This window comes from Pseudomonas sp. AC136, assembly GCF_979258585.1.
Genome location: NZ_OZ409865.1, coordinates 4629799 through 4687469, shown reverse-complemented (window position 1 = coordinate 4687469; position 57671 = coordinate 4629799). Strand labels below are relative to the sequence as shown.

49 protein-coding genes and 1 tRNA gene (2 of these 50 only partly in view) are annotated in these 57671 nt (G+C 60.2%); 37 read left to right on the top strand and 13 right to left on the bottom strand.

The features are described 5' to 3' along the window. From ACZZZU_RS20965 to ACZZZU_RS20940, 6 genes are all read right to left on the bottom strand, one after another. On the bottom strand, positions 1–1036 hold the 5' portion of the coding sequence (locus ACZZZU_RS20965; protein WP_122451816.1) for a homogentisate 1,2-dioxygenase. It extends 101 nt beyond the left edge of the window; 1036 of the gene's 1137 nt are visible here — the first part of the coding sequence; it begins with the start codon at positions 1034–1036; its stop codon lies beyond the left edge, outside the window. Between the two features lie 16 nt (positions 1037–1052). Next, positions 1053–2150, bottom strand: a complete 1098-nt coding sequence (gene hppD / locus ACZZZU_RS20960; RefSeq protein ID WP_463551715.1) for a 4-hydroxyphenylpyruvate dioxygenase — start codon at positions 2148–2150, stop codon at positions 1053–1055. A gap of 486 nt (positions 2151–2636) precedes the next feature. Further along, positions 2637–5045: an EAL domain-containing protein gene (locus ACZZZU_RS20955; protein WP_463551714.1), complete on the bottom strand. Its 2409-nt coding sequence runs from the start codon at positions 5043–5045 to the stop codon at positions 2637–2639. A 177-nt stretch (positions 5046–5222) separates the two neighbouring features. After that, complete coding sequence (locus ACZZZU_RS20950) at positions 5223–6545, bottom strand: NAD(P)/FAD-dependent oxidoreductase (RefSeq protein WP_463551713.1); 1323 nt, start codon at positions 6543–6545, stop codon at positions 5223–5225. Between the two features lie 168 nt (positions 6546–6713). Then, positions 6714–7805 carry a polyamine ABC transporter substrate-binding protein gene (locus ACZZZU_RS20945; RefSeq protein WP_122492580.1) on the bottom strand — a complete coding sequence of 364 codons (1092 nt, stop codon included), beginning with the start codon at positions 7803–7805 and terminating at the stop codon, positions 6714–6716. A gap of 40 nt (positions 7806–7845) precedes the next feature. Further along, positions 7846–9204 carry a glutamine synthetase family protein gene (locus ACZZZU_RS20940; protein ID WP_463551712.1) on the bottom strand — a complete coding sequence of 453 codons (1359 nt, stop codon included), beginning with the start codon at positions 9202–9204 and terminating at the stop codon, positions 7846–7848. Between the two features lie 212 nt (positions 9205–9416). On the opposite strand from ACZZZU_RS20940, the gene ACZZZU_RS20935 reads away from it, so the two are divergent. The 24 genes from ACZZZU_RS20935 to ACZZZU_RS20820 all read left to right on the top strand — a co-directional run bounded on the left by ACZZZU_RS20935 (position 9417) and on the right by ACZZZU_RS20820 (position 37525). Continuing rightward, on the top strand, positions 9417–10301 hold the full coding sequence (locus tag ACZZZU_RS20935) for a helix-turn-helix domain-containing protein (protein WP_463551711.1): 885 nt from the start codon (positions 9417–9419) through the stop codon (positions 10299–10301). 1161 nt (positions 10302–11462) lie between these two features. Further along, a complete protein-coding gene (rfaH, locus tag ACZZZU_RS20930) occupies positions 11463–11966 on the top strand; it encodes a transcription/translation regulatory transformer protein RfaH (protein WP_122492583.1) in 504 nt (167 codons plus the stop codon). Positions 11967–12173: 207 nt separating this feature from the next. Beyond that, a complete protein-coding gene (locus ACZZZU_RS20925) occupies positions 12174–12374 on the top strand; it encodes a hypothetical protein (RefSeq protein ID WP_463551710.1) in 201 nt (66 codons plus the stop codon). Between the two features lie 113 nt (positions 12375–12487). Then, entirely contained in the window at positions 12488–13648 is a 1161-nt protein-coding gene (locus ACZZZU_RS20920) for an outer membrane beta-barrel protein (RefSeq protein ID WP_463382024.1), read from the top strand. A 23-nt stretch (positions 13649–13671) separates the two neighbouring features. Beyond that, positions 13672–14205, top strand: coding sequence for a polysaccharide biosynthesis/export family protein (locus ACZZZU_RS20915; protein ID WP_122492586.1), 534 nt, complete (start codon positions 13672–13674; stop codon positions 14203–14205). Continuing rightward, positions 14205–16442 carry a polysaccharide biosynthesis tyrosine autokinase gene (locus ACZZZU_RS20910; RefSeq protein ID WP_122492587.1) on the top strand — a complete coding sequence of 746 codons (2238 nt, stop codon included), beginning with the start codon at positions 14205–14207 and terminating at the stop codon, positions 16440–16442. The genes ACZZZU_RS20915 and ACZZZU_RS20910 overlap by 1 nt, the downstream gene beginning before the upstream one ends. Before the next feature lie 185 nt (positions 16443–16627). After that, positions 16628–17374, top strand: coding sequence for a CpsB/CapC family capsule biosynthesis tyrosine phosphatase (locus ACZZZU_RS20905; protein WP_122492588.1), 747 nt, complete (start codon positions 16628–16630; stop codon positions 17372–17374). Then, positions 17371–18150, top strand: coding sequence for a hypothetical protein (locus tag ACZZZU_RS20900; RefSeq protein ID WP_463551709.1), 780 nt, complete (start codon positions 17371–17373; stop codon positions 18148–18150). The genes ACZZZU_RS20905 and ACZZZU_RS20900 overlap by 4 nt, the downstream gene beginning before the upstream one ends. Further along, on the top strand, positions 18151–19545 hold the full coding sequence (locus ACZZZU_RS20895) for an undecaprenyl-phosphate glucose phosphotransferase (RefSeq protein ID WP_122492590.1): 1395 nt from the start codon (positions 18151–18153) through the stop codon (positions 19543–19545). A 96-nt stretch (positions 19546–19641) separates the two neighbouring features. Next, positions 19642–21105: a hypothetical protein gene (locus ACZZZU_RS20890; protein WP_463551708.1), complete on the top strand. Its 1464-nt coding sequence runs from the start codon at positions 19642–19644 to the stop codon at positions 21103–21105. Then, positions 21099–22364 (top strand): oligosaccharide flippase family protein, encoded by a 1266-nt coding sequence (locus tag ACZZZU_RS20885; protein ID WP_463551707.1) that lies wholly within the window; start codon positions 21099–21101, stop codon positions 22362–22364. Before ACZZZU_RS20890 ends, ACZZZU_RS20885 begins: the two co-directional genes overlap by 7 nt. Positions 22365–22375: 11 nt before the next feature. Continuing rightward, positions 22376–23299 (top strand): glycosyltransferase family 2 protein, encoded by a 924-nt coding sequence (locus ACZZZU_RS20880; RefSeq protein ID WP_122492593.1) that lies wholly within the window; start codon positions 22376–22378, stop codon positions 23297–23299. Positions 23300–23500: 201 nt separating this feature from the next. Continuing rightward, positions 23501–24649, top strand: a complete 1149-nt coding sequence (locus tag ACZZZU_RS20875) for a glycosyltransferase family 4 protein (RefSeq protein ID WP_163016499.1) — start codon at positions 23501–23503, stop codon at positions 24647–24649. A 61-nt stretch (positions 24650–24710) separates the two neighbouring features. Further along, positions 24711–25730: a polysaccharide pyruvyl transferase family protein gene (locus tag ACZZZU_RS20870; protein ID WP_463551706.1), complete on the top strand. Its 1020-nt coding sequence runs from the start codon at positions 24711–24713 to the stop codon at positions 25728–25730. A gap of 59 nt (positions 25731–25789) precedes the next feature. Next, positions 25790–26851, top strand: coding sequence for a glycosyltransferase family 4 protein (locus ACZZZU_RS20865; protein WP_463551705.1), 1062 nt, complete (start codon positions 25790–25792; stop codon positions 26849–26851). After that, positions 26848–28002: a glycosyltransferase gene (locus tag ACZZZU_RS20860; RefSeq protein WP_463551704.1), complete on the top strand. Its 1155-nt coding sequence runs from the start codon at positions 26848–26850 to the stop codon at positions 28000–28002. The genes ACZZZU_RS20865 and ACZZZU_RS20860 overlap by 4 nt, the downstream gene beginning before the upstream one ends. Before the next feature lie 20 nt (positions 28003–28022). After that, positions 28023–29432, top strand: coding sequence for a mannose-1-phosphate guanylyltransferase/mannose-6-phosphate isomerase (locus ACZZZU_RS20855; protein WP_122492597.1), 1410 nt, complete (start codon positions 28023–28025; stop codon positions 29430–29432). A gap of 96 nt (positions 29433–29528) precedes the next feature. Continuing rightward, complete coding sequence (locus ACZZZU_RS20850) at positions 29529–30548, top strand: NAD-dependent epimerase/dehydratase family protein (RefSeq protein ID WP_463551703.1); 1020 nt, start codon at positions 29529–29531, stop codon at positions 30546–30548. Between the two features lie 18 nt (positions 30549–30566). Then, the gene (gene galE, locus ACZZZU_RS20845) at positions 30567–31589 is read left to right on the top strand and encodes a UDP-glucose 4-epimerase GalE (protein ID WP_122492599.1); all 1023 of its coding nucleotides are present in this window, start codon (positions 30567–30569) and stop codon (positions 31587–31589) included. A gap of 110 nt (positions 31590–31699) precedes the next feature. Then, positions 31700–32533 carry a UTP--glucose-1-phosphate uridylyltransferase GalU gene (galU, locus tag ACZZZU_RS20840; RefSeq protein WP_463382013.1) on the top strand — a complete coding sequence of 278 codons (834 nt, stop codon included), beginning with the start codon at positions 31700–31702 and terminating at the stop codon, positions 32531–32533. Positions 32534–32634: 101 nt separating this feature from the next. Continuing rightward, positions 32635–34677 (top strand): acyltransferase family protein, encoded by a 2043-nt coding sequence (locus tag ACZZZU_RS20835; protein WP_463382012.1) that lies wholly within the window; start codon positions 32635–32637, stop codon positions 34675–34677. Further along, the gene (locus ACZZZU_RS20830; RefSeq protein WP_463551702.1) at positions 34674–35921 is read left to right on the top strand and encodes an acyltransferase family protein; all 1248 of its coding nucleotides are present in this window, start codon (positions 34674–34676) and stop codon (positions 35919–35921) included. The genes ACZZZU_RS20835 and ACZZZU_RS20830 overlap by 4 nt, the downstream gene beginning before the upstream one ends. Positions 35922–35930: 9 nt before the next feature. Next, positions 35931–36293 carry a VanZ family protein gene (locus tag ACZZZU_RS20825; RefSeq protein WP_463551701.1) on the top strand — a complete coding sequence of 121 codons (363 nt, stop codon included), beginning with the start codon at positions 35931–35933 and terminating at the stop codon, positions 36291–36293. An 80-nt stretch (positions 36294–36373) separates the two neighbouring features. Continuing rightward, positions 36374–37525 (top strand): acyltransferase family protein, encoded by a 1152-nt coding sequence (locus tag ACZZZU_RS20820; protein ID WP_463551700.1) that lies wholly within the window; start codon positions 36374–36376, stop codon positions 37523–37525. A gap of 6 nt (positions 37526–37531) precedes the next feature. On the opposite strand, the gene ACZZZU_RS20815 is transcribed toward ACZZZU_RS20820, so the two are convergent. Further along, the gene (locus ACZZZU_RS20815) at positions 37532–38884 is read right to left on the bottom strand and encodes an O-antigen ligase family protein (RefSeq protein ID WP_463551699.1); all 1353 of its coding nucleotides are present in this window, start codon (positions 38882–38884) and stop codon (positions 37532–37534) included. A gap of 217 nt (positions 38885–39101) precedes the next feature. Between ACZZZU_RS20815 and ACZZZU_RS20810 the strand changes: the two genes are divergently transcribed. Then, complete coding sequence (locus ACZZZU_RS20810; protein ID WP_463551698.1) at positions 39102–39746, top strand: HAD-IA family hydrolase; 645 nt, start codon at positions 39102–39104, stop codon at positions 39744–39746. A 47-nt stretch (positions 39747–39793) separates the two neighbouring features. Here ACZZZU_RS20810 and ACZZZU_RS20805 read toward each other — a convergent pair whose 3' ends face one another. The 3 genes from ACZZZU_RS20805 to ACZZZU_RS20795 are packed head-to-tail and all read right to left on the bottom strand — an operon-like array spanning position 39794 to position 42376. Beyond that, positions 39794–40975: an acetyl-CoA C-acetyltransferase gene (locus ACZZZU_RS20805; protein ID WP_463551697.1), complete on the bottom strand. Its 1182-nt coding sequence runs from the start codon at positions 40973–40975 to the stop codon at positions 39794–39796. A gap of 11 nt (positions 40976–40986) precedes the next feature. Continuing rightward, the gene (locus ACZZZU_RS20800; protein ID WP_463541460.1) at positions 40987–41643 is read right to left on the bottom strand and encodes a CoA transferase subunit B; all 657 of its coding nucleotides are present in this window, start codon (positions 41641–41643) and stop codon (positions 40987–40989) included. A 34-nt stretch (positions 41644–41677) separates the two neighbouring features. Beyond that, positions 41678–42376 (bottom strand): CoA transferase subunit A, encoded by a 699-nt coding sequence (locus ACZZZU_RS20795; RefSeq protein WP_463382006.1) that lies wholly within the window; start codon positions 42374–42376, stop codon positions 41678–41680. A 148-nt stretch (positions 42377–42524) separates the two neighbouring features. Here ACZZZU_RS20795 and ACZZZU_RS20790 point away from each other — a divergent pair, with 148 nt between their 5' ends. The 9 genes from ACZZZU_RS20790 to ACZZZU_RS20750 all read left to right on the top strand — a co-directional run bounded on the left by ACZZZU_RS20790 (position 42525) and on the right by ACZZZU_RS20750 (position 52905). Beyond that, a complete protein-coding gene (locus ACZZZU_RS20790) occupies positions 42525–43421 on the top strand; it encodes a LysR family transcriptional regulator (protein WP_463551696.1) in 897 nt (298 codons plus the stop codon). A 348-nt stretch (positions 43422–43769) separates the two neighbouring features. Further along, positions 43770–45284 (top strand): CoA-acylating methylmalonate-semialdehyde dehydrogenase, encoded by a 1515-nt coding sequence (locus ACZZZU_RS20785; RefSeq protein ID WP_463551695.1) that lies wholly within the window; start codon positions 43770–43772, stop codon positions 45282–45284. 45 nt (positions 45285–45329) lie between these two features. Further along, complete coding sequence (gene mmsB / locus ACZZZU_RS20780) at positions 45330–46220, top strand: 3-hydroxyisobutyrate dehydrogenase (RefSeq protein ID WP_463551694.1); 891 nt, start codon at positions 45330–45332, stop codon at positions 46218–46220. A 30-nt stretch (positions 46221–46250) separates the two neighbouring features. Next, positions 46251–47402: an acyl-CoA dehydrogenase family protein gene (locus ACZZZU_RS20775; protein ID WP_463551693.1), complete on the top strand. Its 1152-nt coding sequence runs from the start codon at positions 46251–46253 to the stop codon at positions 47400–47402. A 421-nt stretch (positions 47403–47823) separates the two neighbouring features. Then, positions 47824–49272 (top strand): MFS transporter, encoded by a 1449-nt coding sequence (locus tag ACZZZU_RS20770; protein WP_463551692.1) that lies wholly within the window; start codon positions 47824–47826, stop codon positions 49270–49272. Between the two features lie 157 nt (positions 49273–49429). Further along, positions 49430–51019, top strand: a complete 1590-nt coding sequence (locus ACZZZU_RS20765) for a malate:quinone oxidoreductase (protein WP_463382001.1) — start codon at positions 49430–49432, stop codon at positions 51017–51019. 135 nt (positions 51020–51154) lie between these two features. Next, the gene (locus ACZZZU_RS20760; RefSeq protein ID WP_162998688.1) at positions 51155–51568 is read left to right on the top strand and encodes a hypothetical protein; all 414 of its coding nucleotides are present in this window, start codon (positions 51155–51157) and stop codon (positions 51566–51568) included. A gap of 326 nt (positions 51569–51894) precedes the next feature. Further along, positions 51895–52566: a nitroreductase gene (locus ACZZZU_RS20755; protein WP_463551691.1), complete on the top strand. Its 672-nt coding sequence runs from the start codon at positions 51895–51897 to the stop codon at positions 52564–52566. Between the two features lie 93 nt (positions 52567–52659). Next, positions 52660–52905: a DUF1654 domain-containing protein gene (locus tag ACZZZU_RS20750; RefSeq protein WP_463551690.1), complete on the top strand. Its 246-nt coding sequence runs from the start codon at positions 52660–52662 to the stop codon at positions 52903–52905. A gap of 9 nt (positions 52906–52914) precedes the next feature. Here the strand turns inward: ACZZZU_RS20750 and ACZZZU_RS20745 are convergent, their stop codons facing one another. The 3 genes from ACZZZU_RS20745 to ACZZZU_RS20735 all read right to left on the bottom strand — a co-directional run bounded on the left by ACZZZU_RS20745 (position 52915) and on the right by ACZZZU_RS20735 (position 54984). Next, entirely contained in the window at positions 52915–53742 is an 828-nt protein-coding gene (locus ACZZZU_RS20745) for a DNA/RNA non-specific endonuclease (protein WP_463551689.1), read from the bottom strand. Positions 53743–54021: 279 nt separating this feature from the next. Continuing rightward, positions 54022–54097 (bottom strand) — tRNA-Thr (locus ACZZZU_RS20740). Between the two features lie 47 nt (positions 54098–54144). Beyond that, positions 54145–54984: a S1-like domain-containing RNA-binding protein gene (locus ACZZZU_RS20735; RefSeq protein WP_122492616.1), complete on the bottom strand. Its 840-nt coding sequence runs from the start codon at positions 54982–54984 to the stop codon at positions 54145–54147. A 140-nt stretch (positions 54985–55124) separates the two neighbouring features. Here ACZZZU_RS20735 and ACZZZU_RS20730 point away from each other — a divergent pair, with 140 nt between their 5' ends. The 3 genes from ACZZZU_RS20730 to ACZZZU_RS20720 all read left to right on the top strand — a co-directional run. Continuing rightward, a complete protein-coding gene (locus ACZZZU_RS20730) occupies positions 55125–55346 on the top strand; it encodes a VF530 family protein (RefSeq protein ID WP_122492617.1) in 222 nt (73 codons plus the stop codon). A 179-nt stretch (positions 55347–55525) separates the two neighbouring features. Further along, positions 55526–55714 (top strand): hypothetical protein, encoded by a 189-nt coding sequence (locus tag ACZZZU_RS20725; protein ID WP_205898675.1) that lies wholly within the window; start codon positions 55526–55528, stop codon positions 55712–55714. Positions 55715–56004: 290 nt separating this feature from the next. Beyond that, positions 56005–57671, top strand: the 5' portion of a protein-coding gene (locus ACZZZU_RS20720) for an LTA synthase family protein (RefSeq protein WP_463551688.1). 583 nt of this gene lie beyond the right edge of the window; 1667 of the gene's 2250 nt are visible here — the first part of the coding sequence; it begins with the start codon at positions 56005–56007; the stop codon falls past the right edge of the window.

Genomic DNA, 57671 nt, shown 5'->3' with positions numbered 1-57671 from the left:
CCGCCACTTCCTCGACAAAGGTCGCCGGGCTTTCCTGGCTCTTTTTCAGGGCTTTGGGGTGTGGGCCGTGGGGGAAGCCGCAGGGGTGCAGCGTGACCATGCCGGCCTCGATGTTGTCGCGGCTGAAGAAGTTGCCGCGGTGGTAAAACAGCACTTCGTCGTAGTCGTCGTTGTTGTGATAGAACGGCACTTTCAACGCGCCGGGGTCGCTTTCGACCGGGCGCGGGGTAAAGGTGCAGACCACAAAACCATTGGCCACAAACGTAGTGTGTGCCGATGGCGGCAGGTGGTAGCGGTGGCTCATGACCGGGCGGATGTCGCGCCAGTTGAGGCGCACCACGGTGTTGTCACCGTGCCAGCCGACCACGTCGAGCGGGTTGTACGGGTAGGTCACGGTGCTGATCTGGTTGCGCCGCTTGATGCGAATTTGCCAGGTGTTTTCGTCTTGCTGGGCTTTGAACGCGTCGTCCAGATGCGGGTGATCGAGCACGGCGGGGTCGAAAATCGCGTGCGGGCCTAGCAGGCCTTTGTCGGGTAGCTGGTAGGCGCCATCGGTGTTTTCGATCAGCAGCATAAACGTCGGCTCGCTGGCTTCGATGCGCCAGGCGGTGCCGCGTGGCACCACCAGGTAATCGCCGTCGCGGTATTGCAAATGACCGAAGTCACAGTAGAAATGGCCGCTGCCTTCGTGCACGAACAGCAGCTCATCGCCGTCGCTGTTGCGCACCAAATGACGCATCGCACCGTTGCATTTCCACACGCGAATGCGCACGTCGCTGTTGTGCAGCGCCAGCGGCGCGGCGAGCGGGCAATCGCTTTCGCTCGGCACCCGGTTCAGGTCGAACGCGTGGGGGCGCAGCGGGCCTTGCCAATCCACCCAGCCGGTTGGCGGATGCTTGTGGTGCAGGTGCGCGGCGGGGCCGAAAAAGCCTTCGCGGCCCATCTCGCGTTCATAGGTGCCTTCGGGAAAGTCGCAGTGCGCTTGCCGTGAACACTCGCCTTCGCGCAGGGGAAACTGAATCCAGTTGCGGCTCATGGTGCAGCTCCTGTGCTTAGTCCGCTGCGATCACGCCACGGCGAACCTGGTCTTCCTCAATCGACTCGAACAGCGCCTTGAAATTGCCCTCGCCAAAGCCTTGGTTGCCTTTGCGCTGGATGATTTCAAAGAAGATCGGGCCGATCACCGTATTGGTGAAAATCTGCAACAGAATGCCGTCATCCCCCGGCGCGCCGTCGATCAGCAGGTTGAGTTCCTGCAGCACGGCAGTCGGTTCGCTGTGCCCGGCGACGCGGGTGTCGACCTTGGCGTAATAGGTGTCCGGCGTGCTCATAAAGTCCACGCCGTTGGCGCGCAACTGGCGCACGGTGGCGTAGATGTCGTCGCTGGCCAGGGCGATATGCTGAATGCCTTCGCCGTGGTACTCGCGAATGAATTCTTCGATTTGCGATTTATCGTCAGCCGACTCGTTGATTGGGATGCGGATCTTGCCGCACGGCGCGGTCATGGCGCGTGACAGCAGGCCGGTGAGTTTGCCTTCGATGTCGAAGTAGCGAATTTCACGGAAGTTGGCGATGCGCTCATAGAAGCCGGACCACACATCCATTTGCCCACGGTTGACGTTGTGGGTCAGGTGATCGATTTCCCGCAGGCCCACGGCGTTGTCGTTCGGGGTGCGGCCTTCGATGTATTCGAAGTCGACGTCGTAAATGCTTTTGTCGCCGTAACGGTCAACCAAATACAACAGCGAGCCGCCGATGCCTTCAACACAAGGAATATTCAGCTCGCCAAAGTTGGCATGACTGCCCACCAGCTTGGCGCCTTGCGACTGCACATACGCGGCGGCTTGCGCGGCGTTCTGAACGCGGAAGGCCATGGCGCAGGCGCTGGGGCCATGCTTGAGGCCGAACTCGCGCACGTGACCGGTGGGGCTGCCGTTGAGTACGAAGTTGATGTCGTTCTGCTGGAACAGAAACACTTCCTTGGAACGGTGCTTGGCGGTTTCGGTAAAGCCCATGGCGTTGAAGAGCTCACGCAGCTGCTGGATGCCTTCGGGCGTTGGCGCGGTGTATTCCACGAACTCGAAGCCGTCGGTGCCGATGGGGTTGTGGGCCTGGATTGGATCGGGTTTGAGAGCGTGCACGGCGTTCATTGCGCCTCCTGAATTGTTGTTATGGCGGTGGCCGGGGGTGGCCGGTGGGGTTCATAACAGCGCTTGCGGGAGGCGGGAACAAGATGGGGTGGGTGGAGGTTTTGAGGGGGTTGTGGGGTGAGGTGGCAAGGATTTGATACGGGGGTGGGTTGGGTGGGTTTTGGTGAGGCGGTGCTTTGCTCCGATTCAGGGAGTTTCGTCGGGGCGATGAAGTTTGCTCCCTTCACTACTCTGGATTCCCGCCTTCGCGGGAATGACGGTGTAAGCCGAACAAAACTCGGCAATCAAACCTCCGCCATCCCCGCGCAGGCGGCGGTCCGACGATTCGGGATCCAGGCTTGCATGGCGAACCTATATATCCGCCCCGCCTGAGCCCTCAACCGCGGAATACTTGACCGCTTTTAACCCAGCCAAAGCGTAAACAAAACCTGCCAGCCCGGCCTACTTTCGTTACGTCCACCACCCAAGTGCCCGCCTTCGCCCCGCTCAACCCGTCCCGACGCCGGTACTCCATCTCACCTGCGCATCAAACGGCATCGGCTTGGCAATCGCATACCCCTGCGCGTAATCCACACCCACCTCCGCCAGCGCCTGCATGATTTCCGCCGTCTCGACGAATTCGGCGATGGTCAGTTTGCCCATGACGTGCCCGATCTGGTTGATCGACTCGACCATCGCCCGGTCGATGGGGTCTTCGAGCATGTCTTTGACAAAGCTGCCGTCGATTTTCAGGTAGTCCACCGGCAAGTGTTTCAGGTAGCCAAACGAGGACATGCCCGCGCCGAAATCGTCCAGAGAAAAACGGCAGCCGAGGCTTTTCAGTTCGCGGATGAAATGGATGGCGCTGGCCAGGTTGGCGATGGCGCTGGTTTCGGTAATTTCAAAACAGATTTGCTGCGGCGCGATGTTGAAGTGGCTGAGCTGCTCGCGCACAAAGCCGAGAAAAGCCTGATCTCCAAAGGTCGGCCCCGACAGGTTGATGGCGCAGGTGGCGATCGGGTCGCTGTCCGGGTTGGCCTGTCGTTGCGCCAACACGCCAAACGCCTGGCTGACCACCCAGCGGTCAATCAGCGGCATCAGGCCGTAGCGTTCGGCGGCCGGAATAAAGCGAATCGGTGGCACTAAATGGCCGTCTTCGTCGCGCAGGCGCACGAGTAGTTCCAGGTGCGCGCCGCTGCCCTGCTCCGCCGCCACCGGCGCGATCAGTTGGTAGTACAGACAGAAGCGCTGCTCTTCCAACGCCGCATGAATGCGCTGCACCCAGGCCATTTCGCCGAAGCGGTTGGACATTTCCGAGTCGTCGCTTTCGTACACCTGCACGCGGTTACGGCCTTTTTCCTTGGCCATGTAGCAGGCCATGTCGGCCGAGCGCAGCGCCTCGGCAAGGGTGATGCGCGACTGCGCCAGCATCACCAGGCCGATGCTCACGCCAATGTTGAAGTTGCGCCCGTCCCAGACAAATTGCAGGTCGTGCACGGTCATGCGCAGCAGTTCGGCAATACGTGCCGCCGGCGCGGCCGGGCAGTTTTGCAGAAGAATGCCGAACTCATCGCCCCCCAGCCGCGCCAGGGTGTCGCCTTCGCGCAGGTGCTCTTGCAGCAACACGCACACTTGGCGCAGCAACTGGTCGCCCGCCGCATGGCCGCAGGTGTCGTTGACCACTTTGAATTGGTCGAGGTCGAGAAACATCAGCGCGTGCTGCCCCGCCTGGGTTTCCAGGCGCAGCAAGGCGCTTTCCAGGCGTTGCTCGAATTCGCGGCGGTTGGCCAGGCCGGTTAAGGCGTCGTGGGATGCCTGCCAAGACAGGGTGTCGATGTACTGGCGTTCGCGGGTCATGTCGTGCAGCACCAGCACGGCGCCGGCAATGCGTCCGGCAATACGAATAGGCGCGCTGACCAACGCCACCGCCACCTTGCTGCCGTCCAGGCGCACCACTTGCTGAGCGTGGGCGCTGCCACCGATTTCGCCGGTCAGAATGCGTTCCACCAGCGGCGTGTCGGCTTGCTGGCAGTCGCTGTCTTGCAGCTGAAACAGCGTGCCCAGCGAGCGCCCGCGGGCGTGTTCGTTGCGGCACAGAATCAGGTCTTCGGCGGCCGGGTTCATGTATTCCAGGCAGCCGCGTTCGTCCGTGCGGATCACCGCATCGCCAATCGAGGCCAGGGTGGTTTGCGCCCGCTCCTTCTCGGTTTGCAGGGCCAGCTCGAAGGTTTCGCGCTGTTGCACCAGCTTCAACGTGCGCAGGGTCGCCAGCGCGATCAACACGGCAGCGGCCAGCACATTGGCGCCCAGCAGCAAGCGCTGAATAAAGCGCGACCCCTGGCCCAGGGTGTCGGAAAACGCCTTGGCCACCGGCGTGACTTGCTGGTTGATGGCGTAGATCTGCTCGTTCCAGAACTCCACCTGTTCAGGCGTTGCGCTGCCGGTGCTGATGCTTTGGTGCATGCGCTCGCCGACGTCTTGCAGGGCCAGAATGAAACGGTCGCCGACCTGCCAGTGGCCGATGGCGGTGCTCAGGTAACTGAAGTGGCGAAAGTCGCGGTACAGCCAGATCAGGCCGGGAATGTCTTGCGGGTGCGTGCCGCCGCGCAGAAACCCTTCGTGGGCGGCGGAGTAGTCCGGGGTTGGCAGGTCCATGGCCAGGCGCGCGGCATGGTCGCCCAAGGGAATGGCAATGGCCGCCTGGAAGGCGCGGTAGTCGGCTTCGTCGCGGGTGTCGGCGTACAAGTGCAGGTAGGAAAATGCGTCTTTCTGCCCCTTGGACCACAGGCTTTCGCCGGTCACATAAGCGCGTACCGACGACAACAAGTCCAGGCTGATCCCCGCCAGCGCGGCTTGCAGTACAACAATGGCAATAAAAGGCCACACCAACACGAACAGGCGACGTTTGTCCCGCATTCGAAGTGCCCCGCTCAATCCTTATGACGCGAAAGGCCTCGGAATCAATGCCCGGATCTATCCGTGCGTTTCCCTATTGCCGCTCGCCGGCCGGCCAGCTTTTGCAGCATAGAAGTAAACCGCAGAAGTTGCGCAAGGCCCGCGCACCGGGGCCTTGCGCTACGAAAGCCAGCGCCCTCAGATGCCGGCTATTTCCCGCAGCCGATACCACGACATGCCCAGCGCCAACAGCGGCGTGCGCAACAATTTGCCGCCCGGGAATTTCATATGCGGCACCTGCGCGAACAGGTCGAAACCCGTGCTGTCCTGGCGACAGATGGCTTCAGCCAGCAGCCGACCGGCCAGGTGAGTGGTGTTCACGCCATGCCCGGAATAGGCCTGGGCGAAGTACACGTTGGTTTCGCCGTGCAAACGGCCGATCTGCGGCAAGCGGTTGGCACCAATGCCGATGGTGCCGCCCCAGGCGAAGTCGATGCGGGTGTCGGCCAGTTGCGGGAACACGCGCAGCATTTTCGGGCGCATATACGCGGCGATGTCGTGGGGGTCGCGCCCCGAGTAATGGCAGGCGCCGCCAAACAACAGGCGACGGTCGGCAGACAAGCGGAAGTAGTCGAGCCCCACGCGCTGGTCGCACAGGGCGCGGTTGCCCGGAATCAACTGCTCGGCCTGGGCCTCGCTGAGCTGCTCGGTACCAATGATGTAACTGCCGGCGGGCAATACTTTGCCGCTCAGTTCCGGCACCAGCCCGGCCAGGTGAGCGTTGCCGGCCAACACCAGCGAGCCCGCGCGCACCAGCCCGGAGGCGGTGTGCACTTTCACTTTGGCGCCGTATTCGATGCGCTGCGCGGCGCTGTTTTCGAAAATGCGCACGCCCAGCTTGTGCGCTACGGCGGCCTCACCCAGGGCCAGGTTTAGCGGGTGCAAATGGCCCGAGCCGCTGTCGATCATGCCGCCGACAAACACCTTCGAGTCGACCACACGTTCCATCTGGTCGGGCTCGATCAGCGTCAGTTCGTGGCCGTAACCCATGCGCTCGAGCGCCTGCTTGTCCTCGATAAACCCTTGGTAGTGCTGCGGCGTGTTGGCAAGGTCGCAGTAGCCCCAGCGCAAGTCGCATTCGATGCTGTATTTGGCGACGCGCTGGCGAACGATTTCCACCGCTTCCAGCCCCAGACGCTCCAGGGTGGCCACGCCGTCGGTGCCGATCTGGCTGGCGAATTTCGACAAGTCGTGGCCGACGCCACGAATCAATTGCCCGCCGTTGCGACCGCTGGCGGCCCAGGCGATTTGCTTGGCTTCCAGTAGCACCACGGACAGGCCGCGTTCGGCCAATTCGATGGCCGTGTTCAACCCGCTGAAACCACCGCCGACGATGCACACATCGCAATCCAGCGCGCCAGTGAGCACCGGAAAGTCGATCTGTTTGTTGCGCGTGGCATGGTAGTAGGAGGCGGTGTGGGCCGTGGGCGCGGCGCCAGGATTAGGGGAGTTCAGCGTCATACAAAGACCTAAAGCTTGGAGGTTTGCACCTCTGGAAAACGATGGGACGGACCGGCGAAACCGACTCCTGTAGGAGCGGCTTCAGCCGCGATGCTTGTGATGTTCAAGAGCATCGCGGCTAAAGCCGCTCCCACAGGGGCAGGCGTGCGGTTCGAGCGCCGAGCGCTATTAGCGGGCGGACTTGTATTTGTTCCACGCACGGGTGGTCCAGCGCATGACGGCGGTGGTCCATTCGGACGATACGTAAAGCTTTTTCAAGACCTCGTCCGACGGGTAGATGGACGGGTTGTTGCGAATTTCCGGGTCCATAACCGCGTCGGCCGCCTGGTTGGCGTTGGCGTAGCCGACAAAGTCGCTGACTTTGCTGATCACGTCCGGCTTGAGCAGGTAGTTAATGTAGGCGTGGGCCTCGGCGATGTTTTTCGCGTCGGCGGGAATGGCCAACATGTCGAACCACAGGTTAGCGCCCTCTTTGGGCACCACGTAGGCGATGTCGATGCCGTTGCCGGCTTCCTTGGCACGGCTCATGGCCTGGAAGGCGTCGCCCGAATAGGCGAAGGCCACGCAGATATTGCCGTTGGCCAGGTCCGCCACGTATTTCGAGGAATGGAAATAGGTGATGTACGGGCGAATGGCGTCGAGCTTTTTCTGCGCTTCCTTATAGTCTTCAAGGTTTTTGCTGCGTGGGTCTTTGCCCATGTAGTTGAGCACCGAGGGGTAAACCTCGTCTGGCGAGTCCATCAACGACACGCCACAGGCTTGCAGCTTTTTGATGTTCTCCGGCTCGAACAGCACGGCCCAGGAATCGATAGTGTCGACGCCCAGCGCCTCTTTTACTTTCTTGACGTTAAAGGCGATGCCGTTGGTGCCCCACAGGTAGGGCACCGCGTATTTGTTGCCGGGATCGTTTTCTTGCAGGCGTTCGAGCAAGGCGGGGCTGAGGTTTTTCCAGTTCGGCAGCAGACTTTTGTCCAACGGCTGGAACACGCCAGCGCGGATCTGACGGCTGAGGAAGTGGTTGCTCGGCACGACGATGTCGTAACCGGTGCGCCCGGCCAGCAGCTTGCCCTCCAGGGTTTCGTTGGAGTCGAACACGTCGTACACCGGATTGATGCCGGTCTCGGCCTTGAAGTCTTTCAAGGTGGTTTCGCCGATGTAGTCGGTCCAGTTGTAAACGTTCACCACGCCGCCGGCAGATACGCCGCCGCTGAGCAGCAATACGCTGCTCGCCAACACTGTTTTGATCAGTGACTTGCTCATTCGCCTTCCTCTAGGGTGTGTCCCTTTCAGGTTTTTGTTTTTACACGCTCAGCAACAAGAACTCGCGCTCCCACGAGCTGATGACGCGTTTGTAGTTTTCGTGTTCAGCACGCTTCACTGCCACGTACGCAGCCGGGAAACGCTGGCCCAGATACTCCTTAACCATGGTCGATTGCTCCATGCATTCCAGGGCTTGTTCCAGCGTCAGCGGCAAGCGCAGGTTGCGGCGCTCATAACCGCGACCAACCACCGGCTCGCTCGGGTTCAGACCTTCGACCATGCCGACATAACCGCACAGCAAGCTGGCGGCCAGGGCCAGGTACGGGTTGGCGTCAGCGCCTGGCAAACGGTTTTCCACGCGCATGTTTTGCGGATCAGATTCCGGTACACGCAGGCCCACGGTGCGGTTGTCTGCGCCCCACTCCACGTTCACTGGCGCCGAGGTGTCGGGCAGGAAGCGGCGGAACGAGTTCACGTTTGGCGCGAACAGCGGCAGGGTGTCGGGGATGTACTTTTGCAAGCCGCCGATGTGGCCGAGGAACAGCTCACTCATGCTGCCGTCTTCGTTGGCGAACACGCTTTTGCCGGTGGTCAGGTCGACCACGCTCTGGTGCAAATGCATGGCGCTGCCCGGCTCGCCAGTCATGGGTTTGGCCATGAAGGTGGCGGCCACGTTATGGCGCAGCGCCGCTTCGCGCATGGTGCGTTTGAACACGAAAATCTGGTCCGCCAGATGCAGCGCGTCACCGTGACGGAAGTTGATTTCCATCTGCGCGGTGCCTTCCTCGTGAATCAACGTATCGAGGTCCAGCCCCTGCGCTTCGCACCAGTCGTACATATCTTCGAACAACGGATCGAATTCGTTGGTGGCTTCGATGGAATAGCTCTGGCGGCCGGTTTCCTGGCGACCGGAACGGCCCACCGGCGGCTTCAACGGATAGTCCGGGTCGGGGCTGCGCTCGGTGAGGTAGAACTCCATTTCCGGGGCGACGATGGGCTTCCAGTTTTTCGCGGTGTACAGCGCCAACACTTTCTTAAGGATGTTGCGCGGCGACAGGTCGATGGGGTTGCCCATCTTGTCGTAGGTGTCGTGAATCACCTGAGCGGTCGGCTCCAGCGCCCATGGCACCAGGAACACGGCGTTTTCATCGGGGCGGCAATGCATGTCGATGTCGGCGGGGTCGAGCAGGTCGTAGTAGACGTCGTCGTCGACGAAGTCGCCGGTTACTGTCTGCAACAGCACACTCTCTGGCAGGCGCATGCCCTGCTCAGCGAGAAACTTGTTGGTGGGGGAAATCTTGCCGCGGGCGATGCCGGAAAGGTCGGAGACCAGGCACTCGACTTCGGTGACTTTATTGTTATTCAGCCAAGTTTTCAGCTGCTGCAGATCGCCTTTCATAAACCCTCAGGGGAGTTGTGCTTGAAGGCGACGATTCTGCGCGGGGCGTTCGCGGGGCATCTATCCAGTTTGCGCAACGGTGGCTGCCACTTTTTGGCGCATGTGGCGTTTAGTCGCGAAACGGCACACCTAAGCTCCGCGAACGGCTAAACCAACGCCTCGCCAAGCCCGGCCATAATCGGGCGCATAACAATCTGAAAACGTGATTCGCGATGGCGATCAAGGTCTTGCAAACTCTGGACGTCGACCAGCAAAGGACGGCCATCGACGGCTGGCACCAGCACTACGCGCAGATGTCGGCGGGGCGTTTCCACGGCAGCATCGTGCATGCCCAATGCAACGGCGTGGAAGCCTACGAAGAACGGATGAACACCCGCGTCGAGCAACATTTCCACGCGCCCGACAACGCCCTGGTGTTCAGCTTCGACATGGCCGACGGCGCCCTGTACCTGCTCAACAGCGAAACCCAGAACACCTGGATCACCCCCGAGAACTACCGCGAAGTGGCGGTGGTGATCGACCTCGACTTGATGGGCCAACCGCCCTGCCCCAACAGCCTCGACGGCCTGCTGCTGACGCCGCTGAAGTCGCAGCAGAGCCAGGTGTTCAGTTCATGGTTGAGTTACGTGCTGAACAAACTTTCTGCCACGCCGGGCGCCAGTCTGGACGCCAACTTGTCGCGGCAACTGGTAGACGACTGTTTATTCGTCCTCGACTGCTCGTCGCGCTCGCTCGACCAATCGCGGCAACGGCGCCTGGCCGAAGACCGGCGCATCGTCGGCAAGGTATTCGAGCTGGCCAGCGCCTACCCGGAAGACAATTTCAACGTGCTGGAACTGGCGACCGCGGCCGGCGTGACCGTGCGCCAGTTACAGCATTCGTTCACCCAGTTCACCGGCATTACCCCCAGCGCCTGGCTGCGCCTGCGCCGGCTGAACGCCGCCCACCGCGACCTGGCCCGCGCCGCGCCAGAGGAAACGACGGTGGCAGAGGTGGCCATGCGCTGGTCGTTCTGGCACTTGGGACGGTTTTCGGAAGCGTATCGGGGCTTGTTTAACGAGATGCCCCGGTGCACGTTGCAGCGGCGCTGGAGCTGACAGCCGCAGCGCTCACCTGTAGGAGCCAGCTTGCTGGCGAATGGATTGGCTGCGCCGATGACGCCAAGATCAAAAGCTCGAGGCTAAAGCCTCTCCTACAAAAAACTCACCACCTGTAGGAGAGGCTTTAGCCTCGATGCTGTTCGCCCTACTAAATCGCAGACAACAAAAAACCCGCCGAAGCGGGTTTTTCTCAGACCATCCCAACATCCTGTCGGCAGCCACCTTGGCAATGGTCGATCGTCCCTGATCCTGAAGCACTCCCTGCGCTTCAGTGACGGGGTTAGATTAAGAAATCTCCTACATATATAAAAGGCGATATCGGAGCCGCTTCTTGTAAGCCTTTCGCTATAGCGCGCTGGCGAATGGCTTACTCGGCGCCCGGGCTGGAATAAACCGAGCGCTCGCTCGGGCTAAAAGTGGGCGTGTGGTTGCGCCCGGCGAATGCTCCGCAACGCCTTAAGAACGGCCCTTGCCTGTTGCTGAGCAAACAGCACTACAGCAACCTGCGCCGCGCCCAGCACTTAATTCGGCGTAATCAACGCCTCGCCCGGCCGATATGCCACCTAAAAACGTGCCAGCCGTCGCAAACCGTCCGTCTTGTCATCGTTTAGTAGCAGCCGACCCTTTTACTGCACAGCAAGGGTGCAGGAATTCAAGCAGGGGCTGAGCCCGTGCGGCCTGGAGCGGTGACTTCGCCGTCATAAATCGACCGTTGATCGGACGACCGGCTGTCATATGCCGGGAACAAAGACGAAAAAATCAATCCAACGAAAGTCGAGTCTAACGCTGACGCGGCACGGGCTCAGAGGGACATTTCCGACGCGGAAAATGGCGAATTCCGCTAGGTGTAAGGGACTTAAGACAGCGAGATGGCAGGTTGCTACTGTCGATGCAGACGGCTTATGCTCCGCGCCCCGCTAGCCGAGGGTAAATATTTTCTGAACTTTTGAGAGAAAATAAACCTAAGAAAATCAGCTAGAAATCTCCGCTAACCCGGAGCGCCATGAAAGCGACACATAGTGTCGATACCATGAACGTAGTGTGATGGCATATTTCGTGCTTCGTGTGAATTAGGGCCTGGTTCGAGTGCGTGGTGATTCCACACACGACTCCAGTTTTATCAGCCAGCTTGATCTCGCGAAGTGGAGTGAACGGTCTATGGAAAGACTTAGCACCACCCAGCCGGCCTGGTACCTCTTGCAATGCAAGGCGCGCCAAGACAGTCGCGCTGAGGAGAATTTGCTTCGGCAGAATTACGTGACCTTCCGGCCGCAGTGGGTGACCCAACGCGTGCTGCGTGGCAAGCGCCAGGATGTGCTTGAGTCACTGTTCCCCGGCTACCTATTCATCCAGTTGAGCCATGAGGACAACTGGTCTGCGCTGCGCTCCACGCGCGGAGTCAGTCGCATCGTTAATTTCAACCACGGCCCCGCCTCGGTGACCGATCAGGTCATTGAGCATTTGCGTGCGCGCTGTTCGGGGGAAATGCCCAGCCAGCTGTTCCAGCCGGGCGACAAGTTGCAAATCATCCAAGGGCCATTGAGCACGCTGGAAGGAGTCTTCCTGGCGATGGATGGCACGGAACGCGTGATGATCCTGTTGCAGTTGTTGAGTCGTGAACAGCCCGTTCGCGTGCCCTTGAGTCATATCAAGAGCGCGTAGAGAGGCCGGCAATAACCGTCGTACTAAATGCTCCAGCTGAACCGGCCATCGATGTGGCCGGCCACCCGTAGTGCTCGAGCAGTTTTAATCACATCAGCTAGCCGCGTTATCAAGGACCATACGTGCAACCTTGGGGCGGTAGCGTGGAAAAACGATCACTTTCATCCCGCTGGCGACCTTTGCCAGCCCGTTACAAAGGACTACTTCATGCGTGCCATTTCTGCCTGTGCCCTTATGTTGCTCGCCCTGACTGCTGGCGTTGCGAACGCCGCCGAAACTGTGCGCTCGTCCGCAGTTTTGATTGCCGCCGAGGACACCAATTCCAGCGCTAATGACGGCGCAACAGGCGCGCCAAGCGGTGGCAACGCAGGCACCGGCAGCACAGCGAAAACCGCAAGTCCGAGCTGAGCAAATGTTGATGAAACCATTTGCTATCGCCGCGCACTAAGCGAAGCGGCACAGCTCACCCGCTTACCCCTGACGCGCGCCCTGCCGCAGGCATGAACAAGCAAGGACTTCGCATGAAATCGATCCGTCGGCTCGCCATTACGCTTGCAGCCCCAACCGTAATTCCCGCCTCGGCTTGGGCATTGGAACCGCAGAGTGTCGACGTATTCGGCCTGCAGTTCACCCCGACCCTGACGATGAAAGAAAGCTACGACGACAACTTCCGCGAGCTCGAACATCACGAAGAATCGTCGTGGATCACCACTATCAAACCGGCTTTCGAGTTGCTGGCTGAAGACCGCAACAGCGCGTACCGCCTGACCTACGAAGCCGACAGCGACATTTACCACGACGCCTCCGATGCCAGTAACACCGACCACAAGGTGCTGCTCGAAAGCATCATGGAGTTCACTTCCAGCCATCGCCTGAAGCTGGAAGCCGGGTACGACAAAATCGAGGAAACCGGTGACACCGCCGTCGCCGATGAAAACGACAAGTACCACTCCACGCATGTTGGAGGCCTGTACACCTTCGGCGCCAAAACCGCCGATAACCGCCTCGACTTCGGTGCCAACTACGAAGAGCTGCGTTACGACAACAGCGGCGACATCAACGCCGATGAAGAGCGCGACACCACGGCGTTCAACACCGTGTGGTACCACCGCCTCGGCGGCTCGACCAACTCGTTGGTTGAATATCGCCACTACGACTACGACTACGTACAAAAGAACAGCCCGCGCAACAGCACCAACGACGCCGTACTGGTCGGTGGGGTCTGGGAAGCCACGGCGAAAACCACCGGCAAAATGCGTGTGGGTTATGAGAAGAAAAACTTCGATGACAGCAGCCGCGACGACCTGACCAGCCCTATGTGGGAAATCGGCGTCGACTGGAGCCCACGCACCTACTCCACCTTCAGCCTGACCACTCGCCGCGCCTTCGACGAAGGTGACGACGGTTCCGACGCAATCAAGAACACCAGCACCTCGCTGGCCTGGGCGCATGGTTGGACCGAGCGCATCACCTCCACTGTGCAGTACGAGTTCGGCACCAAAGACTACGAAGGTCAGGACCGCTCCGATGACCTGCAAGTGATCGGTTTCAACCTCAACTACAAGATGCGCCGCTGGCTGGATATCGGCGTTGGCTATAGCCACCGCGACAACGATTCCGACGCGGCTGAACAAAGCTTCAAACGCAACGTGTACATGGTCAGCCTGACCGGCAGCCTTTGAGCCATACCACCTTGAGCCTATCTATGATTCGCAGACTTTTTCTCTCGCTGATTACCCTGGTCTTCTGCCAACTGGCCGTAGCCGAAACAAGTGGCGGGCAATACCAGCTCGCCTCGGGTGACGTTGTGCGCATTCAGGTTTACGGCGAGCCGGACCTGAGTTTTGAAGAAATCCGTCTGAACGATGCGGGCACGTTCACCTACCCGTTCGTAGGCCAGATCGACGCACGCGGCAAGACGCCTAACCAGATCGAAGACCTGATCGCCAACAAACTCAAAGAAGGCTATCTGAAAGACCCACGCGTGACCGTCGCAGTCGTGACGTACCGTGAGTTCTACATCAGCGGCGAAGTGCAAAAGCCTGGCGGTTATCCGTATCAGCCGGGCCTCACCCTGCAACGTGCCATTGCCCTTGCCGGCGGCCTGACGGAGCGTGCTTCGACCAAGCGCGTGACCATCGTGCGCGGCACCGGTGAAACACGTCAGGGCGAAAAAGCCACCCTCGAAACCGCCATTCTTCCTGGCGACACCATCACCATCGAGCAAGGTTTTTTCTGATGAATGATCTGCAGCGCATCACCCCAGAGCGCGTCTTGCCGTTTCGTAATCACCACGAAGACGAAGATGTCATCGACCTGAAAAAACTCGGCGAAACCCTCTGGCAGGGCAAGTGGAACATCCTGGCCTTGATTGTCATCGTCACCATGTTGGCTGTGGTCGCGGTGCTCAACCTGACGCCTCAATACCGCGCCAACTCGATTCTGCTGATCGAGGACAAGCACGCGCCGGTGTTGTCGTTCCAGCAAATTCTCGACCCGTCCGACAGCGGCAGCGAATACCTGCAAACCCAGTTGGCGCTGCTGCAATCGCGCGGCTTGGCCGAGCGTGTGGTGCGCAAGCTGAATCTGACTGACGAGCCGATGTTCGACCCGCGTCAGCACGCCGAATCGGCCTTTGCCCCACGCGCCATTCTGGCCAAGCTGGGCGTCGGCGAACTGATTCCTGGCTTGCTGCCCGAAGAAGATCCGAATGCCGGCCCGACTGAAGAGCAAGTGTTCGACATCGTCACCCAGCGCCTGCGCGACGAAATCGAACCTGCCCTACTCGGCAAGAGCAAGTTGATGGCTATCGGCGTTGAACTGCCGAACCCTGAACTGGCAGCGAAAATTGCCAACGCCGTGGCCGAAGGCTTTATCGACAGCCAATTGGACGCCAGCCTAGAAACCTCGCTGGCCACCACCAACTGGATGAACTCGCGCCTGGAAGAACTGCGCAGCAAGTTGAAAACCGCTGAGGACAAACTGCAGGCGTACCGCGAACAAGAAGGCCTGGTTGACGTAGACGGTGTGGCCACCATCAGCGCCAATGAGCTGTCGATGACCGGCAACCGCATGATCGATGCCCGCCGCGCTCGCGCCGAAGCCGAAAGTCAGTACCGTCAGGTGCAGAAAATGAGCACCACCGGCGACCTGGAACGTCTGGCCAGCGTGCCTGCCGTTCTCGGCCACCCGCTAATTCAGCAATTCAAAGCCGACGTGGCCCGCGCCCAAGCCAAGGTTGAGGAAATGTCGCGCCGTTATGGCGACAAGCACCCGGCGATGGTCGGTGCCCGTTCCGAGTTGTCGGCCGCTACCGCCAGTCTGCAAGCGCAGGTGCAATTGGTGGTCGCTGGTATCGAGCGCAACTACCAACTGGCCCAGGCCAACGAGAACTCGCTGCGCTCCTCGTTCAACAACAACAAGGCACAGATTCAGGACATCTCCCGCAAGGAGTTCAAGCTGCGTGAACTGCAACGTGAAGTGGACACCAACCGTTCGCTGTACGAGACCTTCCTCACCCGCTTGAAAGAAACCGCGGCGACCTCGGACATGAACTCGGCCAACGCCCGTATCGTTGACCGCGCCATCGTGCCGACCAAGGCCAGCAAGCCACGTAAGCCGTTGATCGTTTCGATTGCAGCGGTGTTGGCGGCGGTGCTGGGCATCGGTCTGACCTTGCTGTTCGAAGCCATGAACAACAGCTTCAAGAGCACCGAAGACGTCGAAAGCAAACTCAACGTGCCGGTTCTGGGTGTGGTGCCATTGGTGCCGAAGAAGAACCGTCATCAGGTCGCGCATCTGTTCGAGCAGAACGAGAACAAGGCCTTCAGCGAGTCGATACGAACGCTGCGGACCAGCCTGGTACTTACCGACCTCGACAGCCCGCGCAAAATCGTACTGGTCACCTCCTCCGTACCGGGCGAGGGCAAGAGCTCGATTGCCAGCAACCTGGCCTTCTCGGTTGCCCACATCGAAAAAGTGCTGCTGATCGACGCCGACTTGCGCCGCCCAACCATGGCTCGCAACTTCGACTTCCCGGTCGGCACGCCTGGCCTGGCCAACCTGATTGCCGGTACCGCCAAGCTCGATGAATGCATTCGCACCGTGGGCAACGTCGACATGATGCCAGCCGGCATGGTGCCGCCGAACCCGCAGGAACTGTTGTCGTCGGCACGTCTGACCAACATTCTGGAACTGCTGAAAACCCGCTACCAGCGCATCATCATCGACTCGCCACCGACCATGGCGGTGAGTGACTCGAAGCTGTTGGCCACCACCTGCGACGCGCTGATCTATGTGGTTCGCGCCGAGCACACCTCGATTCCGATGGTGCAAAAAGGCATGGGCCAGTTGCTGCAAAACAACGCGCCGGTGACCGGTGTGGTGCTGAACCAAGTGGACCTGAGCAAGACCTCGAAATACGGCTACAGCTATGCCAGCTATTACGAAAACTACGGCGAAACGCCGAAAGCCTAGCGCTGCCCTGCAGCGCTCCTGCGGCTGTTTGAGTGGCGCCCTGTTGGCCACTCGTCATTAATCCGAACCGGCGCCAGACGCCGGTCATGGATTACCGTTCCACCCCTTTAAATCCGCCGTTCTCTGCCTGGTGGTGACCGTTGTAAATGGGGTCACGACCTGCGTGAGCTACGCCCGGAGGCAACATGATCGACCTGCACTCACATTTGTTACCTGGCATCGATGACGGTGCCGAAACCATGGACCAGGCATTGGAAATGGCTGCGCATGCGGTCGCCTGCGGAACCACCCACATGGTTTGCACGCCGCACCTGCATCCGGGCCGTTACCACAACACCAAAGCCAGCATTCGCGGTGCGGTGTCGCAATTCGCCCAGGCGTTGGCCCGTGCCGGTATTCCTTTGCAAGTGAGTGCAGCGGCCGAAGCACGTTTTGATTCAGACCTGCTGACCCTGGCCATGAAGGGCCAACTGCCCTTCCTCGGCGAATGGAATGGGCGCCAGGTGTTGTTGCTTGAATTCCCCCACAGCGAGATTCCGCGCCAGGCTGAAAAGCTCACTGGCTGGATGCTGAAGAACAATATTCAACCGCTGATTGCTCACCCCGAACGCAACAAGGAATTAATGGGCGCTGGTAATCACAAACGAATCGAACCCTTTCTGGCCCAAGGCTGTCTGTTGCAGGTCACCGCTGGGGCAGTCGCCGGTTACTTCGGTAATCCGGCCCAGGAACTGGCCGAACGCTTCCTTCTGGAAGGCCAGGTCACCGTACTCGCCAGCGATGCGCACAACATGAAACACCGTCCACCAGACCTGCGCCCCGGCCTTGAACACGCCGCTGAATTAATCGGCGAATCAGCCGCGCGCCTGTTGGTAGACGACAACCCGTGGCGTATTGCCCGAAGCCATTTTGCCGCCGCGAGTGCCGCATGACCGATACACCGCTACAACAGCCATCGCCGCAACAGCCGCCGCGCACCGAGCGCCGTGGCAACCGCCAGCCGCCCAAGCCGCAGTCGCCGCTGTATCGCGCGCTGACCGGTGTGTGCCTGGTGGGTTCGTTGGTGGCCTTGGTGCCGGCGGCACAAATGGCCGTGGCCGGGTTGGCCAGCTACCGCACTGAAACCACATTGCTACGTTGGCAAGCCAACGGCCAGGTACCCGCTGAAATCAAATGGCAGCACGCCCTGCGCGCCGCTCAATTGGCAAACACCTGGTACCCGGTCGCAAGCGGCACGTACCTCGAACAACTGGGCCAGGTGTACAGCTGGCGCGCCTTCGATCAACCCGTTGGCGCCGACAGCGCTCGCGAATCGCGCCTGCTGGCGGCTGCTGCCTATCGCCACTCGGCGCGGGCACGGCCGACCTGGCCGACCACCTGGGCGCACCTGGCCCAAAGCAAATACGCCCTGGGGGAAGTCGACAACGAATTCGCCCAGGCACTCAAGCAAGCAAACGAGTGGGGCCCGTCTCGGCCCGATGTTCAGTTGGAACTTGCAAGCATTGGCCTACGCGCGTGGCCACTGCTGAATCACCAACAACGCGTCGATGCTGTCACTTCTGCACGCCAAGCCATGGATAGCACGAAACAAGCTGCGAACTCCCTGTTCGCCATCGCCCAGGCCAACGGCCTGGAACAAACGCTCTGCACGAGCGTTGGCGATAGCAACGGGGCCCGAAACTACTGCACGCGTGGAGGTAACCAATAAATGACTTCCCAACACAGCAACCTCATGGCGAATCGTCGTGGCCTGACCTTTTGGGGTCAATGGGTCACTGCCATGTTCCTTGCCAACCTGGTACTCACCGCTCTGGTGGTGATGAAATTCGGCTCGATTCCGAGTGAATACCGGGTTCTCGGCATTCTCACCATTCTCGGCTCGGTGCCCTGCTATGCCGCTTTGCAGGTCTACCACAAACGCCATCGCCTGCTTTCGGGCATGGGCCGTTTGCTGGCCGGCTGGTGCTTGTTGCTGGGCGCGTTGATGACCATCGCGTTTGCTACTCAGACCACCGGCGTGTACTCGCGTGAAGTGGTATTCAGCTGGGCGATTCTTGGCTTCACTGTCCAGGTGCTCAGCTATATCCCACTGCGCATGATCACCCGTCTGCACTCGCGCAAACTGCGCAAGGATCGTCGTTCGGTCATCGTCGGCACCGGTACGCTGGCCAAAGACCTCGCCGAAAAACTCAGCCACCCAAGCCGCGTGCCGTTGATTGGCATGATCGCTACGGAAAAGAGCAAGGCCGACGACAACTGCGACCTGCCGATTCTGGGCAACCTCAACGAACTGCGTGATGTGATCGAGCGCGAGAACATCCGCCGCGTTTACATCGCCGTGCCGCTGGGCGAAGTGCAGCACATCGAGAACATCTACATCGACCTGCTCGACATGAGCGTGGACGTGGTGTGGATTCCCGACTTCGGCTCGATGCTGTTGCTTAACCAGTCGATCTCCGAAATCGAACACATGCCGGCCATCTACCTCAACGAAAGCCCGATCAGTTCGCACCCGGCGGCCCTGTTTGCCAAGGAAGCCATGGAGCGCACCCTGGCGGCCATCGCCCTGCTGTTGCTGAGCCCGGTGTTGATTGGTATCGCCATTGCGGTGCGTCGCTCCTCCCCTGGTCCGATCCTGTTCAAGCAGGAACGCCATGGCTGGAACGGTGAAGTGATCAAGGTGTGGAAATTCCGCTCGATGCGGGTTCACGCACCCGAGACCGTGGTGAAACAAGCCACGCGCAACGACGACCGCATCACCCCGGTTGGCCGTTTCATTCGCCGTACCTCGCTGGACGAATTGCCGCAATTGTTCAACGTGGTGTTTGGTGAAATGGCGCTGGTGGGCCCACGTCCGCACGCTGTCACTCACAACATCTACTACACCGACAAGATCCGCGCGTACATGGCCCGTCACCGCATCAAACCGGGCATCACCGGTCTGGCGCAGATCACCGGTCACCGTGGCGAAACCGAAACCATCGACAAGATGCAGCAGCGGGTTAACCAGGACCTCAACTACATCAACCAATGGTCGCTGTGGTTGGACGTGAAAATCCTGATCAAAACGCCGTTCACCCTGTTGTCGAAAAACATTTACTAAGCCGATCAGCCCCGTGCTCGCCACGGGGCTTTTTTGGGCCGCTGCACTTTTTATTCGTCACCCTTTCACTTAACTGTCAGAGCACCGATCCGAACCATGGAAGCCATTCCAATCGCCTTATTCTGGGGTTTCGTACTCCTCAGCCTGTTCGGCAAGCCCCATGCTCTGCTGTACCTTTTTTTCGGCTCGTTCTCTTTTGGCGCCTTTGCCGTCATTCCCTCTGCCCTCACCGGCGGCCTGACCCTGACGCCAACGCCGATCGTGGTGTTGCTGATTGTGGCGCGCACCCTGTGCAGCCGTCCGGGCGTGGAATTTTTCGTCAGCGCTGCGCTGACGCCTAAACGCCTATTGCTGCTGTTTCTGTATTGGGTGGTGGCGCTGTTCGTCACCGTGTTCATGCCGCGCTTGTTCATGAACGAAGTCACCATCATTCCCGTGCGCCTGGAGCTGTCGACCTTCGGCGAACCGCTGCGTCCTTCCACGCAAAACTTCTCGCAGATGGCCTACCTGACCATCTCGGTATTTGCGGTATTCGCCTTCACCCGCTTGATGCGCGACGCGAACATTCGCCAGCAAGCGCTCAAGGCGATCTGCCTGGGTGGTGCCCTGGCGCTGTTCACCGGGTTGCTCGACTTCGCCAGCCAGTTCGTGCCGCTCGACGCCGTGCTGGCGCCGTTTCGTACCGCTACCTATGCACTGATGACCGAAGTGGAAATTCTGGGCGGCAAACGCGTGGTGGGGCTGATGCCTGAAGCGTCGGCGTATGGCTTTCTGTGCATCACCTTCCTGGGTCTGATTTATTTCTTCCGCCACGGTATTCGCGACCGCTGGCTGCGTGAAACCGGGGCGCCGATTTTGATCATCGGCCTGATCGGCATGATCTGGTTGTCGACCTCCTCGGCGGCGTATGTCGGCCTGGTGGTGTTCTTCCTCGCTGCCGCTCTGGAATGGACGGTGCGTAAAAGCTCACGCAATCCGGGCAAAGGCTTGGGCGTGGAGTTCTGGACGGTGTGGAGCGCGATCATTCTGGTGGGCTTGGTGGTGCTGTTCGCCCCTGCCCTGCTCGACCCGATCGTGGAAAAGGTCAACGAAATGGTCTTGAACAAATCCAAGACCAGCTCCTATGAAGAACGCAGCATGTGGACCGCCGTCGGCTGGCAAGCGCTGTGGGACACCTGGGGCGTCGGCGTTGGTATCGGCGCCACCCGCACCTCGAACTTCGCCGCAGCGGTGTTCAGCAACAGCGGCTTGATTGGCGGTTTCCTGTACTTCGCGTTCGTGTGGCAATCCATGCGCCGCAAGATTCCGGCCGGCCCCGAGGCGGTTAACAGCCAGTCGATTCTCAACGGTGTGCGTTATGCCTACATCCCAACATTCATCGTCAGTCTGTTGATCGGCACCACGCCAGACTTCAACAACTACAACGCATTCCTGTATGCCACGGCCTTGGCCGTGGCGCTCGGTTCGCGCAAACAACCCGTGCCGACCCCGGCATTTGGGCAAGGCCCGTGGCGGCCTTTGACCGGCAATCCTCAGGCGGGTGAGTTACCACGATGGTGAAGTCCAAGGACGCGAGCGCTAACAAGTCCCGCGCTGATTTTTTCTTTGTGTATTTGGCTTACACCCTGCGTTACCTCTACTTGCTGTTGCTGATCCCGTTCTACGGTCGCGTGCTGGGCGTGGAAGGCTATGGCGTGGTGCTGGCGGCGATGTCGTTGATGACCATTGCCTGGCGTTTTGTCGAGTGGGGCTTTGCCACCATCGGCATGCGCGAAATGGCCACGGCCACGCCCGACCGCTTCGGCGTGTTGATGGGCCATCACCTCAGCGCCCGTCTGCTGCTCACGGTGGCCGCGATACTCGGCGGCGCCGCCGCGATCATGCTCTCGCCGGTACTGGCAGCGCATCCGATTGCGGGTGCAGCGGCCGTCACTCTGGGCATCGTTTCGGCGTTCAACCTGGGCTGGTATTTCGTCGGCAGCCATCGTCCACGGGCTGCTGTGAAACTGGAAGTGCTCGGCTTCGCGGTCAGCCTGGTATTGATTTTCGCCTTGGTTCGCGACGAAGACGACAGCGGCCTGGTGCTGCTCTCGCTGCTCTGCTCCGGGGTTGTGGCCTCGGGCTTTGCCTACTGGCAAGTGCGCAAGGAAATGACCGGCGCCACTTTGGGTATCAAGCAAGGCGTGCAGTTGATTCGCCAGTCGAGCACGGTGTTCTTGTACACCGGCACCTCGGCGTTGTTGGTGGCCTCGTCCACCTACCTGCTGAGTATTTTGTCCACCTCCGCCGAGGTCGGCTCGTTCGGCGCGGCGGAACGATTGATTGCCGTGGGTTTGAGCGTGATGGGCCCAGCCGGGCAGATCTTCGTACCGAAGATCACCGCCCTGTTCGTCAAGGACATCGACGGCGCCCACGCCCTGATCCGTAAAGCGTTTCTGCTGATTCTCGGCATCGGCCTCGCCGGTCTGGGATGCAGCCTGGTATTGGGTCCGTGGGTGGTGCCAATCATCTTCGGTCCTGGTTTTGAAAACAGCGTGCCGGTGCTGCAACTGATGGCTGTGCTCTTCCCCATCAGTGGCTGCAATCTGGTACTCGCCAGCTATGTGCTGATCCCGCAGCACAAGGAAAGCGTGTTGGCAAAAGTGGTGCTGGCCGGTGCGGCGATCAGCCTGTTGATCGCGGTGCCGCTCGGTATGCATTTTGGGGGGATGGGCATGGCTGTGGCCCGTCTCGTAGGTGAGTCGATTGTGCTGATCAGCCTGACTTACTACTGCTGGAAAATGGGCATTCTGGCTCGTATCTTCAACGTTAAAAAATGATGGATTTTCCAATGAAGGCATTCGTCGTAATCGCCACGAAAGGGCGCGCCAAAGAGACTTACGTTCTGCTCGACTACCTCGAGCGTCAGACCGAGAAACCAGCGCATGTGGTGTTAGTGGGCAGTGAAGCTAAAGACGTTGAAGGATTGGAAGCTCATCCCCTGGTCACCAGCGGCCAAGGCAGCATTTTGCTGTCGCGCGCTGGCCTTACGATTCAACGCAACGCCGGGCTCGATGCACTCGCGCCCCTGGTAGCCGATCTACCCGGCAGTGAATGGTTCGTCACCTTCTACGACGACGACTTCCGCCCAGCGCCCAACTGGCTGGAAAGCGCTGGCAAGGCCATGTTGCTGGATCGCCAGATCATGGGCGTCACCGGCAACGTGTTGGCCGACGGCGTGAACAGCGAATTCGGTGTGTCCGAAGCCGATGCCGCCGCCTACATCAGCGGCCAGAAGCCGGCTGAAAATCACTGGTCGAGCTCCTCGAAACAGAAAGACCTCAGCGGCCTCTACGGCTGCAACATGGCCTACCTCGGCACCGTGGCCACCACGCTGCGCTTCGACGAAAACCTGCCTATGTACGGCTGGCAGGAAGACTTTGACTACTCCAGCCGCACGCGCCAATACGGCCGCGTGGTGTTGGAGCCAAGTTGCCGCGGCGTTCACCTGGGCGTGAGCTCGGGCCGTACCAGCGGCGTGCGCTTCGGTTACTCGCAAATCGCCAACCCGATTTTCCTCGCTCGCAAGGGCACCATGACCTGGCGCACCGCCGCCAAACTCATGTCCAAGAACCTGCTCGCAAACATTGCGAAAACCCTGTTCATGGTTCGCATAAAAGACTTCCCGGGCCGTCTACGTGGGAACTTTCGCGCCTTCAGCGATCTGATCACCGGCAAGCTCAATCCTCTGCACGTCCTGGACTTAAAGCAGTAACCAGCGCGCGCGTATAACAACAAAAACCAACGCGTTAGCCCGTTGCGTATCGACATGCATCGGGGCCCCTTTGCGCTGCGTTTTTAGCTGGCGGTCTACGCAAGGCCTGCGTCACAAGCACGGGTCTTATTTTCGGTATCGGTAAGCAGTACTGGCCGGCATGTGATGTCGGTCGGTGTGTGGGAATACAAGGAGATTTACATGGCGACCGCAGCAGTGACGTACCTGCCACAACCTGCGAGCAAAATAGGGATAGACGGGGATGCGTTGCGCAAACCGCTGTCCGGTGTCGGTCAATATGTGTTCAATCTCTGCAAAGAGCTCGATCGCCTGCTGCCCAACGCGCTGTTTTTTGTGTACACCCGGCTTCCTGCGGACAAGGTGGCAGTGCCTTCCGAGCGCTGGGTGATTCGACAGGAAAGCCACCCGCTGGCGCGCAAGCTTCCTTCGTTTCTGTGGTTGAAAACGCGCGGTGCGCAAATGGCCCGCCGCGACAACCTCGACGTGTTCTGGGCCGGGCGCACCATTCACCCCGGCACCCACGTGGCACGCCGTACGGTGGTGACCGTGCACGACCTCAACCACCGCCTGGTGCCCAAGACCATGGAATGGGCCACGCGCCTGTCGCACATGCTCTGGTTCGACCGCGATGTGCGCAGCGCCGATGCGATTTTCACCAACTCGCAGGGCACTTCGGATCGTTTGTTGAAATGGGTAGGTCGCGCCGCTGACCTGGTGATTCACCCAGGCGTGCGGGCCGACTTCCACCCCATCAACGCCGCCGACCGCGAACACGCCCTCCCCGCGCTGCAAGCCTTGGGCATTGTTCCGCCTTACGTGCTGGCCGTCTCCACGCTGGAGCCGCGTAAGAACATCGGCATGTTGGTCGAAGCCTTCGTCAAGCTGAAACAGAGCGGCGCACTGGCAGAACACAAGTTGGTACTGGTCGGTGCCAAGGGCTGGCAGAACAAAGAACTTGCGCAAAAAATCGAGGATCACACCTCGCTTGGCATCGTACTTCCCGGCTACGTGCCGGACGAGTTGATGCCCGCTGTGTTTGCCCTGGCCGACGTGTTGGTCATGCCTTCGCTGTATGAAGGGTTCGGTATGCCGGTGCTCGAAGCGCGCGCCGTGGGTACGCCGGTCATCGTCTCCGATATTCCCGAACTCAAAGAGGCGGCCGACGGTCAAGGCGAAGTGGTCAATCCGGTGCTCGGCGAAATCGAAAAAGCACTGCTGGAAATGCCCCACGTGTCGGTCGAAGAACGACAGAGCGCCAACGGTGAAATTTTCACCTGGGCCAACTCGGCGCAACGGATGAGTGACTTCCTCACGGAGAAGAAAAACTGATCGCGTTTTTCCTTTTTTATCGAGCCTCAGGTCACCTCCCTTTGCAGAGCGATACACGTATATGGTGATTATTTTTTCCGGTCATTTGATCAACCTCGGCGATGCGCTGATTGCCCTGCGCGAAGCCAAACACTTTCAAAGCAAGGGCCACAAGGTTGTGGTTTGCCCATGGGAAGAAGCGCACGTTGAGCTGCGCGACGACTTTGCCAAGCTGGGCATCGACATCGTGCCCATCCGCAACCAACCGATCAAAGCGCTGCTGCTGTGCATGCGGGCGCACTTGATCTTCGGCGGCGGGCACATGGTGCGCGAGCAGGTGTCGACGTTCTGGCTGGGCTTCATCACGCTGGCGTTCTTCTTCAGTCGCCTGTTTGGTCACCGCGCGGTAATCGCGGGCGTCGGCGTCAGCAAGGTGCAGCACACGCTGCGGGCCAAGCTGTACCGCGCCATGCTGCGCCTGGCTACGGTGGCCTATGTGCGTGACCCGGTATCCGAACAGGTGCTGCGCGATCTGGCGCCAGCCAGCACGGGCAAAATTCACCTGGGCGGCGACATGGCCTTTATCGGCGGTCCGATTGAAAGCCTGCCCTCCACCGGCGTCTGCCTGGTCGCGCCGGCCGTGGATAAAAGCGAAAACCGGAGCGTCGATCACGACGAAATTCTGCAGGTGCTCAATACCTTGAAGCACCAGGGTCTGAAGCGCGTGACATTGGTGCCCCACGACATTCGTGACGACTTTGACCAGCAGGCCTGCCGTGAAATCAAGGCGTACCTGGACGGTAAAATTGATGTGCCCATCGACATTCTGCCGATCAGCGACCTGAGCGACGGATTGCTGCCCGCCTACCGCGAAGCCTCGTGGGTCATTACCGCGCGGCTGCACGGTTTGATCCTCGCCTCGCTCAATGGCGCCACGGTTTACTACACCGAAGCCTCGAGCAAGAAGCTGCAGTATTTCGCCGAGTTTTTTGGCTACACCTCGGCGCGCAAGGAAAACCTCACGGCGACTTCACGCGACGGTCTGGCGCAAATCACCAGCAACCTGTCGAACCGCGCCGAAAATTCAGTCGCAACGCTATAAAAGACTGAACCAGTTATGGCCTTTTCGCTCTCACACAACCTCGACCTTTCGCGCATTAAATGGGGCGTTCCAGTTTGATCTACGTAAATGCGCGATTCCTCACGCAAGCCATGACCGGCGTGCAACGGTATTCCCTGGAAGTCAGCTTGCAATTGCGCGAGCAGATGCCGGAAATCCGCTTCGTTGCACCCCGCAATATCGTTCAACACGAAGCCGCTCAAGCACTGGGCGTCGAGTTGGTCGGCAACCGCACCGGGCACGCCTGGGAGCAGCTCGACCTGCCGAAGTTTTTGCGCAGCCAGGGCTCGCCGCTGTTGGTCAATTTGGCCAACACCGCGCCCTTGCTGTACAGCAACAAACTCTCGACGTTGCATGACATCGCCTTCGAGCGCTTCCCGGAAAATTTCTCGTGGAAGTTCCGTACGGCGTATCAGCTGGCCACGCCACGCACCATCAGAACCTCGAAAAAGGTGCTGACGGTCAGCGAATTTTCCAAGCAGGAAATCTGCGCGGTCTACCACATCGCGCCCGAGCGTGTGGTGGTGGTGCCCAACGCCGTTTCCGGCGAATTCAGCCCGCAGCCGCACGACGTGGCCGAGCCGTATTTGCTGGCGGTGTCATCGCTCAATACGCAGAAGAATTTCCACGGTCTGGTCGATGCGTTCAGCTTGCTGAAACAGAGCAGCCATAAGCTCTACATCGTCGGTTCACTGAACAAGAATTTCGCCGACCCTGGGTTGGTGAAAAAGATCGAAACCGACAGCCGCATCAAGCTGCTCGGCCGCGTTACGGATGAGGAGCTGGTGCGCTTGTACAGCGGTGCAACTGCCTTTGTGTACCCCTCGTTCTATGAGGGCTTCGGCCTGCCACCGCTGGAAGCGCAAGCCTGCGACTGCCCAGTGATTGCGGCCAACGCCGCGAGCCTGCCGGAAGTGTGCGGCGACTCGGCGCTGTACTGCTCGCCTTATGACGTCAACGACATTGCCAAACAAATGGACGTGCTTATTTCCAGTCCGCAGCTGGCCCAGTCCCTTCGCGAGAAGGGCCGCGCCAATATCCAGCGCTACAGCTGGGCAGCCTCGGCCTCACGCCTTCTACAGGTGATACGGGAGTTCCAATGAAAGTCGCAATCATCCATTACTGGTGGCTCAGCAATCGTGGCGGCGAAGCCGTGTGTTCGGCACTCGTGGAGTTGTTCCCGCACGCCGACCTGTTTATCCATGTGTGCAACGAAGACGTGGTGCGCAAAGCCTTGCCCAGCACCTTCACCGGCACCATCAACACCACGTTTATTTCGCGCCTGCCCGGTGCGAAGAAGCACTACCAGAAATACCTGCCGTTTATGCCGATGGCCCTGGAGCAGCTCGACCTGTCGGCATACGACCTGATTCTGAGCAGTGAATCCGGCCCGGCCAAAGGCGTGGTCACGCGCCCTGACGCCGTGCACATCTGCTACTGCCATTCGCCGATGCGCTATGTGTGGGACATGTACCACGAGTACCTGTCGGGCGCCGGTCGTTTGATTCGTACGCTGTTCCCGTTCGTGTCGCACTGGTTGCGGGTGTGGGATCGCTTGTCGGCGGACCGCGTCGACCAGTTCATCGCCAACTCCAACTTTGTGGCCCAGCGCATTCGCAAGTTTTACCGCCGCGATGCCGAGGTCATTTACCCCCCGGTAAACACTACTGAATTCAGCCCGAACGAAACCCGTGGCGACTTCTATCTTTGCCTCGGCCAACTGGTTGCCTACAAGCGTGCCGACCTGGCCGTGGAAGCCTTCAACCAGCTCGGTTTGCCGTTGGTAGTGGTGGGCGAAGGTGAGCTGTTCGAGCGCCTGAAAACCATCGCCAAACCCAACGTGAAACTCATGGGCCGCCAGCCCTTCGCGGAAATCAAAGACCTGCTGCAACGCTGCCGCGGTCTGGTGTTCCCGGGCATGGAAGACTTCGGCATCGTGCCGGTGGAAGCCATGGCCGCCGGTGCCCCGGTTATCGCCTACGGTAAAGGTGGCGCCCTGGAAACGGTTATCCACGGCAAGACCGGCATTCTGTTCCCGGAGCAAACCGTCGAGTCTCTGATTCAAGCGATTCAGCAGGTAGAAAGCGGCGCGGTCACCTTCGACCCGGCGACCCTGCATGAACACGCGGCCACCTTCGACAAGAGCATTTTCAAGCAGCGCATCCAAGCGTTCGTCGATGACGCGTTGCTGGGCTCCGGCCCCGCCGTACAACGCACCCTTACCACCACTGCGCGTCCAGCCCTTACTGAATAAACGCAACAAGGAGGTCTACCATGCTTCTACCTATCATCATGGCTGGCGGTTCCGGCTCACGTCTGTGGCCACTGTCGCGCCAACTGAACCCCAAACAATTCCTGCAACTGGCCGACGCCCAGCTGTCGATGCTGCAAGCCACCATCTCGCGGCTCAAGGGTCTGGATATTGCCCTGCCCCGCTTGATCTGCAACGAGCAGCATCGCTTCCTCGCCGCTGAGCAACTGCGTCAGCTGGACATGGAAAAATCCAACATTCTGCTCGAACCGGTCGGCCGCAACACGGCGCCGGCCATTGCCCTGGCCGCCCTGCAAGCGGTGAGCGACGGTCAAGACCCGCTGCTGCTGGTATTGGCAGCTGATCACCTGATCAAAAACGTCGACGCCTTCCACGCCGCCGTGCGCACTGCCATGCCGCTGGCTGAAGCCGGCAAGTTGGTGACCTTCGGCATCGTGCCGGATCACCCGGAAACCGGTTACGGCTATATCGAGAAAGGCGCCGCCACCGGCGACGGCGGTTTTGCCGTCAGCCAGTTCGTGGAAAAACCTGACCTGGCTACCGCCACCGATTACCTCAAGAGCGGCGACTTCCTGTGGAACAGCGGCATGTTCCTGTTCCGCGCCAGCCGCTACCTGCAAGAGCTCGAGCGCTTCCAACCGGACATTCTCGAAGCCTGCAAAAAATCCCTGGCCGGCGGCCAGCTGGACCTGCACTTCACCCGCGTGGACGCAGCCGAATTCGCCCTGTGCCCCGATGACTCCATCGACTACGCGGTCATGGAAAAAACCGCCGACGCCGTGGTCGTGCCACTGGATGCAGGCTGGAGCGACATCGGTTCGTGGTCGGCGCTGTGGGATGTGAGCGAGAAAGACACACACGGCAACGTGCTCAAAGGCGACGTGCTGCACCACAACAGCACCAACACCTATGTGCACGCCAGCAGCCGTCTGGTGACGCTGGTGGGCGTGGAAGACCTGGTGATCGTCGAAACCAAAGACGCGATCATGGTGGCGCACAAAAACAACGTGCAAGACGTGAAGAAAATCGTTGAGCAGCTCAAAGAGAGCGGCCGCAACGAACACGTCAACCACCGCGAGGTTTATCGCCCGTGGGGTGTGTACGACTCCATCGACGACGGCCATCGCTACCAGGTCAAACGCATCACGGTTAAGCCAGGCGCCAAGCTCTCGGTGCAGATGCACCACCACCGCGCCGAGCACTGGATTGTGGTGAGCGGCACCGCCAAAGTTACCAATGGCGACACCACCTTCCTGGTCACTGAAAACCAGTCGACCTACATTCCGATTGGCCAGGTTCACGCCCTGGAGAACCCCGGTGTAATTCCCCTTGAACTGATCGAAGTGCAGTCCGGTCCGTATCTGGGCGAAGACGACATCGTGCGGTTCGAAGACAAATACGGTCGCGCCTGATCCCTTCAGGTTGCCCGTAGCCACGCCGGTGCCCTGCACCGGCGATGCGCCTCCCGCACGTTGCTTCCCGCATACATGAATTGAAGGATGGAACAGATGAACTGCGCCGTGATTTTTGGTGGCTCGGGTTTTATTGGCGTGTTCTTCGCCAAACAACTGCTTGCCAAAGGTGGTTACGACAAGGTCTACCTGTTCGACAAAGAGCAGGTCACCCAGAAGCCATTCCCCTACCGCGCTCGCCTGGTGCATGAAAGCCCGGAGATCGTTGAGATCAATGGCGACGTACGCCAGCCCGTCAGTTGGAAGCCGGAAGAAACCGTTGCCCTGATCGCCAACTTCGCCGCCGTGCACCGCGAGCCCGGCCACGAAGATTACGAGTACTACGAAACCAACCTGCTGGGCGCCGAAAACGTCACCGCCTGGGCCGAACAGGTCGGCTGCAACGACCTGATTTTCACCAGCTCGATTTCGCCGTACGGCCCAAGCGAAGACCAGAAAGACGAACGCACCCTGCCCGTTCCGGCCACTGCTTACGGCGGCTCGAAACTGGCCGCCGAGAAGATTCACCAGACCTGGCTGGCGGCCGACAAGGCCAACCGCCACCTGGTGATCGTGCGTCCGGGCGTGGTGTTTGGGCCGGGCGAAGGCGGCAACGTCTCGCGTCTGGTCAAGGCCGTGATCAAGCGTTACTTCTTTTACATGGGCAACCGCACCACGCGTAAAGCCGGCACCTATGTGAAAGAGCTGTGCGCCGCGATGCTCTGGGTACTGGAACGTCAGAAAGAACAAGGCGGGCATTTCTCGCTGTTCAACATGACCATGAACCCCGGCCCGTCGATTTCCGAATACGTGGAAACCGTGTGCAGCGTCGCCGCCATCGAACGCAAAGTGCCTGCCGTGCCCTACCCGCTGCTGCTGGGCGTGGCGTACAGCATCGACGCCATCGCGCGGCCGCTGGGCATCAAGCACCCGTTCAGCCCGGTACGCATCCGCAAGCTGGTGCGCTCCAACAACGTACTGCCGCATTTCCTTGTAGAAAACGGCTACCCCTACCAGTACAGCCTGGCCACCGCCTTCGCTGACTGGAAAACCAGCTGCCCGGATGAGTGGCGCTAACAACAGGCGGGATGCCCCATGAGCGAAACCATTCTGGTCACCGGCGGCGCCGGTTATATCGGCTCGCACACCACCTTGGCCCTGCTGGAAGCGGGGTATCAGGTGGTGGTGTTGGACAACCTGTGCAACAGCTCCCCGGAGTCGTTGCACCGGGTGGAAAAAATCTGCGGCAAGCAGGCCGAATTCATTCAAGGCGACATCCGTGATCGGGTGTTGCTGGATGAAGTGTTCGCCTCGCGCTCCATCAGCGCCGTGCTGCACTTCGCCGGCCTGAAAGCGGTCGGCGAAAGCGTGGCCAAGCCGTTGGACTACTACGAGAACAACGTCGCCGGCAGCGTCACGCTGTGTCAGGCCATGGCGGCGGCCGGCGTTTACCGGCTGGTGTTCAGCTCGTCCGCCACGGTGTACGGCGAACCGACGCAAATGCCGATTCGCGAAGACTTCCCCACCGGCGTACCGACCAACCCTTACGGGCGCTCGAAGCTGATGGTCGAAGAGCTGCTGCAAGACCTGGCCCGCTCCGAGCCGCGCTGGAGCATCGCCTTGCTGCGTTACTTCAACCCGGTGGGCGCTCACAGCAGCGGCCTGATCGGCGAAGACCCCAACGGCATTCCCAACAATTTGCTGCCGTACATCAGCCAGGTTGCCATCGGCAAACTCAAGCAGTTGTCGGTGTTTGGCAATGACTACCCCACCGTCGACGGCACCGGCGTGCGTGATTACATCCACGTCGAAGACCTCGCCGACGGGCACCTGAAGGCCTTGCAAACCATCGCTGGCGACAGCGGCGTGAAGGTCTGGAATCTGGGCACGGGCCAAGGCTACAGCGTGCTTGAAATGCTCAAGGCATTTGAAGCGGCTAGCGGCCAGGCGGTGCCTTACCAAATCGTGCCGCGTCGCCCTGGCGACATCGCCGAATGCTGGGCCGACCCCGCCAAAGCGGCCAGCGAGCTGGGCTGGAAAGCCGAGCGCGGCCTCGACCAGATGATGAGCGACACCTGGCGTTGGCAGTCTGCCAACCCACAGGGCTACGCCAAGTAATACGCCACACCGGAAATGTAGGAGCGGCTTCAGCCGCGATGCGCCTGATCGAAAAGCATCGCGACTGAAGCCGCTCCCACAAGGGTTTTGTGATCCTTCAGGAGCTTCTTATGATCCGTAAATGTCTATTTCCCGCCGCCGGTTACGGCACCCGTTTTCTTCCGGCCACCAAGGCCATGCCCAAAGAAATGCTGCCCATCGTCAACAAGCCGCTGATTCAATACGGCGTTGAGGAAGCCCGCGATGCGGGCCTGCAACACATGGCCATCGTCACCGGTCGCGGCAAGCGCTCGCTGGAAGACCATTTCGACATCAGCTACGAGCTGGAGCATCAGATTCGCGGCACCGACAAGGAACACTTCCTGGCCGGCACCCGCGAGCTGATCGATGGCTGCACCTTTTCCTATACCCGCCAAGTGGCCATGAATGGCCTGGGCCACGCGATTCTCTGTGGTCAGCCGCTGATTGGCGACGAGGCGTTTGCCGTGGTGCTGGCCGATGACCTGTGCATCAACCTCGACGGCGATGGCGTGCTCACGCAGATGATCAAGCTGTACAACCAGTTCCGCTGCTCCATCGTGGCGATTCAGGAAGTACCGGCCGACCAGACCCACAAGTACGGCGTCATTGCCGGCGAGCTGATCCGCGACGACCTCTACCGCGTGCACAGCATGGTGGAAAAACCCAAGCCCGAAGATGCGCCGTCAAACCTGGCAATCATCGGCCGCTACATTCTGACGCCGGACATTTTCGGCCTGATCGCCGACACCGAGCCGGGCAAGAACGGCGAAATCCAGATCACCGACGCCCTGCTGAAACAAGCCAAATCCGGTTGCGTGCTGGCGTACAAGTTCAAGGGCCAACGCTTCGACTGCGGCAGTGCTGAAGGCTACGTGGAAGCGACCAATTTCTGTTTTGAAGAGCTGTATCTCAAAGGCAAGTAGCACGAACAGGGCCGCGCCATAGGCGTGGCCCACAGCCTTTCGGGTGTCAGGTTTTAGGGACTCGCTCCCTTGCAGTTAACCGTCCCAACGCAGGCAAGCGCATGAGAAATTCCAATAATAAGTTCCGTAAGGACATAAACGGCCTGCGCGCGTGGGCCGTTGTAGCGGTAGTTTTATTCCACTTCGGCGTGACCGGTTTTTCCGGCGGTTTCGTGGGCGTGGACGTGTTTTTCGTGATCTCCGGCTTCCTGATGACGGGCATCATTCTTCGTGGTCTCGAGGCCAATTCGGCGGCCGCAGCGAGCGGCGTCGTTGACTCCCGACGCTTCTCCATCATCGCGTTCTACCTGTCGCGGGCGCGGCGCATTCTTCCCGCGCTGTTGGTGCTGTGTCTGGTGCTGATGGTGGTGGGCTGGTTCGTGCTGCCGGCGGTGGAATACAAGCAGCTGGGCAAACACGCCATCAGTGCGCTGGGCTTTTTGTCCAACGTCATGTTTTGGCGCGAAGACGGTTATTTCGACGCGGCCTCCCACGACAAGCTGTTGCTGCACACCTGGTCGCTGTCGGTGGAGTGGCAGTTCTACCTGATCCTGCCGGTTTTCATGGCCATCGTCTGGAAGCTGCGCCCCAGCCGTCGCGCTCAGGCCATCGCGTTGTCGGCCGTGCTGCTGCTGTCGCTGCTGCTGTGCATTGCCGCCACGCCAATCAAGACCACTGCCGCTTTCTATCTGCTGCCGACCCGCGCCTGGGAAATGCTTGCCGGTGGATTGGTGTACCTGCTCGCCCAACGCTTCACACTGTCGGCGGGCCGGCAACGCGGTGTAGAGCTGGCCGGTTTTGCCGTGCTGATTGCCGCCATTGTGGTGTTCGACAGCAACAGCCAATGGCCGGGCTGGCGCGCAACCATTCCGGTGTTCGCGACCATGCTCATTTTGTTTGCCGCGCGCCAGGACTCTATATGGACCGGCACTCGCGTCGCGCAGTGGCTGGGCGACAGCTCCTATTCCCTGTACCTGTGGCACTGGCCGCTGGTGGTGGGTCTGGTTTATCTGGAACTGCAGGATTCGCCGCTAGCGATTGTCGTTGGCTTGCTGCTGACGCTGGTGTTTGGCGGGTTGTCGTACCGGTTTATCGAGCGCCCGGCGCAGTTCAGCCTGAACGTGATGCGCCAGCGCATCGGTGCGCTGGTGATCATTGCCGTCACGCTACTGGTGATGGTGCCGGGCGGGGTAATTTTGCTGCAGCACGGCATTCCTGGCCGGCTGCCGGCGCAGGTCGATGCGCTGTTCGCCGAGTCGGACAACAAAAACCCGCGCCTGGGTGAGTGCATGCAGAACGAATTCAGCGCGGTGCCGGAATGCACTTACGGCGGCCCCAAGCTCGGCGCGATTGTGGTGGGTGACAGCCACGCCGGCGCCATGATCCGCGGCGTCGAGCGCGCGCTTCCCAGCCCTGACGAACATGTTCTCGACTGGACCATGAGCAACTGCCCGACCATCGCCAACATCAAAGCGGTCGGCCAGATCACCTACCGATGCGGCAGCTTCAACGCGCGCAAAAGTCAGGAAGTAAATGCAGCGCAAGCCCAGGTGCCGATGCTGATCATCAACCGCACCTCGTACTACTTGCTCGGCCCGAATGAGCCTGACCGCACCCGCGAAGTGCCGGTGCCGGAGCTGTATTTCGACAAACCGTTCCCCTCGCGCAGCCCTGAATACCTGCAGGCCATGCGCGAGGGCATCATCGACACCGCCTGCGCGTTCGCCAAGCAGCGGCCGGTGTACATGCTGCGACCGATTCCCGAGCTCAAGCGCGACGTGCCGAAAACCATGGGCCGCGCGGCCATGCGCGGCAAGCAAGAGCGGGTGTGGATTTCCATGGACGAATACCGCCAGCGCAACGCCTTCACCTGGGAAACCCAGGACCTGGCGGCGGCGCGTTGCGGCGTGAACATTCTCGATCCCCTGCCCTACCTGTGCCGCGACGGTAAGTGCTATGGCGATGCCGATGGGCACCCGCTGTATTTCGACGACGACCACCTCAGCGAGTACGGCAGCGACCGCTTGCGCCCATTGTTCCAACACATGTTTCTCACCACTGACGCCACGGCCCACAGCACGCCTCCCGTAGAGACCACACCATGATTTACTCCAGCCCCCGGCGCTTCTATTCCCTGGACTTCATTCGCGGCGTGGCAGCACTGGCCGTGGTGTTCTGGCACTGGCAGCATTTCTTCTTCCAGGGCAGCACCTTTGTGCCGTACGAGATGGAACAGCAACCGTTCTACAACGTGTTCTTCCTGTTCTACCAAACCGGCTGGCTGGCGGTGGACTTCTTCTTCTCGCTGTCGGGCTTCATTTTCTTCTGGCTGTACGCGCGGGAAATTGCCGAGCGAACGGTCGGCGGTTGGGAGTTTTTCGTGCTGCGGTTTTCGCGGCTTTATCCCCTGCACATCGCCACCTTCCTGTTTGTGCTGCTGGCCCAGCAGTGGGTGATGGCGCGCACCGGCGACTACTTTGTGGTGCCCTTCAACGACCTGTACCACGCCGTACTGAACCTGTTCATGGCCTCCAGCTGGGGCCTGGAAAAAGGCCCGTCCTTCAACGGCCCGATCTGGTCGGTGTCGGTTGAAGTGCTGATGTACCTGGTGTTCTTCGTTGTCTGCCTGATGTTCCGCCAACGCCTGTGGGCTCACGTGGCGATGCTGGCTTTGGGCGCCGTGGTGATGGTGGCGGAGCCCATTGTCGGGCGCGGTATTTTCTCGTTCTTCCTGGGCGGGCTGATTTTCCGGCTGTACCGCTACGTGTGCGAAGGCGGTTGGCTGCCGCGCGTGCTGCCGTGGGCCGTGGGCGCCAGTGCCGTGCTGTGGCTGGTGACCGTGGTGGAGGTGTATCACCCGTGGTTCTGGCCGCTGGTGCAGAACATTGCGCAAAGCGTGCTGCCAGAAAAATTCGCCGGCCTGCTCGACAAAGCCGTACACGGCGCCACCCGCGCCATTGTCGTGGCCGTGCTGTTTCCGCTGAGCATCTTTACCTTGGCGCTGATGGAAACCAAACGCGGCTACCTTGGCAAACGCCTGGCCATGGTCGGCAACCTCACCTACTCCTCGTACCTGCTGCATTTCCCGTTGCAGTTGGTGTTCTTCACCGTGCTGACCCAGAACGGCGTAAGCCCGACGTTCTTCTACGGCGAAATGTCGATGCTGGTGTTTTTCGCCGTGCTGATTCCGCTGTGCCTGCTCAGCTTCCGCTACTTTGAAACCCCCGCCCAACGCTTCCTGCGCAACGCCCTGCTGCGCTCTGCGGCGAAGACCGAGGCGAAAAAAGACAACCAAAAAAACAACAACCTCGCCGTCGCTTCCAGCGCGAACAGCGAACAACCGAGCTAGGAATTCGTTATGGGCCGTGTCATCAGCATGATTGTTTTCTTCGCCACCCTGGCGGTGATTCTCTACACCGGACTGCGCAGCGATCCGGTGCCGCAAGCCTTCGAGTATCAGGACTTGCTCCACCACCTCAGCGCTTTCGCCGTGCTGGTATGCAGCGCCCGCCTGGCCTTCCCCGCCACGCACGCGTTCTGGACCGTGCTGTATTGCCTGCTGTTCGCCCTGATGATCGAGCTGACCCAAGGCTTGCTGCCGCTGCGCGATCCGTCGCTTGCCGACATGGCCTCCAACATAGCGGGCGTTTTAATCGGCTTGGGCGTTGCCTTGCAGCTAAAGCGCCAGCGCGTACAGCGGCAAATTCGCACTAACGAATGATTGGTTTATAGCGATCAGCTATTGATTGAGCACTATCGTCCCTGACAAACTCGCGCGCTGCGATCAACAGGGACGTTGCAATGAAGCGTTTTCAGGCTCTGGACAGCTTTCGCGGGCTGTTCGCTTTGGCCGTTGCCATTTATCACGCGCATGCGTTGCACACCTTTACCGAGCTGCGTTTTTTTCGAAACGCCGACTACTTCGTCAGCTTCTTCTTTGTCCTCAGCGGCTTCGTGCTGTGCCACATCTACGGCCGGCGGCTGGGCAACTGGAAGCAGGTTGGCACCTTTGCCCTGACCCGCACCTTTCGGTTGTACCCTCTGCACCTGGCATTGCTGGCGTTTGCGCTGACCATCGAATGCGTCAAGGTGTGGGGCGAACACCGTGGTTTGTCGTTTGGCAGTCACAGCTTTAGCGGCCCTCGTTCAGTTAACGAAATTGTCCCCAACCTTCTGCTTGTGCAGTCCTGGTGGTCAGGGTTCGAGCCGCTGTCGTTCAACTACCCGGCCTGGAGCATCAGCGTCGAGTACTACCTCTACATGCTGTTTGCAGTGATGACGGTGCTGCTGCGCCAGCACGTGCAAAGTGCGTTCGCGCTGGTGGCTGTGGCGGCCTGGGCGGCCGTCGTGTTCGCCAGTACCTGGCTGACCGAACAGGCGCTGCAAGGCCTGGGTTGTTTCTTTGGCGGCGCGGTCACCTATCGGCTCTACCGCGCCCTGCCCACGCACACCTTGAAACCCCGGCTTGGCAGCATGCTGGAGGCGACCGTACTCGGCGCGATCGTGCTGATTCTGGCCACCATCAACACCCCGCACAAAGTCTTTATGAGCGTGCTGTTTTGCATCGCCGTGCTGGTGTTTGCGCTTGGCTCTGGTGCCCTTTCGACGCTGCTGTGCAAACGGTTTTTCGCCTGGTTGGGCACGCTGTCGTATTCGATCTACATGACTCACGCCACGCTGCTGGTGCTTTCGTACATCGTGCTAAAAGCCCTGGGCGGCATGCTGGGGCACCCGCTGCTGATTGATCTGCCGGAAACCGATTCGGGCACCCTCAAACGCTACGTCGACACCGGCAACGTACTGCTCAACAACGCGTTGGTGATCGGGCAGCTTGTCGGCGTGCTGGTGGTTTCAACCTTGACCTATCGGTACATCGAATTGCCCGGCATCACTGCCGGCAAAAAGTGGTTCAAGCGCGAGCCGGCTCTGATCGCTCAGCCGGCCCCGCTTTAGGGTTGATTAACCGCGATCGCGCGCGCGGCGCTCGCGGTAGTGGTTGTTGGCGATGACACCGATGGCGCAGATCACCACATAGGTGGCGGCATTGGCGGGAATTTGCAGGTTGAAATCCACCAGCGAGTGGATCAGCAACGCCACGATTCCCAGGCTCGCGCCAAAGCCCACGCCCGCCCGGTAGGTGGATTCGCCGCGCCACATGGCCCGTTGCGCGTGGTACAGGCCCAGCAGCACAAAGATCAGCAACGGCAGGCTGCCGAGCAGGCCGTATTCAATGATGAATTGCAGGTAGTCGTTGTGCGCGTGGTCGAAGTGCAGGGTAATTTCCGGCCCCGCATATTTACCGAACAGCACCTCAAACGTGCCGGCGCCGTGGCCGGTCAGCCAGTGTTCTTTGGCCAGCGGCAGCGCTTGTTCGTAGACGGTGCCGCGCAGTTCGTTGGCAGCCTGAATGGTTTGCCCATCGACCACCACGGCTTGCAGTTGCGTGGAGGCGATGCGGTCCACGAGTTTGTCGAGGCCGAAGTACTGGCTGACGATCAGCACGTCGATCACCAGCAAACTCGCAAGAATCAGCCCATTGCGCAGCCGATGGGTTTTGTCCGTTAGCAGGAATGTCCCGCCCACCAGCAGCAGACTGGTGAAAAACGCTCCGTTGCCCATGCGCGAATGGCTCATCACCAGCGCAATGGTCATCAGCACCAGCGCCAAGCGCAGGCGCCCCTTGGGGCCCAGCAGCATCTCCAGCACATTGACCCAGCGAAACGGGCGCTCATCGCGCAGCGCCAGCAACAGGCCAATGCCCGCCGCCAGGGTTAACTCCAGATACCCGGCAAAATGGTTGCGGTTAACGAAGGTGCCGGTGGCGTCGCCCAGATAATGGGTTTTCGCGCCGACGAGCAAATCTTCGACACCGGACAACGTCATCACCACACCAAAGAACGCCTGGAACGTGCCGCTTATCACCAACACGGCGAGCAGCAGGCTTAGGCGTTTGCGCGTGCGAAATAAATCCACCACCAGCAGAAACAGCAAGCTGTAGGCGATGCCAAGCATGAGGTATTGGAAGGTGGCAGCGCCGTCGACGGTCATGCCGGTGAGCCACTGCACCAACACCCATACCTGGCTGAGCAGCAACAAGCCGAGCATCGGCAGCGCCGGGCGCTGCGTGGGGCCCATGTCGCGGTTGCGGCGCCAGGCGTTCAGCGCCCAGCCGGCACCCAGCGTGCAGCAGAAAAAAACCAACAGGCCCATGGACCAGTCGCGGTTGCTGCCAATCGGCAAGGGCAACCACAAAAGCAGCAACAAAGCGCCGCTGATAAGCAGACGTTCCAGACGTTTAGAGGGAGCGGCCATGCCGGGCGTCCTTGCAAAAAAATGAGTGAGTCGAAAAGCGCTCGTGGACCGCGACGGCACCGCAAACAGGGCCAAATGCTATCACCTCGACGGAGCGCGGCGAAACGCAAAATCCCGCGCCAGAGCCTCGCGCTGACGAATGACGGCTGCGGTTAAAACCCTGCCGGCCTGCTGTGGTCACAACAGCCCTAGCCTCTTTTGCGAGCGACCCTCACACGTGACGATTGCCGGCCTTATTTTCGATTGCGATGGCACCTTGGTAGACAGCGAGCGACTCGCCGCCCAGCTGCTGCATCAACTGCTCGCAGAGCAACACATTCACATGCCCGCCGAGCAGGTGCTCACGCGCTTTCGCGGCATTCCCTTCGCCCAGTTCATCAGCGAACTGGTCGCCTTGCACCCCGCACTCAACGGCCACCACCTGGACCAGGAATTTCGTCGCCGCAGCTTGCCGCTGCTGCGCGACCACGTCGAAGAAATGCCCGGCGCCGTGGCGTTTGTGCGTGGCGCGACGCTGCCCATTTGCGTGGCCTCGAACGGGCCGCGCGAAAAGATAGAAACCAACCTGGCGGCGGTGGGTTTACTCGACGTTTTTGGCGCGCGGATTGTCAGCGCCTATGAAGTGAATGCGTGGAAGCCTTCGCCACGCCTGATCGAACACGCGGCGAACCTGATTGGCGTGCCGGTGGAGAAGTGTTTGTTGGTGGACGACAGCGTGCCAGGCGTGCAGGCCGGGATTAGCGCCGGGGCGCAGGTGGCAGGGTATGGGGACACGGATTTCAGTGAATTCGCCGGGGCGGCGAATTTTTATGGGGTGCGGGATTTTGTTGAGTTGGAGCGGTTGGTGAAGCGGTTGTCGTGAGTGTGTGGGGGCGGCTAGGCGGTATTCCGATTAGCCGCCCCACCCGTTCAAGGCCGTTCCAGTGCCAGCGCTACGCCCTGCCCACCACCAATGCACAACGTGGCCAAGCCTTTCTTGGCGTCACGTTTGATCATTTCGTGCAGCAAGGTCACCAGCACGCGGCAGCCTGAGGCGCCGATGGGGTGGCCGATAGCGATGGCGCCGCCGTTAACGTTGACCTTGCTCGCATCCCAGCCTAGCTCTTTGCCGACCGACAACGCCTGCGCGGCGAAGGCTTCGTTGGCTTCGATCAAGTCGAGTTGGTCCAGTGTCCAGCCGGCTTTTTCCAGGCAGCGTTTGGTGGCCGAAACCGGGGCGATGCCCATGATCGCCGGGTCGACACCGGCGTTGGCGTAGGCGGCGATTTTCGCCAGCACCGGCAGGCCGAGTGCTTTGGCTTTGTCGGCGCTCATCAGGATTACGGCGGCCGCGCCGTCGTTAAGGCTTGAGGCATTGCCTGCGGTCACGGTGCCGTCTTTTTTGAAAGCGGGTTTGAGTTTGCCCAGCGCTTCGGCGGTGGTGCCGGCGCGGGGTTGTTCGTCGGTGGCGAACGCCACCGGATCGCCTTTGCGCTGCGGGATCAGGATCGGCGTAATTTCGTCGTTGAAGCGCCCGCCTTCAATCGCGGCCACGGCTTTCTGTTGCGAGCCGGCAGCGAAGGCGTCCTGCGCTTCGCGAGTGATTTCGTATTTATCTACCAAGTTTTCAGCAGTGATGCCCATGTGGTAGTCGTTGAAGGCGTCCCACAAGCCGTCGGTGATCATGGTGTCCTTAATCTGCGCGTGGCCCATGCGCAAACCGGTGCGGGCGCCCGGCATTACGTACGGCGCCAGGCTCATGTTTTCCTGGCCGCCGGCGATGATCACGTCGGCATCGCCACAGCGGATGGCCTGGGCGCCGAGGTGCAGCGCTTTCAGGCCCGAGCCGCAGACTTTGTTGAGCGTCAGTGCCGGCACGGCGACGTGCAAACCCGCCTTGATCGCGGCTTGGCGCGCTGGGTTTTGTCCGGCGCCTGCGGTGAGCACCTGGCCGAGGATTACTTCGTCCACTTCGGCGCCATTGAGCCCGGTTTTTTCCAGCAATGCGCGGATTACGGCAGCGCCCAAATCAACGGCGGGAATGTTCGCCAGCGAGCCTTGGAAACTGCCGACGGCGGTGCGGGTGGCGGCTACGATTACGACGTCTTGCATGGCATCACTCCTCAAAATTGCATTTCCGGCACGTGGTCGGGAATCACCAACTCACCTGCCGTTTTTGCTTTGATTTCTTCAACGCTTACGCCCGGCGCGCGCTCTTTGAGAATGAACGCGCCGTTGTCGATTTCCAGGTAGGCCAGGTCGGTAAGTACGCGCTTGATGCAACCTGCGCCGGTCAGCGGCAAGGTGCAGCGGGCTAGCAATTTAGACTCGCCGTCTTTGGAGGCGTGGGTCATGGTGACGATGATGTTCTCCGCGCCGGCGACCAGATCCATCGCCCCGCCCATGCCTTTTACAAGCTTGCCGGGCACCATCCACGAGGCGATGTTGCCTTGCACGTCCACTTCAAATGCGCCGAGCACGGTCAGGTCGATATGGCCACCGCGAATCATCGCGAACGATTCGGCCGAGGAAAAAATCGACGCGCCGGTGCGGGCGGTCACGGTTTGTTTGCCGGCGTTGATCATGTCGGCGTCAATTTCGTCAGCAGTCGGGAACGCGCCCATGCCGAGCAGACCGTTTTCCGATTGCAGCATCACTTCCATGCCGTGCGGCACGTAGTTGGCAACGAGCGTGGGGATGCCGATGCCGAGGTTGACGTAGAAGCCGTCCTGCAATTCGCGGGCGACACGCTGGGCCATTTGTTCGCGGGTAAGCGCCATAGTTATTGTTCTCTGCAAAAAGGATGGGGACGGTTCAGGCACGCACGGTGCGTTGTTCAATGCGCTTCTCGAAGCGCCCGCAGATCAGGCGATCCACGTAGATGCCGGGGGTGTGAATCTGCGTGGGGTCGAGCTCGCCGGGGGCGACGATTTCCTCCACTTCCACCACGGTAATCTTCCCGGCAGTGGCTGCCAGCGGGTTGAAGTTCTGCGCGGTGTGGCGATACACGACGTTGCCGAACCAGTCCGCCTTCCAGCCTTTGACGATGGCGAAATCGCCGGTGATGGCGGTTTCCATCAGATAAGCGCGGCCGTTGAAATCGCGGGTTTCCTTGCCTTCAGCAATCGGCGTGCCGACGCCCGTGGCCGTGAAAAACGCTGGAATGCCAGCGCCGCCAGCGCGCATCTTTTCCGCCAGGGTGCCTTGTGGGGTGAGTTCTACTTCCAGCTCGCCGCTGAGCAGTTGCTGCTCGAACAAGGCGTTTTCGCCTACGTACGAGGCGATCATCTTGCGGATCTGCCGGTCTTCCAGCAGCACGCCCAAGCCGAAGCCATCAACGCCGCAGTTGTTGGATACCACGGTGAGGTCGCGCACGCCTTTGCGCTTGATCTCGGCAATCAGGTTCTCGGGAATACCGCACAGGCCAAAGCCGCCTGCGAGTACCGTCATTCCGTCTTTCAGCCCAGCCAGGGCCTCTTCGTAAGAACCCACACGTTTATCGAAACCAGCCATGGGCAACGCCTCTCTTGTTGTTCGTGAAGGCCTCTGCCGGGCCGGAGGCATGAGTGTTGAGCGGACAGATATATTTGTTAAGTTGATTTTTAAAATGGATTGATTGATAAAACAGCACAATAACTGTCGCCCTTTTATCGAGCCCGCCATGACCGTCAAACAATTGCGCGCCTTTCTCGCTGTGGCGCAGAGCCTGAGTTTCGCCCAGGCCGGCGAGCGCCTTCATCTGTCGCAATCGGCCCTGAGCCTGACCATTAAAGGATTGGAAGAAGGGTTGGGCGGCAGGTTGTTTAGTCGCACCACTCGCAACGTCAGCCTGACGCCCGAAGGCGAAGCGCTGCTGCCGCTGGCGCGGCGTCTGCTGGCTGATTGGGAGAACGCCGAAGACCAATTGCGCCAACGATTTACCCTGCAACAAGGTCGCGTCACCTTGGCGGCCATGCCCTCGTTTGCTGGGAATTTACTGCCGCCGTTACTGGTGGAATTTGGCGCGCGGCATCCGAAGGTGAATGTCACGGTGAACGACGTCATCAATGAGCAAGTGATCGAAATGGTTCGCGACCGGCAGGTGGAATTGGGCATCGCCTTCGAGCCGCAGGCCGATGTCAGCTTGCACTTCACGCCGTTGTATCTGGACCGTTTCGTCGCCGTGGTGGCCGCCGATTCGCCGTTGGCCGAGCGCCAGGAAGTGGAGTGGACGACGCTGCTGGAATATCCCTTCGTCACGCTGCAACGCCCGTCTACCGTGCGATTTATGCTGGAAGATCACTTGCGCCCGCGTGGCCTGAAGCTGCCGGTGGCATTCGAGAGTCATCAGTTGGCGACGGTCGGCCGCATGGTTGCCAATGGCTTGGGGGTAAGTGCCGTGCCGGCGCTGTGCGTGGAGCAGATGCGAGAGCTGGGTGCGCGTTGTCTCACATTGCGTGAGCCAATTATCGAGCGAGCTATTGGGATTTTACGGAAGGAAGATCACGAATTATCGGTGGCCGCTCAGGCGTTATACGACACGTTATTGGCGGCCAAGCCGAAAGCTGCGGAGCATTAGGACACGGTCAGGAGGAAGCGTTCGAGGGACAAAATCCAGTCGTACACGCGAACTGGAAATTCAGGTTGGGTGGCGGCCAGCGCCACAAGGGTGATAACAGCGAAGCCAATGCTTCGGGCGGCCCGCTGGAAAGGAGAGGAAGGGTTTACGTCGGATGGATGCATGATGAAAAACTCGCCAGGAAAAATGTCGGGCGAGGATCACAGAGGAACAGAAAACACTCTGTAGAAGCGGCGTTCAATCACTGTAGGAGCATTCCTAGGGCTTCGGAGTCGAGCGGCCTGTATCGCAGAAAAGCTCACTGCTAAGCTCAGGGCTCGCTTTGCCAAAACAAGGTTGATAACAACAATGCAAACGACCGAAACGACTGCCGTCCCCACCGTAAAACTGTTGATTGGCGGCGAGCTGATCGACTCCACCAGCGCCCAGTGGCGCGACATCATCAACCCGGCCACGCAACAGGTGCTGGCGCGCGTGCCCTTCGCCACTCAGGCCGAGGTCGACGCCGCTATCAGCGCCGCCGCCGAAGCCTTCAAAACCTGGCGCAAAACCCCAATCGGTGCCCGCGCTCGGGTTTTTCTGAAGTACCAGCACCTGATTCGCGAACACATGGCCGAGCTGGCGGCCATGCTCACCGCCGAGCAGGGCAAAACCCTGGCGGACGCTGAAGGTGATGTGTTCCGTGGTTTGGAAGTGGTCGAGCACGCGGCCGGCATCGGCAACCTGCAGCTCGGCGAGCTGGCCAATAACGTGGCTGGCGGCGTTGACACCTACACGCTGCTGCAACCCTTGGGCGTATGCGCCGGCATCACCCCGTTCAACTTCCCGGCGATGATTCCGCTGTGGATGTTTCCCATGGCCATCGCCACCGGCAACACCTTCGTGCTCAAACCGTCCGAGCAAGACCCGATGGTGACCATGCGCCTGGCCGAATTGGCGATGCAGGCCGGTGTGCCGCCGGGCGTGCTGAATGTGGTGCATGGCGGTGCCGACGTAGTGAATCGGCTGTGCGATCACCCGGACATCAAGGCGGTGTCGTTCGTCGGTTCCACCCAAGTCGGCACCCACGTGTACAACCGCGCCACGCAAAACGGTAAACGCGCGCAATGCATGATGGGCGCCAAAAACCACGCCATCGTCATGCCCGATGCCAACCGCCAGCAAACCCTCAACAACTTGGTAGGCGCGGCATTTGGCGCTGCCGGGCAACGCTGCATGGCGCTCTCGACGGTCATTCTGGTCGGCGAAGCGCAAACCTGGCTGCCCGAGCTGGTGGAGCGCAGCAAAACCCTGAAGCTCAACGCCGGTACCGAAGCCGGCGCGGACCTCGGCCCGGTGGTGTCCTGTACGGCGCTGGAACGCATTCATGGCCTGATTGCTGCGGGCGTTGAGGAAAGCGCGACGCTGGCCTTGGATGGTCGCAACCCCACGGTCGCCGGCTATGAGCGCGGCAACTTCATCGCGCCGACGCTGTTCAGCGACGTAACGCCGACCATGCGTATTTACCGTGAGGAAATTTTCGGCCCGGTGCTTTGCGTGATGAATGCCGCGACGCTCGATGAGGCCATCGCCCTGATCAATGCCAACCCCAATGGCAACGGCACGGCCATCTTCACCCGCTCTGGCGCCGCGGCCCGGCATTTTCAGGAGGAGATCGACGTTGGCCAGGTGGGCATCAACGTACCGATCCCGGTGCCGGTGCCCATCTTCTCGTTCTCCGGCTCACGCGCCTCCAAGCTCGGCGACCTCGGCCCTTATGGCAAACAAGTCGTGCAGTTCTATACGCAAACCAAAACCGTGACCCAACGCTGGTTCGATGAAGAGGACGTCGGTGCGGTCAACACCACCATCACCTTGAAATAACCGTGGCGTAGAGCCAGTCCTACAAATCCAATAAGAGGGACGTTTATGAATATCGGTTTTATCGGCCTAGGCAATATGGGCGGGCCCATGGCCTTGAACCTGCTAAAGGCTGGCCATTCGCTGCAGGTGTTCGATCTGGTGCCGGCTTCCGTCCAGCGCCTCACCGAGGCCGGTGCGCAAGCGCTGGGCTCGCCCACTGAGATTGCCCGCAGCGACGTCGAGCTGATCATCACCATGCTCCCCGCCGCCCGCCATGTGAAAGCCGTGTACCTGGGCGACGACGGTTTGCTCGCCCATGTCGGCAAGGGCGTGCGCCTGATCGACAGTTCAACCATCGACCCGATGACGGCGCGCGAGGTGGCTGCTGCCGCCAGCAAGCAAGGCAATCCGATGCTCGATGCACCGGTTTCTGGCGGCACGGGTGGCGCGGCGGCGGGCACGTTGACCTTTATGGTCGGCGGCAGCGCCAGCGATTTTGACCAGGCGCAACCGGTGCTCGCGGCCATGGGCAAAAACATCGTGCACTGCGGCGACGCGGGGAATGGCCAGGTGGCCAAAGTGGCGAACAACATGCTGCTGGGCATTTCCATGATTGGCGTCGCTGAGGCAATGAACCTCGGCGTAGCACTGGGCATGGACGCCAAGGTGCTCGCCGGCGTGATCAACACATCCAGCGGCCGCTGCTGGAGTTCGGACACCTACAACCCCTTCCCCGGCGTGCTGGAAACCGCCCCGGCCGCGCGCGGTTACAGCGGCGGTTTCGGCACCGACCTGATGCTCAAAGACCTGGGCCTGGCCACCGAAGCGGCCAAGCAGGCGCAACAACCGGTGTTGCTAGGCGCCCTGGCGCAGCAGCTGTATCAAAGCTTCAGTGCCCAAGGCCATGGCGATCTGGATTTCTCCGCAATCATCAAGCTCTACAGCGGCAAAGCCTGAGCCCTCACCTTTATTGACAGAGAACATTGCATGCACGACCTGGAACTGAGCGACGAACAACGCATGATCCGCGACATGGCGCGCAACTTCGCCCGCAGCGAAATCGCCCCACATTCCCAAGCCTGGGCCGAAGCCGGGTGGATTGACGACGCCGTGGTCGAAAAAATGGGCGAGCTGGGCTTGTTGGGCATGGTGGTGCCCGACGCCTGGGGCGGCTCGTTTACCGACTACGTGGCGTACGCCCTGGCCGTCGAGGAAATTTCCGCCGCCGACGGCGCCACCGGCACGCTGATGAGCGTGCACAACTCCGTGGGCTGTGGCCCGGTGCTCAACTACGGCAGCGAGGCGCAAAAACAAGCCTGGCTGCCGGCCCTGGCGAGCGGCGAGGCGATTGGCTGCTTCTGCCTGACCGAGCCCCACGCCGGCTCCGAGGCCAACAACCTGCGCACCCGTGCCGAGCTGAAAGACGACCAGTGGGTGCTTAACGGTGCCAAGCAATTCGTCAGCAACGGCAAGCGCGCCAAACTCGCCATTGTGTTCGCGGTGACTGATCCTGAGTTGGGCAAGAAGGGCCTTTCAGCCTTCCTGGTTCCCACCGACAACCCGGGCTTTGTGGTGGATCGCAGCGAAAAGAAAATGGGCATCAAGGCCTCGGACACCTGCGCCGTCACCCTCAGTAACTGCGTCATCCCGCAGGCCAACCTGCTCGGCCAGCGCGGCAAAGGCCTGGCCATCGCGCTGTCCAATCTGGAGGGCGGCCGCATCGGCATCGCCGCTCAAGCGCTGGGCATCGCGCGTGCTGCCTTCGAGGCAGCGCTGGTTTACGCCCGTGAACGCGTGCAGTTTGGTCAGCCGATCATTGAGCACCAGAGCATCGCCAACAAACTGGCCGACATGCACACCCAACTCAACGCCAGCCGCTTGCTGATTCTCCACGCGGCACGGCTGAAGACGGCCGGGCATCCGTGCTTGTCCGAAGCCTCGCAAGCGAAATTGTTTGCCTCGGAGATGGCCGAGCGGGTGTGCTCTGATGCCATTCAGATTCATGGCGGCTATGGCTATTTGGAGGATTATCCCGTCGAGCGCTACTACCGCGATGCGCGCATTACGCAGATTTACGAGGGGTCGAGCGAAATCCAGCGGCTGCTGATTGCCCGTGAGTTAGCTCACTACGCCTTGTAAAGCAGAGCCAATTCACAGGCAAAAAAAAGCCGCCCATTGCGCGGCGGCTTGAGTGAACGCTGAACGTTCCATGGCATCCATGCTGACATTCCTTTGTTACTCGTTGCGTAGGCTGAAGCTACGTAATGACTTAAAAAAGAAACTGAGACTACTTACTGACTACCGCTATCGTGACTTTACGTACTGCTTTGCAACTCACTGTGAACACAGGTTTGGCGAAGCGTGTCGCCGGCGGTAATTAGGCACCGAGCGACCCTCGCTAAAAAATCAGAAGCGCCCTTGCAACCTGTAGGGAAACTCCACAAAAATGCTGTTTCCCCCGGTCTTGCAGGCGAACACCTACAGAACCTGGCGAGGTTCCTGCTGCCGATCCTGTTCCGCTCCAAACCCCGCCTCAGCTTCCAGCCGTTAAGGGCCTGTTGTGACTGCCGCTTCTACTTCCGTTCCGCTAAGCCCGGCGCAACTGCGCAAAATCCTCTTAGGCCTGCTGCTTGGCATTTTTCTCTCCGCGCTGGACCAAACCATCGTTGCCGTGGCCTTGCCGGAAATCGGGTCACAGTTGCCGGGCAGCGAAGTGCTGGCGTGGGTGGTGTCGGCCTACATGCTGGCCATGACCATTTCGACACCGTTCTTCGGCAAGCTCGGCGACCTGTTCGGCCGCCGCCGTTTGCTGCTGATTTCCATCAGCCTGTTCGTATTCGCCTCGGTGCTCTGCGCGCTGTCGCAAGACATGTGGCAACTGGTCGGCGCTCGGGCGCTGCAGGGCATTGGCGCCGGCGGCATGATCGCCACCATTCAGGCGCTGATTGGCGACCTCATCGCCCCGGCCGAACGCGGCCGCTACCAAGCGTGGTTCAGCGGCATGTTCGCCCTGGCCAGCCTGATCGGCCCACCGCTAGGCGGCCTGCTGAGCCAGCAACTGTCGTGGCGCTGGGTGTTTTGGGTCAACCTGCCAGTTGGCCTGCTGGCCATCTGGCTGAGCCAAAAGCGCCTAGCCGGCTTAGCGGAGAAACGCCGCAAAGCCCGGCTCGACTATCTCGGTGGCCTGCTCTTGTTGATCGGCCTGGGTAGCCTGTTGCTGTTGATCACTCGCCTCGGCCAGGAGCGCCAGTGGCTGACCCTGGAAAACGCGGCCGGCCTGGGGATCGCACTGGTTGGCTTGCAGTTGTTCGTGCTGCAAGAGCGGCGCGCCAGCGAGCCGGTTATTCCCATGGAATTGTTCCGTATCGGCCCGGTGCGCGCGGGCTGGTGCTTGCTGTTTTTTGCCAACTTCCAGGCGGTGGCGTTGGCCGTGTTGTTTCCCCTCCATGCTCACGCGCAGGGCGGGACCAGCACCGGCGCCACGCAACTGATGGCCATCGCCATCGGCGCGCCGCTGGGGGCGTTTATTGGTGGGCGCATGAGTTCGTTGCTCGGTCGCTACAAGCCACTGATTCTCACCGGCAACCTGCTGTTGCCCGCCGCGCTGGTGGCCTTGGCTTTCCTGCCGCCCGAACTGGATGTGCTCAGCCTTCCGCTATTGATGTGCTGCGGCGTGGCGCTGGGCCTGCAATTTCCCACCTCGATGGTGGCCGTACAAAGCGCGGCGCCGCTCAGCCATCTTGGCGTGGTAACGGCTGCGTGCGGGATGTTTCGTGGCCTTGGCGGCGCGCTGGGTGTCACGCTGCTGTCGAGCCTGCTCTGGCATCTGCTGCCCAGCGTCGACCCTGAGCACATCAGCGCCAGCCTCGGTCAGGTGGATAGCTCGCTCCTGCGCACTGCGTTCCGCGACTTGTTGCTGCTGGACGCCGCCATCGCCGCCATCCCGTTGTTGATTGCCCTGTGCATGGCCGACAAGCCCCTGCGGCACAAGGTAGAAGCCGATACCTGACGGCGACAATCCGCCCGCTGCTGGCGGAATCCGGCCACATTCCATTCAGCCTTTTCCCCACTTTCGCCCCGAAAGCCCCGTGCTGCGGCGCTCTGCCGCACCTGGCCCCGGTCTTGCTGTATGCCGTCTGGATAGCAAACTGGAAATGGTCAAACTGATGAAAAAGCTGTTGTTAACCCTCGTCTGCCTGCTCGTTGTTGGCTGCGCAAAAACCCCCGAACCCGAAAAAACTGTCGATGTGCTGCTGATTGGTGGCGGCATCATGAGCGCCAGCCTGGGCACTTACCTGAACGAACTGGAGCCGAGCTGGAGCATCGACATTTACGAGCGCATGGGCCAAGTCGCCGAGGAAAGCTCGAACCCCTGGAACAACGCAGGCACCGGCCACTCGGCCTTCTGCGAGCTGAACTACACGCCTGAAGTCGCCGACGGCAGCATCGACATCAGCAAAGCGGTGGCGATCAACGAGTCGTTCGAAATCTCCAAGCAGTTCTGGGCGTATCAGGTTGAGCAAAAAGTGCTCAACAATCCCAAGACATTTATCAGTAACGTGCCGCACATGAGCTTCGTATGGGGTGACGAAAATGTCGCCTACCTGCACAAACGTCACGCGGCCTTGCAGCACAGCTCGCTGTTTCGCGGCATGGAATATTCCGAAGACCCGGCGCAGATCAAACAGTGGATTCCGCTGGTCATGGACGGCCGCGCTGAAGGCCAGAAGTTAGCGGCCACGCGTATGCCGATTGGCACCGACGTCAACTTCGGCGAAATCACCCGCCAGCTGTTCGGCTCGCTGACCAATCGGCCTGGCGTGGCGCTGCACCTGCAACATGAAGTGCGCGACATTGTGCGCAACGACGACGGCACCTGGACCGTGGTGGTCGCCGACCTCGGCAACGCTGAACAACTGAAAAGCGTCAAAGCCAAATTCGTGTTTATCGGTGCCGGAGGCGGCGCGCTGAAGCTGCTGCAAAAATCCGGTATCGCCGAGGCAGACGGTTACGCGGGCTTCCCGGTCGGCGGCGAATTCCTGGTCACCAAGAACCCGGAAATCGTCGCTCAGCACCAAGCCAAGGTGTACGGCAAAGCCTCGGTGGGCTCGCCGCCGATGTCTGTTCCGCACTTGGACACCCGTGTGATCGATGGTCAGAAAGCGCTGCTGTTCGGCCCGTTCGCCACGTTCTCGACCAAGTTCCTCATCAACGGCTCGCTGTGGGACATGTTCAGCGCCATGACTTGGAACAATTTGATGCCCATGGCCAACGCCGGGTTGGATAACACCTCGCTGACCACCTACCTGGTCGGCCAACTGATGCTCAGCCAGGACGACCGCATGGCCGCCTTGCGCGAGTATTTCCCCGAAGCCAAAGACGCCGACTGGGAGCTGGTGCACGCCGGCCAGCGCGTGCAAATCATCAAAAAAGACCCGCAGTTGGGTGGCGTATTGCAGTTCGGCACCGAAGTGGTCAGCTCGGCAGACGGCAGCATCGCCGCCCTGCTCGGCGCCTCTCCTGGCGCCTCCACTGCCGCGCCGATCATGCTGTCGGTGCTGGAAAAAACCTTCAAAGACAAGGTCAAAACGCCCGAGTGGCAGGCCAAGCTGAAGGAGATCATTCCCTCGTACGGCAAGAAGCTGAACAACGACCTTGAGCTGACCAACGCCACGCGCGCCTGGAGCAGCGAACGTCTGCAACTGCCGTTCGTGCAGGTGCAGCCCGACAGCGACCCGATGGTCGACGCGCTCTAAGCGCACGCCCTGCCACGCGCCGGCTGCCCTGGCTGGCGCATGGCCTTGCGGTGCAACGCTTGCGCTTGCGAGGCCACCGGTTGAACGGCACACTGCCCGCTCGCAGGCACATCGCCGCCCCTACTGGAGACACCCATGCCTGTAATGGATACCGACAAACGTATGGCCGCCCGCGCCTTCATCCTGGGCCACGCCGACGCGCTGAGCTGCACGGTGTACCGTCTCGACGAGAGCGACCCTGAGGCCGAAGAAGAAGACCTGGGTGACGGCAAAGTGCTGTTCGCCGGCCAGTTCACCGCGCCGGCCGAGTGGGATGCAGAAGCCCATGAAGACTTCTTCGGCGATGCCGACCCTGGCCTGTTTTTCAACGCCTACATCGAAAGCGAAGCCAAACCTGGCAGCAAAGCGCACTTCAGCGCCGAGATCGGCGACTACGTCGCGGCGCTGCCCGGCTTGGGCGAAGTGGTGATGTATTACGTGTATGACGCCGTAGAAGATGAAAGCGGCCGTTTGTGCGTGCTGATTCGCGACGAAGAACAGCCGGCGTAACGCCTAGACGGGCTTGTTGGAATCCTTCACGAAATCTTCACAATTGCTGCGCAATACTCGAGGCAGCTGAAGGACCAGCCCCTATCTGCAAATAGCCCGCCTTACGCGGGCTTTTTGTTGTCTGCGATTTGAGGCAACGGCCATCGCGGCTAAAGCCGCTCCCACAGATAGCGGCGGCGGAGCAGGCTTGGGGGACCCTGCATCGGTTAAAACCGCTTAGTCACTGGCGGTTTAACGGCAGCCGGGTGGATTGCGTTCGGCGCGTTAACTCCTTAGAACAGTGAACCTGGTCCAACGCTTACGCACCGCACTCAAGGACGCCATTCATGTCTGTAGCCGACACCCTGAAACAACGCATCTCGGTGCGCGCCTTTCTCGACACGCCCGTGGATGCCGCCACCGTCCACGCCTTACTGGAAGACGCACGCTGGTCACCTTCTGGCGGCAACCTGCAACCGTGGAAAGTCATCGCCGTAGCGGGCGCGGAAAAAGACGCGCTGGAGCGTTTGGCCGTCGAAGCCATTATGAAAAACCCCAAGGGCGAGGTGGGCGAACACCCGATTTATCCCGAAGGGCTTCAAGACCCTTACCGGGCGCGGCGCTACAAAATCGGTGAAGACATGTACGCGCTGCTGGGCATTCCCCGCGAAGACAAAGGCGCGCGGTTGAAGTGGATGTCGCGCAACTACCAATTTTTCGGCGCCCCGGTGGGCCTCTTCTTCGTTATCGACAAAGCCATGGGCAACGGGCAGTGGGCGCATGTCGGCATGTTTATGCAGTCGCTGGCCCTGCTCGCCGAAGAACGCGGACTGGGCACCTGCATGCAGGAAGCCTGGGCTATGGCGCGCGACAGCCTGCACCGGCATTTCGAACTCCCCGACAACGAAGTGGTGTATTGCGGCATGGCGTTGGGCTACCCGGACCGCGAGGCGACCATAAACCAGCTGCGCTCCGAGCGCGCGCCGGTTGAGGAATTCGCTCAGCTTCGCGGCTTTTGAATTCCACCCAACAAAGCACCAATCAGCGCTCGACATCTTAAAAACACGCGAATTAGAATACTGTATATCCGAACAGTAAAGAGGTTTTGCAAGATGTCGAAAGCTGCCGTTCCTCGCCAGCCGAGCCAGTACGAACTACTCGCGACTCGCCTGCAACGCATCATCAACTCCCCCGCCGCGCAGAAATCGAAAACCGCCCTGCTCTACAAAGCGCCGGACGAATCCGATGACGACTGGGCACAGGTGCTGGCTGAAATTGGCGAAACCGACAACGTCACCATCGCCTACCGCGACGATGGTGGTGTGCATTTGTTTTGGGTGGTTCAGCAGGACGATTGAAGTGGCAGCTCAGCAACCAATCGTGGCCGCTAATTGTCCTGGCCTGGATTTGAGCCTCGCCTGCACCGAGGTGGGCAGATTGCTCCAGACCATTAAACCCGCGCGTTTCTCCACTTCAACCACGCTCGTTTGATAGGTGCAGTAGCTGGCGCCGCGCGGCGTCTCTTGCTCCATGATGAAGGCGGCGTACAGACCCGATTCAGGCGTTCTGCCCACGAAGATGATTTTCCAATAGCCGCTGGGAATGGTGTGCGGCGTCGCCGTAGCTGGCAGCGTGCCGATATAGCGCTCATAGAGCGGGCCGGTCAGCACGTGCACCTCATCGATGTCGGCACGTTTACTCAGGCTACGCTCGCGATCCTCCAGTGCTGCCCACGCGCCTTGGTTGAGGTCCGACTTTTGCGGCGTGATGTTGGACAAGTAATTCAGCGTTTCCCAATCCGCCACGCCTCCCGTCGAAGCCAGGTTCGCCTGATGGCCACGATCCACTTTCAGTGCGGCGCTCGCTCCGGTGTAGTCCTCCGGTGCCAGCGTCTGGCCCGCCGGGATATCGGGATCGATCCGCCAATTACGCGGGCGGTTGCTGGCGGGCGTGTCTTTGGTAATTCGGTAGGCCACCCAATTGGCGAACCTGGTTTCGCCATTATTGTTCAAGCTGTAGGCCGCTCTGTTGAGGGTCAGGGCGCTGCCACCCGCGGGGCAGCCAACCGCACAATGATCGACGATGGGCTCGGGAGAATTCTGCCCCGGCAGCTGAAGACCGGAGAACGACGAGCAGGCTGAAAAGAAAGGTAGGAGGCCGAAAATAAAAAACTTAAACCGCACGGTTGTACGCATTGCAAGGCATCTCATCGACAAACGCGCCAGCCTAATTGCGAGCGCGAACGCGACCATTATCATGAAGCTGGCGGCAGTTATCACACGCGTGCGCTGTGCTCGCCCCGTGGAAGGTTCTTAGAAATTAGCCTTTAACTCAAAGAGATAGCCGACACGTTCGCAATTGATGCGCGCGCTTTTGCCTGAGTCCAGGCTGGCATCGGAAAGACGGTGTGCGAGTCTGCGAATTGCCGGAGCCGAGAAAAGCGTCGTGCGGCTACACGACGCGTTTCTGCAAGATGGTGCCGTTGAGAGGAATCGAACCCCCGACCTCCTGATTACGAATCAGATGCTCTACCGACTGAGCTACAACGGCGTACACGTGAGGAATTCTAGAACAGCCCCGAGAATCGGGGCGAGGCGTTATTTGGGCAGTTCGATGCGGTCGGCGTGAATAACCAACTCGCCCTGTTTGTACAACGCGCCGATGGCTTTTTTGAAGTTGCCTTTGCTGACGCCAAACAGCCCGGCGATGGTTTCTGGTGGGCTCTTGTCGCTTACTGCCAGCACGCCGCCACTTTCGCGCAGTTTGTTGAGGATTTGCTCATGCAGCCCAACCGCGGCTTCTTTGCCGACCGGTTGCAGGCTCAGGCTGATTTTGCCGTCGGGGCGAATTTCTTTGATAAAGCCCTGTTCCTGCTTGCCAGCGCGCAAAAACTTGAACACTTCGTTCTTGTGAATCAGGCCCCAGTGCTGGTTGTTGATGATGGCTTTGAAGCCCATGTCGGTGGATTCAGCCACCAACAAATCAACGGCCTGGCCAACCTTGTAGGCGGCGGGCGTGTTGTCGAGGTAACGGTCCAGGCGGGCGGTGGCGGTAATGCGGCGGGTGTGTTTGTCGAGGTAGACGTGCACCACGCAATAGTCGCCGGCTTGCAGTGTGCGTTTTTCTTCGGAGTACGGCAGCAGCAGGTCTTTGGATAAGCCCCAGTCGAGGAAGATGCCAATGCTGTTGACTTCCTTGACCTTCAAACTGGCGAACTCGCCCACTTGCACCTTCGGCTTTTCGTTGGTGGCGATGAGTTTGTCGTCGCTGTCCAGATAGATGAAGACGTTCAGCCAGTCTTCCACTTCGGTCGGCGTGTCTTTGGGAATGTAGCGGTTGGGCAGCAGAATCTCGCCGTCGGCGCCGCCGTCCAGGTAGAGGCCGAAGTTGGTGTGTTTAACCACCTGCAAACTGTTGAAACGTCCGATCAAAGCCATGTGCACTGCCCTCGTTGCGTGGCCGGCATTCTACCCGAAGCACGCCGCCAACAGTGACGGCCAGGCGCCATTGCCGGATAATCCGCCGCCGATGCTCGCCCCTGGCCGGCGGCATTTTCCCTTTTGATAACGAGCGGCCCATGACCAGCGAAAAACAGCACAACGCGCTTCACGGCGTCACCCTGGAAGCCATCGTGACGGCGTTGGCGGCGCATTACGGATGGGAAAAGCTCGGCGAGCTGATCGCCATTCGCTGTTTTCAGAGCGAACCCAGCGTGAAGTCGAGTCTGAAATTTCTTCGTAAAACCCCATGGGCGCGCGAAAAAGTGGAAGCGCTGTACGTGCGCACGCGGCTGCACTGACCGACGGTGCTTGGCCGGAGCCGCCCTCGATACCGGCCGTTTTTAAGGATTTACAAGGGCTTAAGTTAATTCAACGGCGCGCCGGAAAATCACCCGAACGAGAATTCAGCGTTATTTAGCCGGGCCAGGGCCGCTCATTTTGTGTACAATGCCTGGCCAAATTACTGTTGACAGGTTAAATGGCCGCCATGCGCGTTAAAGCATCCGAAATGAAGAAAAAAGCCCCTCCTGCCGTTGAAACTCACAGCTCGATCGACGATGCAGTGACGGCATTCCTGAAAGCTGGTGGCCAGATTCAGGAAATTCCAAAAGGTGTTAGCGGTCAGGTGTTCGCCCCGTCGCGCCACATCACCCTCGGTAAAAAGTAAGTCTTTCGCTATTGCTGCTGTTCCTGGCGCTTTGTTTGTCATTCTTGAATGAAAGCGCTCGAACAGCTGTAGTACCCGCCCCGCTCCCCTCGCTGTCCGTCTGACCCCTTCTCGTTTTTCGCCCCGCTACACCACTGCTCACACATTCGCCCCGCCGCGCAGAACAAGCTTCTGGCCTCACGCACAGAGTTGTTTCAAAATCGTGACAACGCGGTCGCCGCTCTCGCTCTAGTTTCTTAGCTGCTTTGCCGACTGGCTTGGATTCTCTCTGCCTTATCTCAGGAGCTCCTGTGCGCATTTCCAGCCCCTGGCTGCAGCACCCCGCTTATGCATTGCTTGCTCGCGGTTTCCTTCTGCTTGTTGTGCCCCTGCTAGCGCGCTATTGCCTTGGCTGGTCGAACGGTTTCGGCTATTTTTCGGATCTGGCCATCGGCTCACTGCTGATCGTGTTGCTGCACAACCGGCCATTGTGGCTGGCGCTGCCGGTATTGCTGGTGTGGAGCGTCTTTACCCTGAGCACCGCTGAACTGGTGGGCGCCGTCGGCCGCATGCCGGAGGTCAGCGATCTGCAATACCTCACCGACCCACAGTTCGTCGGCCACTCCACCCAAGGCGGCGGCCTTACCTATCCCTTGCTCGGCATTGGTCTGGCGCTAGGCATTTTTGCGAATCTGCTTATCCGTCGGCAAAAGAACGCCCGCCGTCTGCCCTTTTATAGCTACGCCCTGCCCCTCGCTTTCGCGGCGCTGCACGCCGGCGGTCAATACGTGACGCCCAGTGAGGCGGTGCAGTGGAAGCAATTCAACCTGCCGCACAAACTGCTGGCCGAAGGGTTCAACGGTGGCCAGATGCGCCTGGAAGCCTGGCTGGATAACGACGACCCCGAAACCAAGCCCGACATCGCCGGCCTCAGCCAGCTCGATCTCAACGGCACCAAGCTGTTCGCCGGCAAAGGCCAGGCGAAAAACGTGCTGATCGTGACGCTCGAAGGCATCCCCGGCGCGTACCTCGCCACCAATCGCCAGGCGTTGCACAGCAGTTATCAAGAGGATTTGATGCCGCGTCTGAGCCAGTGGGCCGACCGCGCAATGAACACGCCCGACTATGTTCTACACAGCCACCAGACCATTCGCGGCCTGTACGCGATGTTGTGCGGCGACTACAGCAAGCTCGACAGCGGCACGCCCAAAGGCGTGGAACTGCTCAATAGCAGCACCCGTAACCTGCAATGCCTGCCTGCGCAGCTGCGCGACCAAGGCATGCGCACCACCTTTCTGCAAGGCGCCGGCCTGCGCTTTATGGCCAAAGACAAAATCATGCCGCACATGGGCTTCGAGCAAACGCGTGGCCGCAGTTGGTTTAAGAACAAGCCGTACCTGGAATTCCCCTGGGGCATGGACGACAAGGCGTATTTCGAAGGCGCGCTGAAACAGGTGGCCGAGCTTCGCCAGTCGAAAAAACCTTGGATGCTCACGCTGCTCACCGTTGGAACTCACCAGCCCTACTCAGCGCCGCAGGATTACCTGGACCGCCACCCCAGCGCCAAACAAGCCGCCATCGGTTACCTGGACGATGCCGTCGCCGACTTCCTCGCCGCGCTGGAAAAACAGGGCGTGCTCAAGGACACCCTGGTGATCGTTACCTCAGACGAGTCTCACGGCATCGAGGACGTCCGGCTTGCCTCGGCGTGGGGCTTCAATCTTATTCTCGCCCCCGAACAAAGCCAGTTGCCACGGCTGAAACAGGGCGTGTACGGGCACGTCGACCTCACCGCCTCGGTGCTCGATTACTTCGACTTTCAGGTGCCGCCAAACCTCACCGGCCGTTCGCTGTTTCGCGACTACAGCACCGGGCGCGAGATTCTGTCGTACACCAACGGCTTGCTGCGCCAGCACGACGGCAAAGGCACGTTTACCGAGTGCGACTTTCAGCAAATTTGCCGACGCTACGCCAGCGA

Bases quoted from the DNA above. Each gene is read 5' to 3' on its own strand.
- ACZZZU_RS20815 (WP_463551699.1), bottom strand. From the start codon at position 38,884: ATGGCCGCTCCCTCTAAACGTCTGGAACGTCTGCTTATCAGCGGCGCT.
- ACZZZU_RS20725 (WP_205898675.1), top strand. From the start codon at position 55,526: ATGGCCGCCATGCGCGTTAAAGCATCCGAAATGAAGAAAAAAGCCCCT.
- ACZZZU_RS20865 (WP_463551705.1), top strand. From the start codon at position 25,790: ATGGGGCGTTCCAGTTTGATCTACGTAAATGCGCGATTCCTCACGCAA.
- hppD (WP_463551715.1), bottom strand. From the start codon at position 2,150: ATGAACGCCGTGCACGCTCTCAAACCCGATCCAATCCAGGCCCACAAC.
- ACZZZU_RS20765 (WP_463382001.1), top strand. From the start codon at position 49,430: ATGAAAAAGCTGTTGTTAACCCTCGTCTGCCTGCTCGTTGTTGGCTGC.
- ACZZZU_RS20940 (WP_463551712.1), bottom strand. From the start codon at position 9,204: ATGAAAGGCGATCTGCAGCAGCTGAAAACTTGGCTGAATAACAATAAA.
- ACZZZU_RS20875 (WP_163016499.1), top strand. From the start codon at position 23,501: ATGGCGACCGCAGCAGTGACGTACCTGCCACAACCTGCGAGCAAAATA.
- ACZZZU_RS20900 (WP_463551709.1), top strand. From the start codon at position 17,371: ATGACCGATACACCGCTACAACAGCCATCGCCGCAACAGCCGCCGCGC.
- ACZZZU_RS20820 (WP_463551700.1), top strand. From the start codon at position 36,374: ATGAAGCGTTTTCAGGCTCTGGACAGCTTTCGCGGGCTGTTCGCTTTG.
- ACZZZU_RS20755 (WP_463551691.1), top strand. From the start codon at position 51,895: ATGTCTGTAGCCGACACCCTGAAACAACGCATCTCGGTGCGCGCCTTT.
- galU (WP_463382013.1), top strand. From the start codon at position 31,700: ATGATCCGTAAATGTCTATTTCCCGCCGCCGGTTACGGCACCCGTTTT.
- ACZZZU_RS20785 (WP_463551695.1), top strand. From the start codon at position 43,770: ATGCAAACGACCGAAACGACTGCCGTCCCCACCGTAAAACTGTTGATT.
- ACZZZU_RS20830 (WP_463551702.1), top strand. From the start codon at position 34,674: ATGATTTACTCCAGCCCCCGGCGCTTCTATTCCCTGGACTTCATTCGC.
- ACZZZU_RS20860 (WP_463551704.1), top strand. From the start codon at position 26,848: ATGAAAGTCGCAATCATCCATTACTGGTGGCTCAGCAATCGTGGCGGC.
- ACZZZU_RS20735 (WP_122492616.1), bottom strand. From the start codon at position 54,984: ATGGCTTTGATCGGACGTTTCAACAGTTTGCAGGTGGTTAAACACACC.
- mmsB (WP_463551694.1), top strand. From the start codon at position 45,330: ATGAATATCGGTTTTATCGGCCTAGGCAATATGGGCGGGCCCATGGCC.
- ACZZZU_RS20895 (WP_122492590.1), top strand. From the start codon at position 18,151: ATGACTTCCCAACACAGCAACCTCATGGCGAATCGTCGTGGCCTGACC.
- ACZZZU_RS20775 (WP_463551693.1), top strand. From the start codon at position 46,251: ATGCACGACCTGGAACTGAGCGACGAACAACGCATGATCCGCGACATG.
- ACZZZU_RS20795 (WP_463382006.1), bottom strand. From the start codon at position 42,376: ATGGCTGGTTTCGATAAACGTGTGGGTTCTTACGAAGAGGCCCTGGCT.
- ACZZZU_RS20760 (WP_162998688.1), top strand. From the start codon at position 51,155: ATGCCTGTAATGGATACCGACAAACGTATGGCCGCCCGCGCCTTCATC.
- ACZZZU_RS20890 (WP_463551708.1), top strand. From the start codon at position 19,642: ATGGAAGCCATTCCAATCGCCTTATTCTGGGGTTTCGTACTCCTCAGC.
- ACZZZU_RS20950 (WP_463551713.1), bottom strand. From the start codon at position 6,545: ATGACGCTGAACTCCCCTAATCCTGGCGCCGCGCCCACGGCCCACACC.
- ACZZZU_RS20935 (WP_463551711.1), top strand. From the start codon at position 9,417: ATGGCGATCAAGGTCTTGCAAACTCTGGACGTCGACCAGCAAAGGACG.
- galE (WP_122492599.1), top strand. From the start codon at position 30,567: ATGAGCGAAACCATTCTGGTCACCGGCGGCGCCGGTTATATCGGCTCG.
- ACZZZU_RS20750 (WP_463551690.1), top strand. From the start codon at position 52,660: ATGTCGAAAGCTGCCGTTCCTCGCCAGCCGAGCCAGTACGAACTACTC.
- ACZZZU_RS20925 (WP_463551710.1), top strand. From the start codon at position 12,174: ATGCGTGCCATTTCTGCCTGTGCCCTTATGTTGCTCGCCCTGACTGCT.
- rfaH (WP_122492583.1), top strand. From the start codon at position 11,463: ATGGAAAGACTTAGCACCACCCAGCCGGCCTGGTACCTCTTGCAATGC.
- ACZZZU_RS20835 (WP_463382012.1), top strand. From the start codon at position 32,635: ATGAGAAATTCCAATAATAAGTTCCGTAAGGACATAAACGGCCTGCGC.
- ACZZZU_RS20910 (WP_122492587.1), top strand. From the start codon at position 14,205: ATGAATGATCTGCAGCGCATCACCCCAGAGCGCGTCTTGCCGTTTCGT.
- ACZZZU_RS20955 (WP_463551714.1), bottom strand. From the start codon at position 5,045: ATGCGGGACAAACGTCGCCTGTTCGTGTTGGTGTGGCCTTTTATTGCC.
- ACZZZU_RS20850 (WP_463551703.1), top strand. From the start codon at position 29,529: ATGAACTGCGCCGTGATTTTTGGTGGCTCGGGTTTTATTGGCGTGTTC.
- ACZZZU_RS20920 (WP_463382024.1), top strand. From the start codon at position 12,488: ATGAAATCGATCCGTCGGCTCGCCATTACGCTTGCAGCCCCAACCGTA.
- ACZZZU_RS20790 (WP_463551696.1), top strand. From the start codon at position 42,525: ATGACCGTCAAACAATTGCGCGCCTTTCTCGCTGTGGCGCAGAGCCTG.
- ACZZZU_RS20905 (WP_122492588.1), top strand. From the start codon at position 16,628: ATGATCGACCTGCACTCACATTTGTTACCTGGCATCGATGACGGTGCC.
- ACZZZU_RS20825 (WP_463551701.1), top strand. From the start codon at position 35,931: ATGGGCCGTGTCATCAGCATGATTGTTTTCTTCGCCACCCTGGCGGTG.
- ACZZZU_RS20745 (WP_463551689.1), bottom strand. From the start codon at position 53,742: ATGCGTACAACCGTGCGGTTTAAGTTTTTTATTTTCGGCCTCCTACCT.
- ACZZZU_RS20800 (WP_463541460.1), bottom strand. From the start codon at position 41,643: ATGGCGCTTACCCGCGAACAAATGGCCCAGCGTGTCGCCCGCGAATTG.
- ACZZZU_RS20915 (WP_122492586.1), top strand. From the start codon at position 13,672: ATGATTCGCAGACTTTTTCTCTCGCTGATTACCCTGGTCTTCTGCCAA.
- ACZZZU_RS20855 (WP_122492597.1), top strand. From the start codon at position 28,023: ATGCTTCTACCTATCATCATGGCTGGCGGTTCCGGCTCACGTCTGTGG.
- ACZZZU_RS20870 (WP_463551706.1), top strand. From the start codon at position 24,711: ATGGTGATTATTTTTTCCGGTCATTTGATCAACCTCGGCGATGCGCTG.
- ACZZZU_RS20880 (WP_122492593.1), top strand. From the start codon at position 22,376: ATGAAGGCATTCGTCGTAATCGCCACGAAAGGGCGCGCCAAAGAGACT.
- ACZZZU_RS20945 (WP_122492580.1), bottom strand. From the start codon at position 7,805: ATGAGCAAGTCACTGATCAAAACAGTGTTGGCGAGCAGCGTATTGCTG.
- ACZZZU_RS20885 (WP_463551707.1), top strand. From the start codon at position 21,099: ATGGTGAAGTCCAAGGACGCGAGCGCTAACAAGTCCCGCGCTGATTTT.
- ACZZZU_RS20730 (WP_122492617.1), top strand. From the start codon at position 55,125: ATGACCAGCGAAAAACAGCACAACGCGCTTCACGGCGTCACCCTGGAA.
- ACZZZU_RS20805 (WP_463551697.1), bottom strand. From the start codon at position 40,975: ATGCAAGACGTCGTAATCGTAGCCGCCACCCGCACCGCCGTCGGCAGT.